Here is a 55,847-nt window from a genome sequence, read left to right on the forward strand (position 1 = left end):
TCCGGTGCACGGCGTGCAGTTCCACCCGGAGAGCATTCTCTCGCATCACGGCGCGCGGATCGTGAGCAACTTCCTCGACATCGCCGCCGCCTGGCGGGCCGAGCGTGACAAGGCGCGCGGTGGCGTGCATTGAAGCCAAGTCACCGTCATTGCTTCACTTCGCTCGCAATGACGGTGAGAGACGCCGCCGTTCGGACCACCTGAACCCTCATCCACGATGGACTCCTTCAAGCCCTACCTCGCGACGATCGCCGCCGGCAGCGCGCTGACGCGCGAGCAGGCCCGCGCCGCCTTCGACGACCTGCTGTCGGGAGAGGTGACGCCGGTCCAGGCTGGCGCATTTCTCTCGGCGCTGCGGGTCAAGGGCGAGGCCGTGGACGAGATCGTCGGCGCGGTCGAGGCCATGCGCGCACGCATGATCGCCATCACGGCCCCTGCGGATGCCATCGACATAGTCGGCACCGGTGGCGACCATTCGGGCAGCTACAACGTCTCGACCCTGGCCGCGATCGTCACCGCCGCCTGCGGCCTGCCGGTGGCCAAGCACGGCAACCGGGCTGCGACCTCACGCTCGGGTGCCGCGGACGTGCTCGCGGCGCTGGGCGTGAAGCTCGAACTGCCGCCGGCTGGCCTCACGCGCTGCCTCGACGAGGCGGGCCTATGCTTCCTGTTCGCGCAGACCCACCACGCCGCCATGCGCCACGTCGCGGCGGTGCGGAAGGAGCTGCCGTTCCGAACGATCTTCAACATGCTCGGGCCGCTTTCGAACCCGGCCGGCGTCACGGCGCAGGTGTTCGGCGTATCGATGCCGTCCTGGGCCGAGCCGTTGACGCAGGTGCTCGCCGAACTCGGCTCCCGGCGGGTCTGGACCGTGCACGGCTCGGACGGGCTCGACGAGATCACCGTCACCGGCCCGACCCATGTGGTCTCGCTGGAAAACGGCCGCATCTCGTCTTTCAGCATCGACCCGCGCGAATGCGGCCTCGTGCTCTCGACGCTCGAGGACCTGCGCGGCGGTGACCCCGATCACAACGCCCGGGCCCTGGTCCAGGTGCTGGAAGGCGCGCGCAACGCCTATCGCGACATCGCGGTGATCAACGCGGCCGCCGGATTGCTGGTCGCCGACCGCGCCGACACCCTGGCCGACGGCGTCGCGCGGGCCCAGAACGCCATCGACACGGGCGCGGCCCTGGCGACCCTGCAGCGCCTCGTCGCGGTGTCGAACGCGTGATAGACGGCTGGCCGCGCAAAGGCGGCTGGTGTTGAGGACAAGCCGATGGACGACATCGTGGCCGAGGTGACGACGGGGGCGTCCGGCGAGCGGGCCTCCGTGCTCGCCCGCATCGAGGCCTACAAGCGCCGCGAGATCGCCGAGGCGAAGCTCCGGATGCCGCTGGCCAAGCTCGAGAAGCAGGTCGCCAAGGCCGATCCGCCGCGCGGCTTCGCGGATGCGATCGCGGCTCACATCGCGGAAGGCCGTCCCGCCCTCATTGCCGAAATCAAGAAGGCCTCGCCCTCGAAGGGCCTGATCCGCGCTGATTTCGACCCGGCGACGCTGGCCAAGGCCTATGAGAAGGGCGGAGCGACTTGCCTCTCGGTGCTCACCGACACACCGTCCTTCCAGGGCGCGCCGGAATACCTGATGGAAGCCCGCGCGGCCTGCCGGCTGCCGGTGATCCGCAAGGATTTTCTGTTCGAGCCCTACCAGGTCTTCGAGGCGCGTGCCTGGGGTGCCGATTGCATCCTGGTCATCATGGCCTCGCTCGACGACGAGGCGGCGCGCGCGCTGACCGACACAGCGCATGATCTCGGCATGGACGTGCTCGTCGAGGTGCACGATGCCGAGGAACTGGAGCGCGCGCTTCCCCTCGGTAGCCGCCTCGTCGGCGTCAACAACCGCAACCTCAAGACCTTCGAGGTCTCCTTCGAAACGGCGATCCGCCTGAAACCCGGCATTCCCGAGGACCGCATCGCCGTCGCCGAGAGCGGCATCGGCAGTCATGCCGAGGTCGAGCGGCTGCGCGCGGCCGGCCTTCACGCGATCCTCGTCGGCGAGAGCCTGATGCGGCAGGCCGACGTCACCGCCGCGACGCGGGCACTCCTGTTCGGCGAGCACGCATGAGCGCGCTGACCCATCTCGACGCGGCCGGCGCCGCGAACATGGTCGACGTCTCCGACAAGGCCGTTACCTCGCGCACGGCCCGTGCCGAGGGTGTCGTGGTGATGCTGCCGGAGACCCTGCGGCTGATCCGAGAGGGAGACGCGAAGAAGGGTGACGTCATCGGCACGGCGCGGCTCGCCGGCATCATGGCGGCCAAGCGCACGCACGAACTGATCCCGCTCTGCCACCCGCTGCTGCTCACCAAGGTCAAGGTCGATTGCGAACCGGATGACGCTCTGCCCGGCCTGCGCGTCACGGCCGAGGTGCGCGTCACCGGCCAGACCGGCGTCGAGATGGAGGCGCTGACCGCCGTCTCCCTCGCCTGCCTGACGATCTACGACATGGTGAAGGCGGCCGATCGCGGCATGCGGATCGAGGGCATACGGTTGCTCGAGAAGGACGGCGGCAAGTCCGGCGCGTGGCGGAGCGAGACCCGATGAGCGGCATGATCGCGGTCGCCGAGGCGCTGGCGCGGATCCTGGCGAGCGTGCCAGGGCCGGTTGAGGCGGAGAGCGTGGCGCTCGCCGAGGCCCATGGCCGGACGCTCGCCGAGCCTGTCGTCGCCCGTCGCACGCAGCCTCCGTTTCCGGCTTCCGCCATGGACGGCTACGCCGTGCGCTCGGCGGACCTCGCCGGCATCCCGGCAACGCTCCGCCTGGTCGGTACCAGCGCTGCCGGACACGGCTTTGCCGGCGCGATCGAAGCCAGCGAAACGGTCCGCATCTTCACCGGAGCCCCCGTGCCACAGGGCGCGGACGCGATCCTGATCCAGGAAGACGCCGACGCCGACGGACAAACGATCACGGCGCGCGAGGGCGTCTCGCCGCAAAAGTTCATCCGTCCAGCCGGCCTCGATTTCCGCGAGGGCGACGTCCTGATGCAGCCGGGCGAAACGCTCGATGCGCGCCGCCTCGCGCTTGCGGCGTCGGCCGGTCACGCCAGGCTCGGCGTCCGCCGCCGTCCCCGGGTCGCGATCCTCGCCACGGGCGACGAGCTGGTGCAGCCGGGCGAAGCCGCCGCCTGGGACCAGATCGTCGCCTCGAACAGCCTTGCTGTCGCGGCCATCGCCCGCGAGGCTGGAGCCGACCCGATCGATCTCGGAATCGCCCCGGACGACCTCGGTGCGCTCACGCGGGCCATCAGCCGCGCACGAGACGCCAATGCCGACCTGCTCATCACCTTGGGCGGAGCCTCGGTCGGTGACCACGATCTCGTCCAGCAGGCGCTCTCGGAGGAGGGCATGGATCTCGGCTTCTGGCGGGTCGCCCTGCGTCCCGGCAAGCCGCTGATGCACGGCCGGCTCGGCTCGATGCTGGCGATCGGCCTGCCGGGCAACCCGGTCTCGTCGATCGTCTGCGGCCAGCTCTTCGTCGTGCCGGCGATCCGGGCGCTGCTCGGCGATCCCCATGCCGGCGCCGACCGCAGCGAGCCGGCCATCCTCGGCCGCGACATGCCTGAGAACGACAAGCGCCAGGACTACATGCGCGCCCGGCTCGACACCGCCCCCGATCGCCTCCCCACCGCGACGGCGGAGACGCGCCAAGATTCCTCGATGCTCGCCGTGCTGGGTCGTTCGGAAGCCCTGCTGATCCGTGAGACCCATGCTCCAGCGGCACGCGCCGGCGAGCCGTGCCGCATCATCCGGCTCGATCGCCGGATCGTCTGAGGAAGCGCCTCATCCGCGATCCGCGCCGCATGACAGGCCCGAAGGTCTTGCATCTGCCGGATTTTCTTCCGAAGAGGACGCTCTCCTGAAACGACAGGCGAGATGGGCGACGTGAGGGCGCCCGCGGGCGCATGAGGTAGGGTGACGTGTCGATGACCGAGGGGACGCCAAAGGAACTCGGCTCAGCCGACATCCAGAAGGTGATGGAGTATCTGCCGCACCGCTACCCATTCCTGATGATCGACCGCATCATCGAGATCGACGGCGACGACAGCTGTATCGGCATCAAGAACGTTACGGCCAATGAGCCGCAATTCACCGGCCACTTCCCCAAGCAGCCGATCTTCCCCGGCGTGCTGCTGATCGAGGCCATGGCCCAGACGGCTGGCGCGATCTGCTGCCGGCACATCGCGACGCCGGACGCCTCGTCGAGGCAGGTCTTCTTCATGACCATCGACAAGTGCAAATTCCGCAAGCCCGTGGTGCCCGGCGACCAGGTGCGCTTTCACATGAAGAAGACGAACCGCAAGCGGACGATGTGGTGGTTCCGCGGCGAGGCCCGCGTCGATGGCGTGCTCGTCGCCGAGGCCGAGATCGGCGCCATGCTGGTGGTGGAATGAGCGCGATCATCCATCCCAGTGCCGTCGTCGAGGACGGGGCGCAGATCGGCGACGGGGTCAAGATCGGCCCGTTCTGCCATGTCGGGCCGCAGGTGATCCTCGGCGAGGGCTGCGAGCTCGTGAGCCACGTCGTGGTCGCCGGCATGACCAACATCGGCCCGCGCACGCGGATCTATCCCTTCGCCTCGCTCGGCCATCCGCCGCAGGATCTCAAGTATCGCGGCGAGGCCTCGACGCTCTCCATCGGCTCGGATTGCATGATCCGCGAGGGTGTCACCATGAATCCGGGGACCGCGGGCGGCGGCCTCAAGACCACGGTCGGCAATGGCTGCGCCTTCCTCGCCAACAGCCATGTCGGGCACGATTGCGAGGTCGGCGACCACGTCGTGTTCTCCAACAACGTCATGCTCGCCGGCCATTGCACCGTGGGCAACTATGCGATCCTCGGCGGCGGCGCTGCTGTGATCCAGTTCGCCCGCGTCGGCGCCCACGGCTTCGTCGGCGGCCTCTCGGGGCTCGAGAACGATTGCATTCCCTACGGCATGGTGCTCGGCAACCGTGCCTATCTCTCGGGGCTGAACATCATCGGCCTGCAGCGCCGCGGTTTTTCGCGCGAGGACATCCATGCGCTGCGGCGCGCCTACCGGCTGCTCTTCGCCCCCGAAGGCACGCTGATGGAGCGGGTCGAGGACGTGGCGGCGGAATTCGATGCGCATAAGGGCGTCCAGGAGATCCTCGCCTTCATCCGCGAGGGTGGCAAACGCTCGGTCTGCACGCCGCGCGGCACCCCGGCGGCAGGCTGAGGCGTCGCCGATGAACGCGAGCGTCGAAGCGGGGACGCTCGCCTTGGTGGCCGGAGCCGGCCGCCTCCCGGAACTCGTCGCGGGATCGCTGGAGCGGGCCGGGCGCCCGTTTCGGGTGCTCGCGGTGCGCGGCTTCACCGAGCGGTCGATGCGCGCGCGGGCCTCGGCCACGGTCGACCTGCTCGACATCCCCGGGACGCTGCGCATCCTCAAGGAATGGGCGCCCTGCGGCGTGGTGCCGGCCGGCGGCGTCGCGCGTCCGAGCCCGGCCGCGCTGCTCAACGCGGCGCATGCCATGCGCAACCGCGACATCCTCCGGCACATGGCGGGCGGCGACGACCGGCTGCTCCGCGCCGTCATCGGCCTGCTGGAGGACGAGGGCCACCGCGTCGTCGGCGTGCACGAGGTCGCGCCCGATCTCCTCGGACGACCCGGCCAGATCGGCCGTCATGCGCCGAGCGCAGCGGCTCAGGTCTCGATCGGCACCGGGCAGCGCATGCTGAACGCGCTGGCGCCCTACGATGTCGGCCAAGCGGCCGTGGTCGCGGCGCAGCGCGTACTCGCGGTGGAAGGGCCGGAGGGCACCGATCGCATGCTCGCCCGCGCTCGTGCGATCGGCCGGAAGCCGTTCGGCTACGGGGCCGCTCCGGAGGGCACCGTTCTCGTGAAGCTGCCGAAGCGCGGCCAGGATCTGCGCATCGATCTGCCGGCCATCGGCCCGCGCACCATCCGCAACGCCGCGGCGGCGGGATGCGTCGGCGTCGCGCTCGGGGCCGGTCATACCCTGATCATCGACGAGGCGAAGACCGCCGCTGAGGCCGATCGCCTCGGGCTGTTTCTCATCGGCTTGGACGTGGCATCCTGATGCACCGGAAGCTCTGGCTCGTGGCGGGCGAGGATTCTGGCGACCAGCTCGGGGCCAAGCTGATGCGCGCGCTGCGCGATCTTTCGCCCGAGCCTCTCGACCTGCATGGGGTCGGCGGCGAGGCGATGATCGCCGAGGGGCTGACCTCGCTCTTCCCGATCGATGACGTCGCGGTGATGGGCTACCTGCCGGTGCTCTACCGGCTGCGCACGCTGATCCGGCGCATCCATCAGACTGTCGATGCCATCGTGGCGAGCCGGCCCGACGCGCTCGTCATCATCGACAGCCCCGGCTTCACCCATGCCGTCGCCTCGCGGGTGCGCAAGCGGCTGCCCGACCTGCCGATCGTGAACTACGTCTCGCCGAGCGTCTGGGCCTGGCGCCCGTGGCGCGCGAAAGGGATGCGGCCCTATATCGATCACATCCTGGCACTGCTGCCGTTCGAGCCCGACGCGCATCGGCGTCTCGGTGGGCCGCCTTGCAGCTATGTCGGTCACCCGTTGATCGAGCGGCTCGACGCCCTTCGCCCCGATGAATCCGAGCGCGCGGCCCGTGAATCGCAGCCCCCGCTGATCGTGGTGCTGCCGGGCTCGCGCCGCTCCGAGATCGAGCGGCTGATGCCGGTCTTCGGGCGAGCTCTCGCGCTGCTCGTGGAGAGAGTTGGGGCGATCGAGGTCGAGCTGCCCGCTGTGAGCCGGCACCGAGCCCTGATCGAGCGGTTGACTTTGGCGTGGGACGTCCCGGTCCGTCTCGTCCATGGCGAGGCAGCCAAGCACGGCACCTTCCGGAGGGCGCGGGCGGCGCTCGCGGCGTCGGGCACCGTGACGCTGGAGCTGGCCCTTTCGGGCATCCCGATGGTCGTAGGCTACAAGGTTTCGCGGATCGAGGAGGTGATAGCCCGGCGGTTGATCCAGGTGCCGACCATCGTGCTGCCGAACCTCATCCTGGCCGAGAACGCCATGCCCGAATACGTCCAGGCCGATTGCACGCCGAAGCAACTCGCCGACACGTTGGCGCCTCTCGTGACCGGCGGTCCGGAACGCATCAGGCAGCTCGACGCCCTGGCCCGGATCGATCAGCGCATGAGCCTGCCGGGCGGCGACGAGCCGAGCCGGGCGGCTGCGCGGATCGTGCTCGGAGCAAGCCGGGCCGTTTGATCCAGAGTCCAATTTTGTCCTCTTCCCGATCTGCTCGCGTCGACGGCCCTCGACGGAGCGGTCCAGGGTGCGCGCTTGCTTCCGGCTTCCGACGAGGCCTCTGCTTGCAGTCTCAGCTCTCCGTCTTCGATCGTCGCGCGTCGTCGCGGCACCGGTCCGAGCAGTAGCGAACCTCCTCCCAGACCCGTTCCCACTTCTTGCGCCAAGCAAACGGCCGCCCGCATTGCGCGCAAATCTTCTGCGGCAGATCGGCCTTCCGGCGCATCCGCGGCATGGCTCAGCGACCGATCTGTCCCGCTTCGGCCAGCGGAACCGGGCTCCATCGCGTAAGCTGCACATAGCCGCCACGCGCGGCGATGATCACTTGGCGCCGGTAGCGATGGACGACGGCACCGGGCACGTGGTCATGGGCTTCATGCCACCCGTCTGCCGCGACGACGAAGACACGGCCCTCGCCGAGCCGGGCGATGGTCTCGACCGCTCCAAAAGCCCGCACCTTCCGCAGAATGACGTCGACGTCTTGCCGAAAGTCGAGAGTTCGGTCCGCATCCGTCACGCGCGGCCAGTACGATCCGTCGCCCTGCGGCTCGGCACTGCGCCAGCGATGGGCGATCTCGCGACCGACCGGCCCGCTCGCGAGTCGGTGCGAGGCCATCCGGCACTTGCTGAGCAGGGTCTCATGGGTTTCCAGAGGATCGACCGTGAAGATGTCCTGCGCGAGGATGTCGCCGGTATCGAAACCGTCCTCGGCGAGCACGTGCGCTGTGACGCCCCATGTCTCGTAGGAATCGAGGATCGCCTTGAACAGCGGGTATGGCCCGCGCCCGGTCGGTAGCGGGGAGGGGTGAAAGTTGATCGCGTGGCGTACCCGGCCCTGCCAGCCCGTCACGCGCCACGGATAGCCCGCCACGACGAGCGACCAGTCGCGGCCATGGGCTTGATGGAGGGCGACGATGTCGTCGGGTCGGATGCGCGAGAGTTGGATCGGGAGGCGGGCTTGGCGGGCACGCGCGACCACGACATCGTTGAAGTCGTAGACGCCGTCGCAGGGCCGCGTGAACAGCTTGATCGGCTGCCAGCCCGCTTCGATCAGCCCGTCGAAAACGCTGCCGAGGAAGTCGATTCCGGCGAAGGCGAACTTCATCCTCGTCCCTGTCGTGCGGGCTGCGACCTTGCGCGCTTGGATCGTGCCGGGTGGCCGGTTCCAGCGCGCGTACCGTCGCCTTAGCTAGTGGGAGCGGGTGCGTCTTGGAATATCCCGCGGACTTCTCGAGATCGAACGCTCGCTGACAGACCCAAACTAAGGGGCGCCATGAAAACGCTGCGCTTCGTGCTGGGCGATCAACTCTACCGCCGCGTTGCTTCGCTGTCCGACCTCGATCCCGAGCACGACGTCGTGCTGATGGTCGAGGTCCGCGAGGAGGCGACCTATGTCCGCCACCACAAGCAGAAGATCGCGTTCCTGTTCTCGGCGATGCGCCACTTCGCGGCCGAGCTCCTGCAGGAGGGCATCGCGGTCGATTACGTGCGTCTCGACGATCGCGGCAATTCCGGCTCGTTCACCGGCGAACTAAAGCGGGCGATCGCCAGGCATGGGCCGCACCGGATCGTCATGACCGAGCCGGGCGAGTGGCGCGTCTGGCAGATGATGCAGGATTGGCGCGAGGACATCTCGCCCTCCGTCGAGATCCGCGAAGACAACCGCTTCCTGTGCTCGCGCGCCGAGTTCGAGGCCTGGGCGGGCGACCGCTCATCGCTGCTGATGGAGGCCTTCTACCGTCAGATGCGCCGCCGAACCGGCTGGTTGATGGATGGCGATGAGCCGACAGGCGGCCAGTGGAACTACGATCCGGAAAACCGGAAGCGCCTTCCCAAGACCATCTCACCGCCCGATCGTGTCGTCTTTCCTCCCGATGCCGTGACGCGCGAATGCATCGCGCTGGTTGCGAAGGAATTCGGCGACCATTTCGGATCCCTCGACGGCTTCGCGTGGCCGGTCACTCGACGAGACGCGCTGAAGGCCCTGGGCCGATTTCTCAAGGACGGCCTGCCGACGTTCGGCGACTATCAGGACGCCATGCACCAGGGTGCGCCCTTCCTCTATCACTCGCTGATCTCACCCATGCTCAATGCCGGCCTGCTGACGCCAGAGGAGGTCTGCGAGGCGGCCGAGCGGGCTTTTCGCGATGGGAAGGCCCCGTTGAACTGCGTCGAGGGCTTTGTCCGGCAGATCCTCGGCTGGCGGGAATATGTCCGCGGCCTCTACTGGGCACGGATGCCGGACTATGCCGAGACGAATGCACTCGATGCGCACCGCGACCTGCCCTGGTTCTACTGGTCGGCCGAGACGGAGATGAACTGCCTGCACCAGTGCATCTCGGAGACGCGCGACCACGCCTATGCCCACCACATCCAGCGTCTGATGGTACTCGGTAACTTCGCGCTGCTCGCCGGGATCGAGCCGCGACAGGTCGAGGAGTGGTACCTGATCGTCTACGCCGACGCTTTCGACTGGGTGGAGCTGCCCAACGTTCACGGCATGGTGCTGTGGGCCGATGGCGGTGTGTTGGGCTCGAAGCCCTACGCAGCTTCGGGCGCCTATATCGACCGAATGTCGGACTACTGCGGGAACTGCGCCTTCGACGTGAAGCGTAAGGCTGGTGAGGAGGCCTGTCCGTTCAACTACCTTTATTGGGACTTCCTGATCCGCAACGCGGAAAGGCTCAAGGGCAATCCGCGCCTGACCATGCCCTACCGTACGCTCGGCCGCATGGGCAACGAGCGGCGGGCCGAGATTCGCGCCGATGCAGAGCGCTTCCTCGGTTCACTGGACCCGAGACGGCTGGAGGACACCCAAGCCGCGACACCGGTCAGAGTGACACCCAGCTCGCGACCGACATGTAAGGGCCGAAACGCTTCGTCGCGCTCTCATACGAGCAGCCGCCGGAGAGCCGAAAATTGAAATCGCCGAAGCTGAAATCCGTCGCATGGAGGCCGGCGCTCCATTTGCCGTAGCCGGTGCGGTCTGCATAGGCGGCGGCCTCCGGCCCTAGATACGCACCGAACAGGCGATACCCGGCTGAGATCCGCGCATAGGCGTCCCACCTCGCCGATCCGAGAACGACGGTCGCCGTTGCCAGCGTCTCCTCACTCGGCCGCGCCCAAATCTCCGCCTGCATCCGCGCTCCGATCCGGGTCTCGACCGGCCCGAACCCGGCAACGCCCATCACGCTTTCGAATGACCCTTCCGGCCCTACGAAGAGCCCGATCACACCCCAATCGAAGAAGAACTGATAGCCGCCGAGAAGGGCCGTGAGGCTCGTCGTGCGCACGAAGGTCGGGATGAAGCTTCGTGTCGGAGTTGTCCCGCGTTCGAGCCGAGCTCCCGCGCCGATAACACCAAGTACTGCGAAGCCCTCTCGGTCTACGCGATCTGGCGCGGCCTTGAAACCAGAGCTGATAAACGTCGAAGGTCCGGCATCCATGCTTCCAAAAAGGATAACATTGACCGGTGAATTTTGCGCAAGAGCCGAAATCGGAAACAAATAACACAGAAATGCAGGAGCGCTGGCGCAGAACTGGCGCTTTCGACGTCTGCGTTGCTGTCGATCTTGGCACAAAACAGAGAACCTCCGCGATAATGATAGATTCGCGCGGCTTCAAAGACAGATATTGACTGTCATCCAGGTGTGAACATCGACGGCGAGGTGCCGACTGCTGCAAATTTGACACGAGCCTCCAATTTAATCTCAGGTTTATGATGTGCCTTACGTGCCAACCTAAGCGCTGCTCGTGTTCGCTCGTTCCATCAACGCAGCAGGTGTGAAGGCTCACTTGGCTGAATCGAGCCGGTAGGCTAGAGCCGCGCGGAAACGCAAAGCTCAGGGCCGAGCCCTCTTGTCCTCCGGTGCACGAACCTCCGACGTCCTCACGGTGCTCGCGCGCCAGGAGGGAGAGCGGCTTTCCGTCGGTGACATCGTCGCCGTTCTGAAAGACCGTGCCTTCGCGCTGCTTGTCGTGCTGCTCGGCCTGCCGAACTGCCTGCCGATGCCGCCGCCGATCCCGCTGGTCTGTGGACTCCTGTTGCTGCTCGTCGCGGTGCAGATCACGGCCGGCATGTCTTCGCCCTGGCTGCCCCGCAAGATCCTGGGCGCGTCCATCGCGAAAGAGACCGTCCAGAAGGCGGTGACGCGCGCCGTTCCGCTGCTGCAGCGGCTCGAGCGCTGGTCGAAACCGCGCATGAGCCTGTTCGAGACCGCGATCGGCATGCGCGGCATGGGCGTGCTGCTCCTCGCCCTCTCGTTGGCGTTGATCGTGGCGCCGCCGTTCTTCGGGCAGATCCCGCTCGGGCTCGCGATCTCGCTGGTTGGATTGGGCCTCGTGGAACGGGACGGGATCGTGGTGCTCGCGGGCCTCGTCTTCGGCGGCCTCGGCGTCGGTATCTCGATCGGCTTCGTTTACACGCTCTTCGCGAGCATCATGAGTGCGCTGGCCTGGGCGTCGAGCTACATTCCCGGTCTCGCTCACCTGATGAGCTGACCCGAGGCCTTTCGCGGTGCATCTTAACCACCTACCGAGCGAACCAGCGGCGGCGACGATCGATTTCGGCGCCTTCCTCGCGGTCGATATCCGCATCGGCACGGTGGTCGAGGCGCAGGCTTTTCCGGAGGCGCGCAAGCCCGCGCTGAAGCTCACCATTGATTTCGGCCCGTCAATCGGGCGCAAGCGCTCCAGCGCGCAGATCACCGAGCATTATTCGCTGGACGACCTCGTGGGACGCCAAGTGGCGGCAGTCGTGAACTTTCCGCCACGGCAGATCGGCAAGTTCCTGTCAGAGGCGCTGACCGTCGGCTTCGCAGATGACAGCGGCGCCGTCGTATTATTTCGACCCGACCAGCCGGTGCCTGACGGCAGCCGCCTGTTCTGAGGTCAGGCCTCCAGATGGTGCCTGCGGATCAGGCGCCGAAGAAGGCCGCCGCGTGGGCCGATCAACATCGAGACGATGTACAGCGCCCCCGCCGAGAGCACGATGGCAGGGCCGGTGGGTAGCCGGATTTCGGCGTTGTAGGAAACGGTTAGCCCGATCGCGCTGGCGAGCACCGAGACCAGCATCGAGACCGGGATCAGGCCGGACAGGTCGCTGGCCCAGAACCGCGCCGTGATCGCGGGAAGCAGCATGAGGCCGACGGCGAGGAGCGTCCCGAGCGCCTGGAATCCGCCGACGAGGTTCATCACCACGAGGGCCAGGAAGGCATAGTGCACCGGCCCTCCCGATCGGCTGACGGTGCGGAGGTAGAGTGGGTCGACGCACTCCATGACCAGAGGGCGGTAGAGCAGCGCGAGGGCGAGGAGGGTCACCGTGGAGACGCCGCCGATCAGCCAGAGCGCCGGGTCGTCGAGGGCGAGCACGCTGCCGAACAGAATGTGCAGGAGGTCGACCTGCGAGCCCCTGAGAGACACGAGGAAAACGCCGCCGGCGAGCGCGATCAGATAGAAGGCGGCGAGGCTCGCATCCTCCTTCAGCGCGGTCTGACGGGTCACGAAACCGGCCATCAGCGCCACCGCGAGGCCGGCGACGAGACCACCTAACGTCATGGCCGGCAACGACAATCCGGCGACGAGGAAGCCGGCTGCGGCGCCGGGCAGGATGGCGTGGCTCATGGCCTCGCTCATCAGGCTCATCCGGCGCAGCATCAGGAACACGCCGAGCGGCGGCGCCGAGAGCGACAGGGCGAGGCAGCCCACCAGGGCGCGCCGCATGAAGCCGAATTCGTAGGGGCCGACGATCCCGGCCAGCAGGGCGTCGATCACTCGGCGGCCTCGCGGGGCGATCCGTGGCCGTGATGGTGGTCGTGGGCGCCATGCGCAGCGTGATCATGTTCCCGATGATGGTCCGGGCCATGATCGTGGGCCTCGTGGTCGTGCCGGCAGATCGCGGCGGTCTCGTCCCAGGCTTCCGAGAGTTGGCGGGCGCGTTCGAGGTTGTCGGGCGTCAGAACGGCCGAGGTCGGACCCCAGGCGATCGGCTCACGGGCGAGCAAGAGCGTCGTCGGGAAATGCGCCCGGACCTGCGCGAAATCGTGCAGCGCCGCGACCACCGTCCGGCCCTGTTCGTGCCAGCCGCTGATCAGCGCGATGAGGTCGCCGACGGTCCGGGCGTCAATCCCGGTAAACGGCTCGTCGAGCAGGATCACCCGCGCATCTTGGACGATCAGCCGGGCGAAGAGCGCACGCTGGAACTGGCCGCCCGAGAGGGTGCCGATCGGCCGTGCCTCGAAGCCGGACAGCCCGACGGCAGCGATGGCCGCTTCGCAGGCGGCGCGCCCGCGCCGGAGGCTGCGCCAGGCGCCGAGCCGCCGCCACAGGCCCATGGCGACGAGATCGAGCACCGAGAGCGGGAAGCTCCGGTCGATCTCGGTTGCCTGCGGAAGATAGGCGACGGCGCCTGCCGACGTGCCACGCTCGATACGCCCGTCGAGCACCGGGATCTCGCCGACGAGCCCCTTCAGCAGGGTCGACTTGCCGGCGCCATTCGGCCCGACCAGCGCGAGCATGTCGCCGGCCGCGATGCTGCCGTCGAGATGGTGGACGGCCGGATGCCGGTCGTATCCGAGCGTCAGGCAGTGGATGTGGATGGCGTCGCTCACGCGCTGGCCCACAGGATGGCCGCCCAGAGCAGGGCGCAGAGCCCGAGCGCTCCGGCGAGCCGCAGCCCGATCCCGGCCCGGAACAGGGAGCCGCCGGCGAGGGTGGTGTCGGGACGACGGGTCATGGGCATCCCGGTCAAGGGCCGTCCGAGCGAAGGGATGGGATGGCCGGCACGGCGGCCCGGATCGTCGTTGCTGGAAGACGGCCGAGCGCCTACTCTCCAACGCGGCTGATACGATATAACAGGGCTGGATTTCAATCGGCCGCCGGGCGGATGCCCGCGTTTCACGGCGGCGAAGGATCGCTGAGGATGCACGATCACGCTGCCGGTCATGCGCATGACCATGCCAGTCATGAGGACGTGCTGGGGCGCGCCGAGCGGCTCTGCCGCGAGCGCGACCTCCAGTTCACGCGTCTGCGCCGCGACGTGCTGGAGACGATCGCCGCGGAATCGAAGCCGATGGGCGCTTACGACATCGCGGAGCGTCTAAGTGGCGGGGGCAAGCGCGTTGCGGCAGTCTCCGTCTACCGGGCGCTCGATTTCCTCACCGAGCACGGCCTCGTCCACCGCATCGCCAGCCGCAACGCCTTCGTCTCCTGCGGCCACGATCACGGCGAGCGCGACGGCCTGCTCTTCCTGATCTGTCGCAGCTGCGGCGGCATCGACGAACTGACCTCGCCGGCCATCGAATCTCAGCTCGACCGCGCTGTCACGGAGGCCGGCTTCACGCCGACGAGCCGGATCATCGAAGTCGAGGGCGAATGCGGCGCCTGCCGCAAGCGCGACGGACACACGGCTCGGTGAGCGTCACTCGCCCTGCGGCGAGATAGTCGGCGGCTCCCGGTGCCGCCGCTCGCCGGATGTACCGCGACCGGAACGATACTCATCGGTGCCCGGGCTGAACTGCACTGCGCTTTCTCGTAGACGGATGAGTTGGGCGCTCCGTCGGGCCGGGCGATCTGCTCTGGCCGCGTCGAAGCGCCTCACTGCGTCGATGATCTCAGACAGTGTCTTGGCGCGAACGCGATCGCCCTCAACTACGTAGGGCACTCGTAGGAAGGTTATTTTCTGATCACCTCCCGCCTGCATATGCTTTTTAACATTTGAATTTCTGCGTAGAAATTTGGCTTAATAATCGTAGCCATTGCTAGATCGAGGGCCGGTTGATCGGCTAAGACTCGCGGGAGGCTCGCTGAGATTTGCGAATGCTGCCCATTGGAGAGGCGGTCGCCGGATGCCTCGCGGGAACAGTATCGAATGAGTAACGACGTCGAGTCGCGTCTTCTTGATCTCGAATTGCGTTTTGGACATTTCCTGACCAACACTTCCGAGACATTTGCCGAATTTCATGGTCAGGCTGCCGAGACGGCCGCACAGACCTCTGCCGTCATCGCCGTCATCCTTGAAGAACTGATCGACGATGGTGCGCTCGATCGCGGTCGTCTCATCCACGCCATGGAGATCCATGCCGGTTCCATCAGCGATGGCGGCCGCTTCGGCACCCGTCGGCTCGCGGTGGAGAGTCTGCTGTCGCATCTCAGGCCATCACGCAAAGGTGGCGGTTCACGATCGAGCCAATAGTTCGGGGGTCTTATGCGAAGCGCGATGGTTTCGAGTTGCGCTACCGCAAAGATGAAGCGCCACGATCTTCCTCAACGACAAGAGCGGCGGCCGCGAGCGTGCCGACGTAGCTCAAGATCGTCTAGAACCTGCTGTCCTTCGCGGGCTGCCAGATCTTCCAGGTGCTGCAGCATTTCCCGACCCTGCTGACCTCGACGGGAATGCCCAGCGTTTCGAAGTAATACGGCGTGGCCGTCCAGGCCTGAGCAGGCCCGACCCCTCCCTACGACTTCTCGGAGTTGGGCTTCGCCGCGACGTCCGGTTCCGTAACGTCGGGATCGGAGGACACCTGCGCCGCCCGCTCGGCCCGAAGCTCGCGCTCGGCCAACAGCCAGAACGTGATCTCGCTGCCCTCCGGCCGGTGGTTCCGGTCCCAGAGTTCATAGGCGCGAGCCCTGATCTCGGCGAAGGGAAGAGGCGGCTGCGAGGGCATTAACGACCCTGTGGATCACGTTGCGCGGCGATTGGTTCGAGGATGAGGGCGACCTGTACGCGGCAGACCGTTGCCACGTTTTCGAGGTACGCTCCAGACGGTCACGGCCTGTCAGGAGGCCGCAACGACGCCTGCGCCATTCACCACCGACATGGTGACGCGGTCGGCACCGATCTCGTCCATGTCGAGGCCGAGCAGGCCCGCGATCTGCTCACGCGCCCGCCAGACCCGGCTCTTCACCGTGCCGATCTTGCAGTTCATCACCACGGCGGCTTCCTCGTAGGACAGGTTCTCGATGGCGACGAGCACCAGGGCTTGGCGCATCGCATCGGGCAGCTTGGTGAGCGCGATCGCCATGTCCTGGAGGTCGAGCCGGCCGGGCTGTTCGGGGATCGAGACAAGACGGCCGCCCTCGTCGCCCGGGCTCATGGTCACCTCGCGGGAGGACTTGCGGTAGTTCGAGTAGAAGACGTTGCGCATGATCGTGAACAGCCAGGCGCCGAGATTGGTGCCGGCGGTGTAGCGAGCGCGGGAGCGCCAGGCCTTCAGCAAAGTGTCCTGCACGAGGTCGTCGGCGCGCACCCTGTCCTTGGTCAGCGAGAGCGCGAAGCGCCGCATGTTCGGCATGAAAGCCAGGAAATCGTCGTGGAAAGCGCGTGCATCGCGCGCTTCCTGGGCGGTCAGGGCCCGCCCGAGCCGCGCCAGCAGATCGGTGAACCGGCGCTCGCCGTCATCGCTTTCCGAGGCATCGAGCGGCCAGAAGGTCTGGTCAAGGACGGATTCGAGATGCCGTCGGATGAGCTCCGGAACACCCGACGATTCGACTGGTTGCTCCGGTCGCGCCGATTCGTCGCCGGCGAGAGGTGCTTCGAGCGTGAGGGTCATGGCGGGATCCCCGTATTGCGATGAGGAGGCGCTGCCGACGACGGCGACCGAACGAAGGGCTGGGATCGGCTGCGGCTCGCAGACCGACGGCCGAACAGCCGTCCTCGATGTCCCAACGCTCGTTCAGTCAGCCTCCTCCGATGATTTAGCGTGACAATTCTTTGCTGAATCGTAGAGCTTGAAAGCTGAACGGGTAGGCTCCGCTGATCTTATGTCTTGAAGCGTACAGTCGATGCCCAGCCGGTTTTGGCTGACTCTTTCACGATGAGCACCCGGCTCGTCATAGTGTACGAAATCGCACAGTATGTGAGCTGTTGATTTACGCTTCTATCTGCAAGGAATTACTTGTCTCAGCAGCAGCAAACCAGCCTCCGTAACAGGCTTCTGCGTGTACTCGGACCGAATGATTTCGGGCTTCTTGCGCCTGCGTTCGAGCAGGTTTCACTGACGCTCGGCCATCACCTCACCGAAGCGAACCAACCGCTCGGCCACGCCTATTTCATCGAGAGCGGGCTGATCTCGCTGCTGGCGGACACGGTGCGTCCGGGTGCAAACCGCGTGGAGATCGGCATCGTCGGGTTCGAGGGCATGGTCGGCTTGCCCATCGTACTCGGGACGCGTCGATCGCCGCACGTCGCCCTGGTCCAGGCCGAGGGCCGGGCGCTCGCGATACCAGCCCCTGTGCTGGACGAGGCCCTGAACAGCAGCCGGACTCTTCGCGGTGTTCTCGGCCGCTACGCCCAGAGCCTGATCGTTCAAGTCGGTCAGACAGTCTGCGCCAACGCGGATTTCAACATTGAGGCGCGGCTCGCGCGCTGGATCGTGATGACGCAGGATCGCCTCGGCCGGGACGATCTGCCGCTCACGCACGAGTTCCTCTCTTTGATGCTCGGCGTGCGCCGGCCCGGCGTGACGACGGCGACCCACATGCTCGAGGGGGCCGGCATGATCCGTGCTCAGCGCGGGCGGATCACGGTTCTCGACCGGGGTAAGCTCCTCGAACTTGCCGAGGGCTCCTACGGGGGTGCCGAGGCCGAGTACGAAAGGCTGCTGGAGGAGGGGTGAACTGCCGCGATACTTCCTCAACACGAGGCGGGGGCAGGTGCTCATCCGCGACGAGGAGGGAGACGAGTTGCCCGACATGGCCGCGGCCGAGGCGCTCGTTGCAGAGATCCTGCGCGACATGCTGCGCCTGCCGCATGTCTACGGGCCGCCGCGCCGATGGCGGCGCGACGTCTTCGTGGTGACGGACGAGACCGGCGCGGTGGTCGCCGAGATCCCCTACGCGAACGTGCTGTCGTAGGGAGCCGGCGGACACCGTCGAAGCGGGCCGACCAACCGTTCATATTCCGCCTCGGCCGTGCCGTAGCTCTCGCCTGCCGCCTCTTCGAGACGGCGCCGCTCGAGCACCGTCACGCGTCCGCGCCGTGCCCGGATCAGGCCTGCGCCCTCCAGGACGTGGATCGCCACCGTCACGGTCGGCCGGCGCACGCCGAGCATCATTGAGAGGAAGTCGTGCGTCACCGAGAGGTCGTCGCCGTCCTGCCGGTCGTGATACATCAGCAGCCACCGGGCCAGACGCTCCTCGGCCGGCGCCGCCGCGTTGGCGAGCGCGGTCTGTGCGGTCTGGATCAGGAAGGTCTGAGTGTAGCGCAGCAGCAGGTCGCGAAAGTCCCTGCTGCGCTCCGCGGCGCGCTGGAAGACTGCCGCGGAGACACGGTGCCCGCGCCCGGCGACCTGCATGAAGATCTCGTGCGGGATGCGGTCCGCCCCGAGCAGCAGCGCGGTTCCGGAGACGCCATCACGCCCGAACAGGCCGATCTCGACGCGGCCTCCGCCGATTTGGCGGGACACCACCGAGCACAAGCCTTCCTCGATGAAATAGGCGTGCGTGATCGACTGATCCGGCTCGGTGATCACGGTGCCCAGCGGCAACTCGACTGGCTCGAGGTACTCGCGGAGCCATGCGGCGTCGGCTTCGGCAAGGATGGAGAGCAGATTGTTCTTGTAAGTCACGTTGGCCGCGGACACCGACGAGCATTGAACGCCTGCAATCGGCGACGTCCCCGCGCACCGAGGTTTCGTCGCTGCCGCAGCGATACCTGTGCCGCATAGCGAAATGGCCGGCGAAGGCGACTGGTTTGTGAGCCGGCGGAAGGAAGCGTCTGAAATCGAACGATCTTTCGGGCGCATATCGTTCAGGTTGTCCCGGGACGCACTCGGTTGCCGCCGGACGTCGCGGTTGCCACTTCATCGGCGCCCGAAAGCCGGGCCGGGAAGGCCCACCCGAGGCGTGTTCTCGGATCGGTCCAAGGCGCGAGAACCCGCTTCGGATGAAAAACCGTCGCCTATTTTCGGCAGGCTGCTCTAGGCGCGCGCCTTTCGCGACCAAGCCGCCTCGGAGAACGCCCGCGCCAGCGCATCGATGACGGCGGTGACGCGGGCCGGGCGCGGCTCGCCGGGCGGCGTGACGAGGTGGAGGGCGATGGGCGGCAGCGACCACTCTGCCAGCACGCGCTCCAGCCGTCTGGCAGCCAGGTCGTCCCAGGTCATGAAATCGGGCTGCACCGCAACGCCGAGCCCGGCCAGCAGTGCCGGGGCGAGGGCGTCGGCATTGTTGGCGCGCAACCGCCCTTCCGGCACGACGACGGTCTCGACCCCGTCCGGTCCGGTGAAGTGCCAGCGGTCGGGCGTCGGCAGGTATGCGTATCCGAGGCAGGCATGCCCGGCGAGCTCGCGAGGATGCACCGGGCGCCCGTTTCGATCGAGATAGGCGGGGCTCGCCACCAGGGAGCGGCCGACCGTGCAGAGGCGCCGCGCGCGCAGCGAGGAGTCGGCGAGCGCCGCGATCCGCAGGCCGATGTCGAAACCGCCGCCGACGAGGTCGACTAGCGCATCGCTGAGATGAAGATCGACCGAGACCTCGGGCAGTTGCGCGAGCATGTCCGGCAGCAGCGGCGCGACGTGAAGCAGCCCGAACGACATCGGCGCGGCGAGCCGCACCAGTCCGCGCGGCAGACTCGCGGCGGCGCTGGCCTCGGCTTCGAGGGCCTCGCCCTCCGCCAGGATGCGCACGGCACCGTGCCGGGCCGCATGCCCGGCCTCGGTCAGGGCGAGCCGGCGCGAGGTCCGATGAAAGAGACGAGCGCCGATCCGCGTCTCCAAACGGCCCAGCGCCTTGGACACGGTGCCTTTGGCGAGCCCAAGCTCTTCTGCGGCCCGGCTGATCGAGCCAGTCTCGGCAACCCTCGCAAAGATCGCCCAGGCCTCGAAATCCGGAAGTGCCATGAGCCTGCAATCAGAAACGATGCATTTCCATTGTTTCCATTTTCAACCCAGCTCGCAAGGCCCAGATTGTCCTCATCGACGAACGGCGCCCTTCGGCACCGACGACAGGAGATCCGGCCATGTCCGAGCACGGCATCCATCACGTCACGGCCTATGCTGGTTCGGCCCAGCGCAACCTCGACTTCTACACGCAGGTTCTCGGCCTGCGGCTTGTGAAGAAGACGGTCAATTTCGACGATCCCGGCACCTACCACCTGTATTACGGCGACGAGACTGGTCGGCCTGGCACGATCCTGACCTTCTTTCCCTTCGACCATGCGGCCCCCGGCCGGGTCGGGATTGGGGAGACTCAGGAGACCGCCTTCCGGGTGCCGCGCGCCTCGATCGGCTGGTGGACGCATCGCCTCGTCGAGAAGGGTGTAGCTCACGAGGCGCCGACGCATGTCTTCGGCGAGCCGGTGCTGCGCTTCCGCGATCCCGACGGCATGATGCTGGCGCTGGTCGGCGCCGAGGATGAGGGGGAGGGTGCCTATGCCGGCGGCGATGTCCCGGCCGAGCACGCCATTCGTGGCTTCCACGGCGTGACGCTGCTCCTCGGCGCGGCCGAGAAGACGGCGGCGATCCTCACCGGCGTCCTCGGCTTCCACGAGACCGCGCGGGAAGGCTCCAGCATCCGCTTCGCGAGCGGCGTTTCGCAGGGCGGATTCGTGACGCTCAGGGCGGTCGGCGGCTTCCTCAGCGGCCGGCCCGGGGCGGGATCCGTCCACCACATCGCCTTCCGGGCCGCGGACGATGCGGCGCAGGAAGCGATGGCGAAGGCTCTGACCGAGACGCACGGGCTCGCGGTCACCGAGCAGCGCGATCGCCAGTACTTCCGCTCGATCTACTTCCGCGAGCCGGGCGGCGTGCTGTTCGAGATCGCTACCGATGGTCCCGGCTTCGCGGTGGACGAGCCTGTGGAGGCGCTGGGCCGCGCCCTCAAGCTGCCGCCCTTCCTCGAAGCGCATCGCGCACAGATCGAGGACGTGCTGCCGAAGGTCGCCTGATCCGAGACCCCGTCCCCGGTGGGACGGGGTCTCTCCTTCTCTTTCGGAAGATGGCCATGTCGAACGAAACAAACCTCTCCTTCATCCACCGCTTCGAGCCGGGCACGGATGCCGGGCAGCCGCCTTTGCTGCTCTTGCACGGCACCGGCGGCGACGAGACCGATCTGCTGCCGCTCGGCCGATCGCTGGCACCGGGCGCGGCCCTGGTGTCGCCTCGGGGCCGGGTTCTGGAGAACGGTATGCCGCGCTTTTTCCGGCGGCTGGCCGAGGGCGTGTTCGACGAGGCCGATCTGCGCCAGCGTACCGGCGAACTCGCTGATTTCGTGGAGGGGGCGCGGGCCGCCTACGACCTTCCAGCGCCCATCGCCATCGGCTTCTCGAACGGCGCCAACATCGCGGCCGCCATGCTGATGCTGCGGCCAGAAGTGCTGGCCGGTGCGGTGCTGCTGCGTGCGATGGTGCCGCTCGCCACGCCGCCCGCGGTCGATCTCGCTGGAAAGCCGGTACTGCTGCTCTCCGGCATGGCTGACCCGATCGTACCGGAGGAGAATGCTCGTCGTCTCGCCGACCAGTTGCACCAAGCGGGCGCCGAGGTCGAGCACGCGGTCCTGCCGGCGGGACACGGACTCGGTCAGGCCGATCTCACCCGGATCGCGGCTTGGCTGCGTAGCCAGCGTTTGCCGGCGGCGGCCTGATCGTCGCCGCGCCGATCGGAGCCTCGAAGCTGCCGGTGCGGCTCGGCCTTTTCCCGGATCACCTTGCGGTTCGTTGCAGGTGTCCGGGAAGAGGGCGCAGAGTGGCGCGCTCAGAACGCGTTCCGGTAGGCCCGAGGCGAAATCACGGTCTGGACCATGATCTTGATGTCGAGCCAGATCGACCAGTTGTCGATGTAGTGGAGGTCGGCCTGGACGCGCTTCTCCATGTCGGCATCCGTCAGGGTCTCCCCGCGAAAACCGTTGACCTGGGCCCAGCCGGTGATGCCGGGCTTCACGTTGTGCCGCCGCGCGTAGAGGGCGATGCGGCGCTCGAAGCTGCGGTCGTGTGCCAGAGCATGGGGGCGGGGGCCGACGAGCGACATCTCGCCCCGGATCACGTTGAGGAGCTGCGGCAGCTCGTCGATGTTGGTCTTGCGCAGCATGGCGCCGACGCGGGTGATACGGTTGTCGACCCGGCTCGCCTGCTTGAAGACGGCGTTCTTCTCCACCTTCATGCTCCGGAACTTGAAGACACCGAAGGCCTGCTGGTTGAAGCCGTAGCGGCGCTGCCGGAAGAAGACCGGCCCGGGGCTGTCGAGCTTGATCAACAGGGCCACCGCGATCAGCAGCGGCGCGATCATGATCAGCGCGATCACCGCGAGGGTCAGGTCGAGGCAGCGCTTCAGCAGCACCTCGCCGAGCGTCAGCGGCCGCCGGCCGATGTTTAGGCCGTTCAGGCGTCCCACGCGGGCGACCTGCAGGTCGGGGAAGCGGTCGAGCATGGCGCCGGGCCGCAGGTGCAGGGCCGCCGGCACGCGCAGGAAGGCGTCGATGCAGCGCTCGACATCCGCCGTTTCGGCCCATGGCACCAGCACGAAGACGTCGTCGGGCCTGAGGAAGCGCACCACCGAGACGGCGAGCTCGAGATCTTCCGACAGCAGAGCCTGACAGCTCTCGGCATGCGCCTGCGGTTCGGGCCGGCGCAGGTAGCTCGTGCCGATCACACGCAATCCGAGATCGCTGGCGCTGTTGTTTTCGTAGAACCGCGCGATGTCCTCCTCGTAGCCGACGAGATGGATGCGGCTGACCGAGGCCGAGGCCGGGGTCACGGCGCGGCGCACCACTTCCACCATGGTGGCGCGCACGATCAGCACCGCCGGCAGGCCGGCCACGAAGAACACTACCGAGATGACGCGGGAGAAGTCGTTCGTGGTCTTGGTCGCGAAGCCGATCACCAGGGCGGTCGCCCAGGCCATCAGCCACAACGTCGCCGTCCGCCGCAGATGGGCCGAGCGCGAGAGGTAGTTCTCGATGCTGTATTCCTCGCGCACGAGGTTCGTGACGAGCACGATGGTGCTGACCAAGGCGCCGAGCTGCAGGCTCAGGCTCTGTCTCAGCGGCAGCAGCTCGCTCGTGTAGGTGTAGTAATACGCGACCTCGATCGCGAGGCCGAGGGCCATGATCGCCAGCAGGTCGGCGAGGGCGAGAGCAGCCGAGATCGAGAGGCGGAAGGCGGCGCGCCCGCGGCGCGGCATGATCGCCGTCCAAACGGCACGGCTGCTCGCGCTCTCCTTGGGGAGGCTGCGAAACGGTCCAGTGAGGCGGTCCTGGTACATGGTGCTCGCGTTGTTTCGCGGTGAACCGGGCAAGTGTCCCGAAACGAAACGTTGCCGCCTCGAATTCCGGATCTGCCTCGCTCAGAGCAATCTCCGAGCCCCCGCGAAGAGGCTCGTCGTTGCCGAGTGACGAGCCGCGAAAAAACGGACCGTCCCTCACGCTTCACTGCAACCGGGCCCACCCAACCCGCTTGCCGCTTCTCTCTCCGCGCCACGTGAACGAAAACCGGCGCGCCATGCGGGCGCGCACATCGCCAGACGCCTCGCAGCTCATGCTGCAGGCCTCGGGCGTCGATTTGCGTTGTCGGGACTCGGACAGTGTCGGGGGATGTCTATATTAAAAATACATCAACTTTGTCCGCGGCAAACACAGCATCCGCGCAGCCGTGCCCGCGTGAAGAATACTTAGACACAGGGTATCGGCGGCCGCGACGATCGCGTGCCGCCATCCAGCCCGACCGGAGCAAGCCGTCGGTACCCTAGGAACTCGTTCAGGCCGCCGTGGCGCTCCGCGTGGCTGAGCCTTCGACAGCCTCGAACCCCTCGAATTGCGGGTGGCCGAGATAGAGGGGCTTGGTGCCGGGCACGCGGCCATGCGCCTTGCGGAACTGCTCGGACCGAGTCCACGCCTCGAAATCCGATTTCGAGCGCCAGATCGTATGCGACGCGTAGAGGACGTGGTCCTCCGCCTCCGGCCCGCGCAGCAGGTGGAATTCGACGAAGCCGTCCATCTCCTTGAGGTGGCTGTCCCGCCCGAGCCAGACCTGCTCGAAGTCCTGGGTCGCGTCCTTCACGACCTTGAAGCGGTTCATGGCGATGAACATGAGGTGTCCTTTTGACCGGTTGGTCGTCCACGACCCGGCGTGAACCGGAGAAGCGCGCGGCGTGGTCTGCGGTCCTTCTAAGTAATCCGGTCCAGCGCCGCCAGCCATGCGCCGAATGAGCAGCAAGCGCGGCGATCATGTCGATTGAGTTCATTATTCAAGGGTTGCATCTCGTATACATTTCATGGTGAAGCTCCACCCGCGGCGATCGACCGCGACAGGCTGGATATTGCTACCGCCGGTGGTGAACCCTCCCGATCCGTCTCGGGTCAGGCTGATCCGCAGACGGCAAGTTCCGGTTGAGTCCGAATAGAGGGGAGAATGGCCGGCTTGTGACGGCCGTCGGGTGAGGCAGCCCGCTCGTTCTTGTGCGTCCTCGGTGGTCCTCGAGATGCGCACGACCCTTTCGGCAGGACCGGTCTGAACACAGATGCCCAAACAGACGACGGACGTCGACCGCCTGGTCGGCTTGCGGATCACGGCGTTGCGCAAGGCGCGCGGGCTGAGCCAGACGGCGCTCGGCACGGCCGTGGGTGTGACCTTCCAGCAGGTCCAGAAATACGAGAAGGGCCAGAACCGCGTCGGCGCCGGCCGTCTGCGCGAGATCGCCCGCCTGCTCGAAGTCCCGGTCGCCGCCTTCTTCGAGGATGACGACGCACCCAACGAACTCCAGGGCCGCTCCCCGGACGTGTTTGGCTTTCTCTCGGCGCAGGGTGCGATCGAGGTGCTGCGCGCCTACGCCTCGATCGAGGACGACGACCTGCGCCGCGATCTCCTCGCCATCGTGCGCACCGCCGCGCGCATGGACAAGAAGGCGAAGCCCGCCGAGATCCAGCTCGACGCCTGACGCCTAATCCGAGGCGGATGCTCGGCGCGTCTGCCCCGCGATCAGGTGGAAGAAGCTGCCGCTGACCCGGCCGCGCCGGTGGCCGGCACATCCCAGCACAACGCCTTCCGCATCGGTGACACTCGCCAGTGCCTCCTCTGGGCCGGGCGGTTGCGTCAGTTCGGCCGCGTAGTGGAATTCGTGCCCGACGAGCCGGGCGCCGGCGCTTCCGAGCATTCCATCTGCGAGCAGGGTCGCGACGCGGTAGCCGAGATGGAGCTTGCGTGCCTTGTGGGAGGTGGCGACGGGTAGCAGCCCGGCCATCGCGTGAGCCGTGCCGTCGGCATCCTCGAGGCTTTGCCCGAGCACCATGTAGCCGCCGCACTCGCCGTGGACCGGCCTCGTTTCGGCGAAGACGCGCAGACCGTCGAGGAACCGCGTCGCCGCGGCGATGCGGCCGGCATGCAGCTCTGGATAGCCGCCGGGCAGCCAGCAGGTGTCGCAATCGGCCGGGGGGGGCTCGTCGGCGAGCGGCGAGAACGGCACGAGTTCGGCGCCGGCCGCGCGCCAGCCCGCGACGAGGTGCGGGTAGAGGAACGAGAATGCAGCGTCCTGCGCAACGGCGATCCGCTGCCCGGGCGGCCAGGGCAGGGTGCCCGTTCCTTCCGGAACGCCGCCACCCGCCAAGGCGACGATGGCGTCGAGGTCGAGGGAGGATTCGCCGAGATCGGCCAGCCGTTCGAGGCGCTCCAGCAGATCCGCCGTCTCGCCGGCCTGGACCAGACCGAGATGGCGCTCCGGCAGGATCAGACCGGCATCGCGCATCATCACGCCGAGCACGGGAATGCCGATGCGGGTGAGCCCCGCCTCGACGAGCCTGCGGTGGCGCGGGCTCGCGACCTTGTTGAGCACCACGCCTGCGACCTGGATGCGGGGATCGTAGCGCGCGCAGCCGAGCGCGACGGCCGCCGCCGATTGCGCCGCGCCGGACACGTCGAGCACCAGCAGCACCGGCCAGCCGTAGCGAGCGGCGATGTCGGCATTGGCGCCGGTCCGGCCCTCGCGGGCGACGATTCCGTCATGCAGACCCATCGACCCTTCGGCGACGACGAGGTCGGCATCCTGGCCAGCCAGCGCGGCGGCAGTGTCGAGCAACGCATCCGGCATCGCGAAGCTGTCGAGGTTGATGCTGGGATGGCCGGTGGCGGCCTCGTGGAAGGCCGGATCGATGTAGTCTGGCCCGCATTTCGCGCCGCGAACCGCGACGCCGCGTCGGCGCAGGGCCGTCAGAAGCGCCAGCGTCACGGTCGTCTTGCCGGAGCTCGATCGCGGCGCGGCGACGACCAGCCCGCGGGCGCTCACGCGTCGTCTCCGCGCGCGGCGGCTCCGAAGCCGGGGCGGAAGCGGCGATCGTAGCCGGCGGAGTAGAGCGCAGACTCCCGAAAGTTCTCGGGTTCGAGGGCACGACCAACCAAGATCAGCGCCGTCCGCTCCAGCCGGGCTTCGGCCACCGCCTCGGCGATCGTCGCGAGCGTGCCTGTGAGCACCTGCTCGTCGGGCCAGGTTCCGCGAAACACCACGGCCGCGGGGCAGTCGGCGCCGTAGAACGGGATCAGCTCCGGCACGAGCCTGTCGATGACGTGGATCGAGAGGTGCAGCGCCAGGGTCGCGCCGGTGGCGGCGAACGCAGCCAGCGTTTCGCGCTCGGGCATCGCGCTGGCGCGGCCGGAGGTCCGCGTGAGCACGACGGACTGGGTCAGGCCCGGCACTGTCAACTCGCGCCGCAGCAGCGCCGCTGCCGCCGAGAACGAGGGTACGCCCGGCGTCACCGTATAGGGGATGCCGAGGGCATCGAGCCGGCGGGTCTGCTCGGCCAGCGCGCTCCAGACCGAGAGGTCGCCGGAATGCAGCCGCACGACGTCGAGCCCGGCTGCGTGGGCGGCGACCATCTCCGCAACGATGGCGTCGAGATCGAGCGGAGCGGTGTCGACGATCCGCGCGCCCTCCGGACACCAGGACAGGATCTCCGGCGCGACCAGCGAGCCGGCATGCAGACAGACCGGGCAGGCGACGATGAGGTCGCGCCCCCGCACCGTGACGAGATCGGCTGCACCAGGTCCGGCTCCGACGAAATGGACGGTCATGAGGGATCGATCGTATGGCTCGGACGACGGTGAGCGCGCCGCACGCCGCGGGGCGGCTCGATCTCGCTCTAGGCGGAAACGCCGGCGAGCGCGAGGGTCGCACCGGCGCTGGCGATGCGGGGCAGGATCAGGACGGCCCCCGCTCCGGCTCCGGCCAGGGCCGCTGCTTCGGCGAGCGAGCCGATGCCGCGCTCGGCCTCCATCCGTGCCGAGCGGGTCGGTACGCACGCATCCACCGCGCGCAGGGCTTCCGGCGAAACGCCGATCACTGGACAACCGAGCGCGTCGGCCGCTTCGCGAAGCGGGGATTCTCCGGCGCGGTCCTCGGCCGTGGCCAGGGCGAGCAGCCGGTCCGGCGCATGGCCAGCCGCCGCGAGCCCCTCGCGCACCAGCATGACGATCTCGTCTGCCTGCGTCGCGTGCCGGAAGCCGACCCCGGCGACGATCTCGCGCGGCGGCCGGCTCACGGCTTCGTCCAGGCCCATTGCGTCACCGGCATCGCCTGACGCCATCCGGTGAGGCCACCGACGGACGAGGCCTTTGCGACGGAGAGGCGTCGCAAGTCGCCGCCTGTCTCGCCGAAGGCCGCTAGCAACGCGGCCTCGCCTTCGAGCGTGACCGCGTTGGCGACGAGACGGCCGCCGGCATGCAGGGCGGCGCGGCATGCGGCGAGGAGGCCTGGATGTGAGACGCCGCCGCCGACGAAGATCGCGTCGGGCACAGGAAGACCGGCGAGGGCTGTCGGCGCCGCGCCTTCGATGAGGCTCACGCGCTCCGGCACGCCGAGGTTGGCGGCGTTGCGGGTGATGCGCTCGGCTCGCTCGGACCGTGCTTCGATGGCGAGCGCCCGGTTGGCCGGATGGCGCAGACACCATTCGATGGAGATCGAGCCGGCCCCGGCCCCGACATCCCAGAGCAGCGCACCCGCGAACGGCTTCAAGGCCGAGAGCGTCACGGCCCGGATCTCGGCCTTGGTGAGCTGCCCGTCATTCTCGAAAAAGGTGTCGTCGAGGCCGGTTGCGAGGGGCAGCACCCGCGCACCGGGCTCGGCCACCACTTCGATGGCCAGCGTGTTGAGCGGGTCGATGTCCTGCTGCGGAAAGCCGGCGGCCTCGCCGGAGATGATCCGCTCGCGCGGGCCGCCCATCGCCTCGAGCACGGTGAGGCGGGACCGGGAAAAGCCGCGCTCCACGAGCAGCGAGGCGACCGCGGCCGGCGTGGTGCCGTCCCAGGACAGCACGAGCAGTCGCGCCCCGGGCTGAAGGGCGGGGACGATGCGGGTGAGGGCGCGCCCGTGCAGCGTCAGGCAGTCCGTCTCGGCGAGCGGCCAGCCGAGGCGGGCGGCTGCGAGGCTGAAGGCGGAGGGTTGCGGATAGGCGCGGATCTCCGCCGGCGGCACCAGCCGGGCGATCTCGGCGCCGATGCCGTAATGGAAGGGGTCGCCGGTAGCGAGCAGGCAAGTGGGCTGCCCGCGCCGGGCCAGGATCGCGGGATAGGCGTCGCCGATCGGGCTCGGCCAGACATGCGTCTCGGCTGTCAGTGGCTCTGCCAGCGCCAGGTGCCTGCGGCCGCCCCAGACGGCCTCTGCGGCGTCGAGCGCGGCGGAGGCCGCGGGCGAGAGCCCGGCGCGGCCATCCTCACCGATGCCGATGACGGTCAGCCAGGGCCGCGCCTCCCGCGGAGAGAGCGGCTCGCTCATAGGAGGATCGGATCCTGGGTGGCGGGCATGAAAAAACCGGGGTCGCGGAACGACCCCGGTTACTCGTGCCATTCAGGATTGGCGAGTCGGGACTGGCTGCCGTCAGACGGCAGCCGGCTTCGCCGCGAGCGGCGCTGCCAGGCTCGAACCGGCCGTCATCGGCCTTCCGAGATAGGCCCGCCGCGCCGGCTTGAGCACGAACCAGGCGAGGGTTGCGGTGACCAGGTCGAGGCCGATGGCGATGCAGAACACCGGCACCCAGCTTCCCGCCGAGTCGTGGATCATCGCAGCGAACGGCCCACCGAGCAGCGAGCCGACACCCTGCGCCATGTAGAGGAAGCCGTAGTTCGTCGTGGCGTGCTTGGTCCCGAATGTGTCGGTCAGGGTCGAGGGGAACAGCGAGAAGATCTCGCCCCACGCAAAGAACACCACGCCCGAGAGCAGGGCGAAGGCATAGGCGTTCTCGCGGTAGACCAGCAGCAGGGCGATGGCGCAGGCCTCCAGGGCGAAGGCGATCGCCATGGTGTTCTCGCGGCCGATATTGTCGGAGACCCAGCCGAAGAACGGTCGCGTCAGGCCGTTGGTGATGCGGTCGAAGGTGAGCGCGAAGGGTAGGGCCGCGAAGCCGAAGACCAGGGCGTCGGCGACACCGAACTCCTTTGCGAAGGCGGCGAACTGCGCCACGACCATGAGGCCGCCCGTCGACATCATCGCCATCATCGCGAACATCAGCCAGAACAGCGGCGTCTTCAGCATGACGGCAGGCGCGACGTCCTTTGCGGCGCTGGCGACCTTGTCGGCCGAGATTTCAGGGATCTCGCCGGGCTTGGGCTGGCGCAGGCCGAGGGCCGCGACGAAGCCGATCACGCCGAGGATCGCACCGAACACGAGCAGCGTGTGCCGGTAGCCCGAGGCGGCGATCATGTCGGTAATCGGGAAGGTGGTGGCGATCGCACCCATGCCGTAGCCAGCCGCGACGATGCCGGCGGCGAAGCCGCGACGGTCGGGGAACCAGCGCACCATCAGGCCGATGATGCCGACATAGACGATGCCGGTGCCGAGGCCGCAGAGCACGCCGTAAGTGGCATAAAGGCCGTAGAGCGAGTCGATCTGCGAAGCTGCGGCCCAGCCTGCGCCGCTGAGCGCCGCGCCGAACGCGATCATACCCTTGGCGCTGAACCGGTCGATCAGCCAGCCCTGGGCCGGCGAGAAGAAGGTCTGCAGGACGATCAGGAGCGTGAACGTCACCTGGACGGCCGGAAGACCGGCGCCGGTGGTCGCCTGGAAGGGTTTGACGAAGAGGGTCCAGACGTATTGCGGACTCGAGATCGTCATCATGACGAGAAGCCCGAGCGCGAGCTGGATCCACCGTGTCTTGCTACTTGTATTCATCATTCACTCCTGGCGAGGAATGATCAGCAAGGGGTATGCCAGCTCGGCTGCCCGATCCGGTAGGCTCGCCGATTAATGCAGGATTAAGCCGGTGATGCGTCTGGCATGCAAGATGCAGGGCTAATTTTATGCACAATAGTGCCTATCGACGTGTGGCCGAAATCAGCCAGCAGGCTGCTCCGAGCCGCACGGCGCCGTCCCGGACATGGTGTTCGAGCGTTTCGGCGACGGTGGCTCGTGCGCTTTCGCGAAGGTCCGCATCGCGGTCGCGCAGCAAACGAGCGACCGGCCCGAGATCGACCACGATGTCGGTCGCGGCGTCGACCGCCTCTTTCGCCGATCCATCGACGGAATGGCCGATCGTCAGGGTTCGATCGATGGGGTCGCAGCTGATGTCGCGATACCCGGCAGCATCGAGGATCGGCAGCACCGCGCGGGGATCGGCAAAGCGGAACGGGCCCGGCGCATCGGGCGCCATCGGTTCGCAGCCCGGCACGAGCGGCAACACGACCTCCCGAGGCACCCGCACCCAGGCATTCTCCTCGAGCGCCCGCCAGCACAGGAACGTCAGCCGACCACCCGACCCGAGCGCGCGACCGATATTGTCGAACGCCGCTTCGGTATCGTCGAAGAACATTACGCCGAAGCGTGACAGTGCATGATGGAAGGCACCCTGCCCAAAATCATGGCTCTGCGCATCGGCCTCGATCCATTCGATGGGCGCGGTGCTCGCCGGTTCGCGTGCGGCGCGTTGACGGGCGACCGCGAGCAGCGGCGCCGAGAGGTCGGCGGCAAGGACGCGGCCGCTTTCGGTCACGGTCCGTGCCGCTCGCAGAGCCGTTTTTCCGGCGCCGCAGCCGATGTCGAGCACGCGCTCTCCGGGGTTCAAAGCGGCTCGCTTGAACAGGGCATCCGTCAGCGGCTTGAAGACTGCGTCCAGGGCTGCGTGCCGGGCCGCCCAGCGTTGGCCGACCTCGCCGTTCCAGTATTCGATCTGATCGCGATTCTGCTCGGTCACTTGGGTGCTCCCCTCGGCAGGCCTGCCAGCGCTTCGAAGGCGATCGCCACCGCGACGGCGCCCGGATCCTCGTGACCGGCGAGGTCGGAGGCGGCGAGGTAGCTGGAGCGCCCGGTTCCGGCCCGCTGCATGCTCGCCGTCGCCGCGGCTCCGTCGCGCGCAGCCCGCGCCGCCGCTTCGAGGCCGCCGGTCTCCAACGCTTCGACGGCGGGGATCAGCGCGTCGAGCATCGTGCGGTCGCCGGGGCCGGCACCGCCGTAGTCGCGCACGCGCTCTACGCCGCGGGCGAGAGCCGTCGGCCAAGATACCCCGTCCGACAGGGCGGAGCCGGCTGCTGCGAAGAAAATCGACATCAGCACACCGCTCGACCCGCCGGCCGCACGGCCCAGACGCTCGCCGAGTGCCCGGCACAGGGCGGCGGCATCGGCCTGGGGCAACCGGTCGAGATCGCCGAGCACGGCACGCGCTCCTCCGGCGAAGGTCGAGCCGGTATCGCCGTCTCCGACCTTTGCATCGAGAGCATTGAGGCTGGCCTCGGCTCCGATCAGGGCTTCGCAGACCGCGGTTACGGCACCGGCCGCGGCCGCATCGTGCGAGGGCGTCGGCTCGGGGGCTCCGCGCAGACCATCGGGCAGCGCTCGCACCAGCGGCGCGGCGACCGGCCGCGCACGGGGCCACGCCGGAACATCCGTCTGCGCGAGCAACGCCGCTTCGAGTTCGTCGTCGAGGGCGAGGAAGGAAAGCGAAACGCCGTGCATGTCGAGCGCCGTCATTGCTGGCGCAGGTCCGAGCACGAGCGCCACCCGGGCGCCGAGTGGCGTGTCGAGCACCGCTTTCGTCAGGATCTGCATCTCCAGTGCCGTCGCCGAGCCGAGATTGTTGACGAGGAGCGCGAGCCGCTGCGAGGCCGCGACGGTTCCGGAGAAACGCTCCGTCATCTGCCGGGCCAGGGCCGCCGCCTTGGGCAGCGTGATCCGCTCGATGCCCGGTTCGCCATGGATGCCGAGGCCGAGTTCGGCCTCGCCCTCCGCGAGGCGCTGCTCCGGACTGGAGCCGGGGATCGTCGCGGTCGAGACGGCAATGCCGAGGGATTGCACGGCACCGGCCGTGCGGCGGGCGATGGCCGCCACCGCGTCGAGCGATGCGTCCGTGACGGCCGCATGCCCGGCGATCTTGTGTACGAAGAGCGTCCCGGCAATGCCGCGCGGCTGCGCGGCGTCGGGCAGGGCGATGTCGTCGGCGACGAGCACGGTCTCGACCTTGATCCCGGCGGCGCGGGCCCGCTCGGCGGCGAGGCCGAAATTCAGCCGGTCGCCGGCATAGTTCTTCACGACGAGCAGGCAGCCCGCAGGCCCGGTCGCTGCGAGGATGCCCGCGAGCACGGCATCGACCGAGGGCGAGGCGAAGACGTCGCCGCAGATGGCGGCGCTCAGCATCCCGGGTCCGACGAAGCCTGCATGGGCCGGCTCGTGGCCGGAACCGCCGCCCGAGATCACGGCGACCTTTCCCGGGTCCAGCTCGGCGCGCAGCACGACGCGGATCTCGGGATATCCGTCGAGCCGCGCGAGGGTGCCCCCGCTCGCGGCCAGCAGCCCATCGATGGCGTCGGTGACGAGGCCGGAGCGCTCGTTGATGAAATGCGCCACGGCAGGGGCTCCGGTCGGTTCGGCTCAGGGGTGCCGACTTATCTCGGTCGATCTGCCCTGGGCTTCAACGGCGCGACGAAGCGATCAGAGCCCAGCCGCACCGCCATCTGAACGCGGGTCGTGCGTCGCCTCGATCCGGCCGTTACTCGGATGGCGGATCAGCATTCCGGCATGGCCGAGGGAGTCCATATACGCACCGCCGACTTCCTCGATGTCGTGCCCCATGTTGCGCAAAGCCGCGATGCAGCCCGGATCGAAGCGATCCTCGACCTTCACGCTGAGCGACTCTGCCCCCCAGGTCCGGCCGAAGAGCAGGCGAGGGGCGTCGACCGCGTCGGCCGGCGCCATGCCGTAATCGGCGTATCGCGAAAAGATCTGGGCCTGGAATTGCGGCTGCCCGTCGCCGCCCATGCTGCCATAGGACATGACGCGGCCGTCGGCGAAGGCGGCGATGGCCGGGATCAGCGTGTGGAACGGGCGACGGCCCGGCTCCAGCGGATTCACGGCCTTCGGATCGAGCGAGAACGACATGCCGCGATTCTGCCAGCAGATGCCGGTCGCCGGCAGCACGGTGCCCGACCCGTATTCCCAATAGACCGACTGGATGAAGGACACGGCCATGCCGCTGGCATCGATCGCACCCATCCAGACGGTGTCGCCGTCGCCGGTCTTCTTCGAGGGGAAGGGACCGGCACGGTCCATTGCGATCGCCCCCGTCTCGCGGGCGAGGTATTCGGGCGTCAGGAAGCTCGCCGGGTCGGCCTTCAGGCGGTCGAAATCGGTGACGACGCGGTCGCGGACGGTGAAGGCGCGCTTCGTCGCCTCGATCAGCGCATGATAATAGGCCGTGCTCTCCGGTGCCTTCACGTCGAGCCGGTCGAGGATGCCGAGGATCATCAGCGCCGCCAGCCCCTGCGTCGGCGGTGGGAAATTGTAGAGCGTGGCCCCGCGCCGCCTCAGCGAAACGGGGACGCGCTCCTTGGCCGAATAGCCGGCGAGGTCGGCACGCGTGACTGGGGCGCCGAGCCGTTCCAGATCTGCGGCGATCTCGCGGCCGACATCGCCGCGGTAGAAGTCGTCGAGCCCGGCATGCGCGAGCTGTTCCAGCGTCGCCGCGAGCTTCGATTGCCGCCGGATGCTGCCGGCCTCGTAAGGTTTGCCGCCGTCGAGATAGGTGGCGGCGAAATTCGGGGCATCGTGGAGCGTGTCGAGTTCCTTCGGCACGTAGCGCTCTTCCGAGGGCGAGACCGGACAGCCCTCCCTCGCGTGCCGCACGGCGTCGGCGAGAAGCGTCTCCAGCGGCAGACGACCGCCCAGTGCCCGGGAGAGATCCAGGGCAAGCCGCCAGCCGCCGATCGTGCCTGCGACCGTGATCGCGGCATCGGGGCCGCGCGACGGCAGGACGTCGTAGTCTTTGGCTCGGTAGCGCTCGATCGTCGCGAGGCTGCCCGCGGGTCCGCAAGCCTCGATGCCGCGCACGCGGCCGCCCGGCTCGCGCACCAGCCAGAACCCGTCGCCCCCGATCCCGTTCATATGCGGATAGACCACTGCGATGGTCGCGGCCATGGCCACCATCGCCTCGATCGCGTTGCCGCCCTGCGCGAGGACGATCTGCCCGGTTTCCGCGGCGAGGCGGTGAGGCGCGGCGACGGCGGCGGACGAGAAGACGGGTGTTTCGGGCATGAGACGTTTCGGTTTCGAGGGATCGTTCGCGGCGCAGGCATCGGCGAAGGCGGCATCAGGACCATGCGGACAAGCATGGAGCAAGCCGGACGGTGACGCCGGCGCGCGCGCTTCCTAGATTCCGCGGAGAGGGTGCGGGATGCGGGAGTGGCCGGATGGCCGATGGGACGACGTTCTTCGCCCGAGGCTTCGAATACGTCCTGGGTCGGCTCGTCGCGACGACGGACAGTGCCGCGAACAGTCAGACCGAGGCTCTTCTCCGTGCCGAGACGCTGGCTCGACGTTTGCCCGGCGCGGCGGCCTTCGCCGTTCGACCGCAGAGGGATGGAACCGAGGTCCGAACCATTCTCGGTGCCTTCGGGGACGTGCCGGACGACGTGATCGATGGCCTCGCCGGAGGCTAGCCGGCTCATTGTTCGATTGGTTCCGATAAATCGTGCGGGTTCGTCGCGCTAGTTCAGCGATGTGGCGAAAAGGAAACTGCGCTGGTCGCGGCTCGATGAGATGATGTATTCGCGAATCGGCGAGACCTTCCACAATGAAGCACAATGAGCGGGCGCTTCTTCAGGAGCGCGTGAGAACACTTGTCTTGACGCATGCCCTCGAAGCAACGCTCAGTCGTCTTTCGACGATGAGCGGCGCTGGTGCCGAGGAAGAACTGACCAATCTCGAATACCATATTGCTGCAGCCGGCCGCACCCTCGGCACGATGCCCGGCGAGCTGGCGCTGAGCACCATGGTCGCGGTCGAGGACGCCATCACCACGATCCGCGGTGCCTTCGACCGCGCGCATGACCGTCTGGAAGTTGCCCCACCCCTGGCCTCGATCGCGGCCTGAGTATTCTGCACATTCTGGCGGCATGCCCGGCATACAGAGCGGGCATGCTGCCCCGGCGCGGGTATTTTGTATAAACTTTTTCTTTGCCGGTTGCCAAAATCGGTTTGTGTCTGTCCTGTGGCTCTGGCCGAATAAGCGTGCGACAACCAGCACGCGAGCGGTTGATGACGCAAATGGCCCGCAAGCGGCCAGCGCCTTGGAGAGACTGACCAATGACGACCCGCACTGCGGAGGCAAGCGGCGTTCCCGCTGCTGCCCCGAGCTGGCTTTCCCGCGAATACACCGTTGCAAAACCCGGCTTCAATCGATGGATGGTCCCGCCTGCGGCGCTGGCCATCCATCTCTGTATCGGCATGGCCTACGGTCTGTCGGTGTTCTGGTTGCCCCTGTCGCGCGCGCTGAGCGTCGGCCAGCCCGCCGCTAAGTCCTGCCCCGACATGAGCGTGTTCACCGCGCTCTTCACCACGACCTGCGACTGGCGCGTCAGCGACCTCGTCATCGTCTTCTCCATCGGCATCGTCGTGCTGGGCATCTCGGCCGCGATCTTCGGCGGCTGGCTCGAGCGGGCCGGACCGCGCAAGGCCGGCATCGTCGCGGCGATCTGCTGGGGCGGCGGCTTCCTGATCGGCGCGGCCGGCGTGTTCGTCCATCAGCTCTGGCTGATCTGGCTCGGCATGGGCCTCATCGGCGGCATCGGCCTCGGTCTCGGCTACATCTCGCCGGTCTCGACGCTGATCAAGTGGTTTCCCGATCGGCGCGGCATGGCCACCGGCATGGCGATCATGGGCTTCGGCGGCGGCGCGATGATCGGTTCGCCCCTGGCCGACCTGCTCATCAATACCTTCAAGTCGTCGACCAGCGTCGGCGTCTGGGAGACGCTCGCCGTCATGGGCGTCGGCTACCTCGTGTTCATGCTGGGCGGCGCCTTCGGCTACCGTGTGCCGCCGGCCGGCTGGTATCCCGAGGGCTGGACGCCCCCGGCTGCCAAGAGCGGCATCGCCACGGGCCACGTGCACCTGAACAACGCGCACAAGACCCCGCAATTCTGGCTGCTCTGGCTGGTCCTCTGCCTCAACGTCTCGGCCGGTATCGGCGTGCTCGCACTCGCCTCACCGATGCTGCAGGAGATCTTCGGCGGCCAGCTGATCAACCAGCCGGGCGTCGGTTTCTCGGCGCTCGACGCGGCGGGCAAGACGCAGGTCGCGGCAATCGCGGCCGGCTTCGTCGGCATCCTGTCGCTCGCCAACATCCTGGGCCGGTTCTTCTGGGCCTCGATGTCGGACAAACTCGGCCGCAAGCTGACCTACGCGATCTTCTTCGGCCTCGGCATCGCCCTCTATGCTGGCGCCCCCTGGGCGGCCGGTCTCGGCTCGACGGTCCTGTTCGTCGTGTTCTTCTGCGTGATCCTGTCGATGTATGGCGGCGGCTTTGCCACCATCCCGGCCTATCTCGCGGACGTGTTCGGCACGCAGTTCGTCGGCGCAATCCATGGTCGCCTGCTCACCGCCTGGTCGACGGCGGGCGTCGTCGGCCCGGTGGTGGTCACGGCCATCCGCCAGCATCAGGTCGAGGCCGGCCTGCAGGGCCTCGAGCTCTACAGCCGCACCATGTACGTGCTCGCCGGCTTCCTCGCCGTCGGCTTCATTTGCAACCTGCTCGTCCGTCCGTTGGCGCAGAGCTGGTTCATGAGCGATGCCGAGGTGAAGGCGCTAGAGAAGGGCACGACCGTGCAGTCCGGCGGTTCCGCCGGCATCGGCGGCGGCGGCCTGTCGGTCACCGCGATCGCGGCCTGGGCCGTGGTCGGCATCCCGATTGCCTGGGGCATCTACAAGACGCTCTCCAAGGCGGCGATCCTTCTCCACTAACGACGAAAAGCGGGGCGGCCTCAGACGAGGCCGCCCTTTCCTTATGGCCGATTGAAATACGCCGGCGCAGACGGCATATCCCGCGCGGAATTCCGACGTGGGAGACAGACCTTTGAGCGAGACGGACACCGTCAACGCGAACGTGGAGCGGCACGAGTTCGGTGCGGAGGTCGGGCGGCTGCTCGATCTCGTCGTTCATGCCCTCTACTCCGATCGCGAGATTTTTTTACGCGAGCTCGTCGCCAACGCAGCCGACGCCACCGATCGCCGTCGCTTCGAGGCGCTGACGAACGAGGCTCTGGCGCTGCCGGCCGACGCCAAGATCCGCATCGCCCCCGACAAGGACGCCAAGACGCTGACGATTTCGGATTCCGGGATCGGCATGTCGAAAGAGGATCTTGCGAAGAACCTCGGCACCATTGCCCGCTCCGGCACCCGCGCCTTCTCGCAGGCGATTGGCGATGCCAAGCCCGCAGAAGGCGCCGAGGACAAGCGCCCGAGCCTGATCGGCCAGTTCGGCGTCGGCTTCTACTCGGCTTTCATGGTGGCCGATCGCGTCACCGTCACCTCGCGCCAGGCCGGCACGGACGACGCGTGGCGCTGGGCCTCCGATGGCCAGGGCAGCTACACGATCGAGAAGGCCGATCGGGACCAGCCTGGCACGGACATCGTCCTCAACCTCAAGGACGATGCCGGCGAGTACCTGGAGAGCTACCGGCTCGACCATGTCGTGAAGAAGTGGGCCGACAACATCGCCGTGCCGATCGCCATCGTCGGCGAGGAGGGCAAGGAAGAGGCCGCCAACCAGGGCACCGCCCTGTGGCGCAAAGCCAAGTCCGAGATCACGGAAGAGCAGTACAAGGAGTTCTACCGCACGGTCAGCCACAACTTCGACGAGCCCTGGGCGACGCTGCACTGGCGGGCCGAGGGTGCGCTGGAATTCTCCGGCCTGCTCTTCGTGCCGGGTATGAAGCCGTTCATGCCGGTGGAGGACGACCGCCGCTCCAAGGTCCGGCTGCACGTGCGCCGCATGTTCATCACCGACGAGGCCGAGCTGCTGCCGAACTGGCTGCGCTTCGTCGCGGGCGTGGTCGATACCGACGACCTGCCGCTCAACGTCTCGCGCGAGATGCTGCAATCGACCCCGGCGCTTCAGAAGATCCGCCGCGCCGTGACGACCCGCGTGGTCAACGAGCTGACCAACCGCTCGAAGAACGCCGAGAAGCAGGACGAGTACCTGAAGTTCTTCGAGAATTTCGGGCCGGTCCTCAAGGAAGGCATCTACGAGGATTTCGAGCGCCGCGCCGAGATCGCCCCGCTGCTGCGCTTCCGCTCGACCACGCAAGAGGGCTGGACCACGCTCGGCGAGTACGTCTCGCGCATGAAGCCGGAACAGGAGGCGATCTACTACCTCGTCGCCGACGACGCCGACGCGGCGAAGAAGTCTCCACAGCTCGAGGGCTTCGCCGCCCGTGGGGTCGAGGTGCTGCTGCTCTCCGACCATGTCGACGCCTTCTGGCCGGAGCAGTTGGCCAAGTTCGAGGAGAAGTCGCTTCGCTCGGTGACCCAGGCCTCGGCCGACCTCGCCAAGCTGAAGCCCGAGGGTGAGACCTCCGAGACGCCGGAGGCCGACAAGCTCGTCGCCGCCCTCAAGCTCGCCCTGGAGAAGGACGTCTCCGAGGTGCGCACCACCGACCGTCTCGTCGACAGCGCCGTGGTGCTGGCCTCCTCCGGCATGGGCCCCGACCTGCAGATGCAGCGCCTGATGCGCCGTGCCGGCCGCAGCTTCGGCGGCGGCAATCCGATCCTGGAGATCAACCCGCGCCACCCGCTGATCCAGGCGCTCAGCGCGCGGGTCGAGGCCGGGGAGGACATCACCGAGCCAGCGGGCACGCTGCTCGACCTCGCCCGGATCCAGGACGGCGACACCCCGCGCGACCCGATCGGATTCGCCCGCGCAGTCGCGGCGGCACTGGCCGGCACCACGACGTCGGCCGGCTGAAGCTGAGCGGCGGCCCGTTGACAGCCGGGCCGCCGACAGCCGAGGTGAGGGCGATGGCCACCGACTCTTCGCCCCTCTCCCACGCCTCGCGACGCGATGGCCCCATCGCCCTGGCCATCGCCGCCGTCGTGGTCGCAACGGTGGTGATCGGAGCCCTGGCGCCTGGCGTCCCGCACAAGCCGGCGCCGGCTGCGGCGGTGTTCCCCGACAGCGATCCGACCTGTGCCGAATGGAGCGACGGCTGCCGCGCCTGCATGCGGACGCCCGACGGTCCGGTCTGTTCGACCCCCGGCATCGCCTGCACGGCCGGCCAACAGGAATGCCTGCGCCGCGCGACGCCGTGAGCACGCCGCTCCTCCGTTTCGCCCCGAGCCCGAATGGCCGCCTGCATCTCGGCCATGCCTATTCCGCCCTGCTCAACGACGCGACCGCGCGGCGGCTCGGGGGGCGCTGCCTGTTGCGGATCGAGGACATCGATCCGGTTCGCTCACGGTTGGAGCTGATCGCGGCGATCGAGGATGACCTCGGCTGGCTCGGGCTCGCCTATGAGCGACCCGTCCGGCGGCAATCGGAGCATATGAGCGTCTATCGCGCGGCGCTCGATCCGCTGATCGCGCGAGGCCTGGCCTATCCCTGCTTCTGCTCGCGGGGGACGATCCAGGCGCGGGTCGCGCAGACGCGCGCGGAAGGGGCGGCGATCGCCTGCGACCCTGATGGCGCGCCGCTCTATCCGGGCAGCTGCCGTATCTTGTCCGGAGAAGAGGCGGCGGCGCTTCGCGCCCAGGGCGCGCCGCATACCTGGCGACTCGACATGGCTTGCGCGCTCGATGAGGCGCCGGGTCCATACGCTTTCCGGTGCTTCGAGCCGGACGGCTCCGAAACTGACGTTCCGGCCGACCCATCGCGCTGGGGCGATGTGGTGATCGCGCGGCGGGACGTGCCGACGAGCTACCATCTCTCCGTCGTTCTCGACGATGATGCCCAGGGCATCAGCCACGTCGTTCGCGGTGCCGATCTGCTCGCCGCGACCGACCTGCACGTGCTGCTGCAACGCCTGCTCGGGCTCCGCTCACCGGCCTATCACCACCACCGGCTGATCATGGCCGAGGACGGCGAGAAACTCGCCAAGTCGCGCGGCTCGGAGACATTGGGCGACCTGCGCGCGGGGGGGATCAACGCGGCCGAGATCCGAGCCAAGCTCGGGTTCTGAGCTTCCACTCGCCGACACCCACCTCATCATGAGGACTGGGGAGGGGGCCACCAGCCGAGGCACCCCACGAGGGTCACCGCATCGCGTCGCGCTGCGCCATGGTCGTTGCGGTTTTCGACTTCTGCATCGTCGCCTCGATCTGGTCGCGCTGGCGCTTGAACTCGGCGAGCAGGCGGCCGTCGAGTTCGCGGCCGCGGGGGACGCGGATCTTCAGCGGGTCGACGAAGTGGCCGTTGATGATCACCTCGTAGTGCAGGTGGGGGCCGGTCGAAAGGCCGGTCGTGCCCACGTAGCCGATCACCTGGCCCTGGGTGACGCGGGCGCCTTCTCGCACGCCGCGGGCGAAGCGCGACATGTGGTTGTATGTCGTGATGTAGCCGTTGATGTGCTGGATCTCGACGCGCTGGCCGTAGCCCGACGACCACTCCGCCTTGATCACCGTGCCGTTGCCGGCGGCGAGGATCGGCGTGCCGATCGCGTTCGCCCAGTCGACGCCGGTATGGAGCTTGGCATAGCCAAGCACCGGGTGGCGGCGGTAACCGTAGCCCGAGCGCAGGATGCCGTCGGCGATCGGCTTGCGCATCAGGAACTTCTTGAGCGAGCGGCCCTGCTCGTCGAGGTAGTCGACCGAGCCGTCGTCGGGCGACTGGAAGCGATAGATCTTGCGGGTCTCGCCGGACAGGTTGAGCGAGGTGTAGAGCAGTTCCGGTCGCTCGTTGGCGCTCGCCCCCGAATCCTCGTCGTAGCTGTAAAACACGTCGAGGCTGTCGCCGGTGGAGATCCGGCGCTGGAAGTCGACGTCGTAGCTGAACACCCGGACGATGTCCTCGAGAGCCGTCTTCGGGATCTCGTGACGCGCGGCCGTTTCGTAGAGGCTTTGGTAGAGGCGCGGACCGGAGCCGGTCTCCTCCTCGTCGTCGTCATCGTCGGCCGCGTTGGCCTGGGGCTGCGGCTTGCCGTCCTGGATCTCGTCGCTCGGCGGCGCCACCGAGACGAAGCTGCCGCGATCGTTCATCGCGGCAATCGCCTCGACGCCCTTCTCGCCGTAGAGCACGACGCGGGTGACGCGGCGGCCGTCTCCGGGCTTCGGCCCGGGCGCGATCTGCACGCGGAACTGCTGGCCCTCCGTGAGAGCCGCCGTCTTGGTCTTGCCGCCGAGCGCCGTGACGATGCCGCGGATCGCGTCCTCGCTCACCAGACCGGTCGCCTTCAACACCGTCTCGATCGTGTCACCGCGCTTGAGCGCCAAGTCGCGCTCCTCGACGAGGGCGGCTTCGCCCGTCTTCAACTCGACCTTGCCAAGGCTGGTGACGTTCTCGGGCACCACGAGCACGTCGATCGACTTGAACGGGCTGCCGTCCTTGCCGGCGATCCCGGCAGTGTCGAACCCGGCGGAGGCGGAGCCCGGCTGCAGCGTGCGCGAGAGCATGATCTGCGGCGCGATCGGCAGCGCCGTGCGCCGTCCGACCTCGGCGGTGAGGCGGCGCTCCTCCTCGACCTGAGCCGTGACGTCGTCGTCCGTGAGTGCCGGCGCGCTCGCATCCATCGGCAGATCGCCGAGATCGCGCTTGATCACGCTGACTTCGGCGCCGGGCCCCTCGGCCGCCGCGCCCGGATCCGATGCGCGGTCCTGCGGCTCCTCCGACGTGATCTTCATCGGATCGAACTTCGGCACGTCGGTCGCGAACACGCCCGTCTGCATCGACAGGGCCGTCGAGACGCGCACGAACGGTTTGACCTTGATGATCTCGCGGTCGCCGAGCCTCACCGTGACCGGCGTGCGGAAGGTCTGTTTGGCGGAGGCGATCATCAGGTTGCGCACGAGGCGGTCGCCCTTGCGCGCCACGCTTGCGCCGTCCTCGCCCACCTCGCGCCGGGAAGAGAGCGTCACCTTCTCGGGCATCGCCGCGAAGGAGGCGCCGCTGGTCAGTGAGACCTGGATAGCGGCGCCGAGCAGGGCCGCGCCGGTGATGCCGGTGAGAGCGCTGGCGCAGAGCCAGCGCAGGTTGACGTCGCGACGGTCGACCTGCGTCGCCTCGCCGCCGGCCATGTCGAGCGGCGGCTCAATGCCGCGCTCGAACAGGCGCGAGGGGCGCCCGCTGGAGGGGCTGCCGGCCTCGCCGATCTTGAGCCGCGCACGGGTCAACGGCGTACCATGGTCAAGGGTCTCGGGCTCCGGGACGTCAGGTCGCTCGATGAGGGGAAGCCGGTCCGGCGTGGGCACGAAAGTGCCGCGCGGATCAGCTCTCGGATCGAGCGAGGGGCGTCTCCCATCGTGTCGAGGCCCAGCGTGTCGAGATTGAGGCGCAGGCCGCCTCCGGAGGCGGTCCGCACCGGTTCGTCGGGAGACGAAACGGCGTCTGCCGGATCGCCCTTCGTCACGCCCCCATCTAGCATGGATTGCGTGCAATCCGTCCAGCGCGGGCTGTCACTGCATGGAGACACCCGACCTCTTCCGCCGTGCTCAGCCGCTAGACTGTATTGACGGCTGGATGGGCCAGGCCCTAGCTCAAGCTCGACGGTTCCCGAAAGGGATCAAAAGGGAACGCGGTGAGGGGCTTGCCCCGATGCCGCGGCTGCCCCCGCAACTGTAAGCGGAGAGCCTTCCGCCACCTGTGTCACTGGGTACCTCACCCGGGAAGACGGATGGAAGGCAGTGACCCGTGAGCCAGGAGACCTACCGTCAGTCGTGGTCACACGCGAAACGCGTCGGGCGGGGTGCCCTGGCGGGTGTCGAAGCCTACGGCCGTGTCCGTTCGGTGAGACCTCGTTCGCGGTGACGTGCCACTGCCGTCGCCCGAGGTCCGTTCCCGTGTCCCATCTCACTTCCCCCGCGCTCAGGCGCGCCCTTTCGTCATGCGTGGCGTTCACGCTCCTGGGTGGTCTGCCAGCCCTCGCGCAGCAGACGGTCGCGCCCCTCGCGAACAGCCGCCCGGGAACGGCCGAGACGCTCGAGGAGATCTCCGTCAGCGCCACCGGCGTGCCGACCCCGGTCTCGCAGACCGGTTCGAGCGTCACGGTGCTGACCGCCGAGACGCTCGAGCAGCAGCAGCGCCGCACGGTGCCCGATGCGCTGCAGCAGGTGCCCGGCCTCAACGTCGTCCAGACCGGCGGTCCGGGCGGACAGAGCTCGGTCTTCATCCGCGGCGCGAATTCCAATCACACGAAGGTTCTCATCGACGGGATCGATGCGAGCGACCCGTCGAACCCGAACGGCTCGTTCGACTTCGCGCATCTGCTCACCGACGACCTCTCGCGGATCGAGGTGCTGCGCGGGCCGCAGAGTGGTCTCTACGGCGCCGACGCCATCGGCGGCGTGGTCTCCTTCACCACCAAGCGCGGCGAAGGGCCGATGAGGATCACGACCCGCGTCGAGGGCGGGTCCTACGGCACCTTCAACCAGAGTGGCCGCATCAGCGGCTCTCAGGACGGCTTCGACTACTCGGTCTCGGTGGCCCACTTCCGGGCCGCGGCGACGCCGGTCACGCCGCTCGATCTCGTGCCGCCCCGCGGCCCACGTCGCCCGAATTACTACGACAACGAGACCATCTCGGCGAAGCTCGGCTACCAGGTGACGGATGAGTTCCGCATCAACTCGATCACGCGCTTCAGCAACGCGACGCTGCGCTTCAATACCGACGATTACAGCCAGTTCCCGGCCGTCCTGTTCGGCACTGTCCGCAACGAGCAGGGCAATCAGCAGATCTATACGCGCAACGAGGCCGAGTGGACGCCGATCGCCGGCTTTCACAACGTCTTCGCGATCAACTATTCGAATCTGTTCAATCGCAATGCGAGCGACATCTACAACCCGCTGGCGCTGATCCCGAATACGAATACCGGCGAGCGCCTACGCTACGAGTATCGCGGCGACTATCTGCTGTCGCCCGGCAACCTGATCCTGTTCGGCGCGCAGCGCGACGAGGAGCGCCTGTTCAACTCCGACCCGAATCCATTCGGGACCGGCGATCTGAAGGCGCGTAACGGCAATACCGCCGGCTATGTCGAGGCGCAGCTCACGCCCTTCGATCGCGCCGCCCTCGTGGCCAACCTGCGCCATGACGAGAACGATGCTTTCGGTCCTGCCACCACCTTCCGCGTGGCGCCGAGCTACGTGCTCCCCTTCTCGGAGACCCGCATCAAGGGCAGCATCGGCACCGGCTTCAAGACGCCGACCCTGTACCAACTCTACGTCAACATCCCGTCTTTCGGACAGATCGCCAATCCCAACCTGAAGCCTGAGGAAAGCTTCGGCTACGACGCCGGTTTCGAGCAGCCGCTCGGCGACCGCGTGCTGGTCGGCGCAACCTATTTCCACAACGATTACAAGAACCTGATCCAGACTCTGTTCTTGCCCGGCTTCCAGTACAGCTACGAGAATATTGGCAAGGCCGAATCCTACGGTGCGGAAGCCTTTGCCTCGGTGAAGTTCACGGACACGCTGTCGGGCCGGATCGACTACACGAACACGGTCACGAAGGACGAGGTTAGCAACCTCGAACTCCTGCGCCGGCCCCGCCACAAGGGCAGCGCGACCGCTCTCTGGTCGCCGCTGCCGGGCCTGACCCTCAGCGGTACGCTCGTCGTGATCGGCCCCTTCGTGGACGGCAATCGCGACTTCTCGATCCCCCGCTTGAAGAATCCCGGCTTCACCACAGTCAACTTCGCCGTGAATTACGACATCAACGAATCCGTCAGCGTGTTCGGCCGCGTCGATAACCTGTTCGACCGCCGCTACGAGAACCCCACCGGGTTCCTCGGACAGGGCCTCGCCGTGTATGGCGGTGTCCGCGTGAGCACCTTCTGAGGACGATGCGAAACCTGGCTCTCCTCTCTGCGGCGACGCTGGCGGCCTGCTTGGCCGCCGGCATCGTCGCGGCGGCGGAGGCGCCCCTGCCGGCGCACCCAGTCCGCGTCGTCTCGATGAACCTCTGCGCGGACGAACTCGTGCTGCGGCTCGCCGACCGCGATCAGATCGCGGCGGTGACTTGGCTCGCGCGCGATCCCCGCGGCTCTTCCGTCTTCGCGGAGGCGGCCGGCGTGCCGCTGACGCGGGGGCTGTCCGAAGAGGTGATCGCCCTGAAACCCGATCTCGTGATCGCCGGGGCCTTCACCACGCGCAGCGCCGTCGGCATGCTGAAACGGATCGGGATGCCGATGCTCGAACTCGGCCTGCCGGGGGATTTCGAGGGCGTCCGTGCGCAGATCCGAACGGTCGCGAAGGCGCTCGGCCACCCCGATCGCGGCGAGGCCCTGGTCGCCGATCTCGACAGGGGGCTCGAGACGGTCGCGGCAGCACCCCGGCCTCTGCGTGCGCTGGTGATGCGGCCAAACGGCTTCACCGTCGCTCCGGGCTCCCTCGGAGACGCGGTCATCCGCGCGGCCGGTCTCGTCAACGTCGCGGCAGAGATCGGGCGCGATCGCTCCGGGCAGGTTCCGCTCGAAGCCGCCGCCTTCGCCGAGGCCGACCTCATCGTCCTCGACGATTCCGGCAGCGGCACGCCGTCGCTCGCCGACGCTCTGCTGCATCACCCGGTGCTGGAGCAGCTTCGACGGGAGGGGCGCACCGTTTCCATCCCGAACCGGCTCTGGAACTGTCCAGGGTCGCAGGTGGCGGAGGTGGTCAAGCGGTTGGCGAAGGCTGCACGAGAGCGGACGGTCCTCCAATGAGTGCACCCTTGCGGCCTGCTATCGTCGAACGATCCCGCCCTGGCCGCTTGCTCGTGCCGGCGCTCGCCATTCTCGTCGGGATGCTCGTCCTCGCCTCCATCGCCTGCGGTTACGCCGCCTTCGACGTGTCGGCTGCCTTCGCGGATTGGCTCGCCGGCCGCAACACGCTGCCGGCCCTGGTGCTGTCGGAGCTGCGCATCCCGCGGGCGCTGCTCGGGGCGCTCGTCGGCTTCAGCCTGGGGCTGACCGGAGCAGTGATGCAGGGCTACCTGCGCAATCCGCTCGCGGATCCCGGAATCCTCGGCATCTCCTCGGCTGCGGCCCTCGGCGCGGTGATCGTTTTTTACAGCGGCATGGCCGGGGCGCTCAGCCTCGCCCTGCCGCTCGGCGGGATCGCGGGCGCGGCCGGGGCGGCGCTTGCGATCAACCTGCTGGCCATGCGCGGCACCGGCACGCTGGGGCTGATCCTCGCGGGCGTCGGCCTGTCGAGCCTCGCCGGCGCGCTGACGGCGCTGGCCCTCAACTTCGCGCCGAACCCCTATGCCGCCCTCGAGATCGTCTTCTGGCTGATGGGTTCGCTGACCGACCGCAGCATGGACCATGTGTGGCTCTGCTTGCCGCTGATGCTCGTCGGCTGGCTGCTGATGCTCTCCACTGGCCGTGCACTCGACGCGCTGTCCCTCGGCGAGGACACCGCGGCGAGCCTCGGGTTCGATCTCGTGTCGGTGCGGCTGCGCATCGTGACTGGCGCTGCGCTTGCAGTGGGAAGCGGCGTCGCGGTGAGCGGCGCAATCGGCTTCGTCGGGCTGGTGGTGCCGCATCTGGTGCGCCCGCTCGTCGGCGCCCGGCCTTCGGCGAGCCTCCTGCCGAGCGGGTTCGCGGGGGCCGCCCTGGTGCTGGTTGCCGACATCGCCGTGCGGCTGCTGCCGACGCGGCCGGAGCTCAAGCTCGGTGTGGTCACGGCCCTCGTCGGCGCGCCGTTCCTGATCGGCCTGCTGTTCCACCATCGGGGAAGGGGCTGATGCGCCTTGCGGTGGAGAATGCCGTCATCCGCCTCGGCGGCCGCACGATCCTCAACGGCGTCACGCTCGGCGTGGGGCCGGGCGAGTTCGTCGGCCTCGTCGGCCCGAACGGCGCCGGCAAGACCACGCTGCTGCGCCTGCTCGCCGGGCTGATCGCCCCCGCCACTGGCCGGGTCACGATCGATGACCGCCCTCTCAATGACGTCTCGCGGGACGAGCGTGCCCGCCGGCTCTCCGCCTTCTTTCAGAACGCGGGTATCGGCTGGCCGATGCGGGTGCGCGAGATCGTCGGGCTCGGCCGACTGCCGCATCGCCGGACCTTCGCCGCGGAGAGCGCCGCCGACCAAGAAGCCATCGCCCGCGCCATGGCGATGACCGAAGTCGCCGGACTCGCCGACCGCATCGAGCCGACACTCTCATCCGGCGAGCGCATGCGGGTGCTGCTCGCCCGCGCGCTCTGCGTCGAGGCTGAGATGCTGCTCGCCGACGAGCCGATCACCGCCCTCGATCCCGCCCACCAGCTCGACGTGATGGCACTGCTGCGCCGGGTCAGCCACGATGGCGCCGGAGTGATCGCCGTGTTGCACGACCTGACGCTCGCCGCGCGCTATTGCGACCGTCTCGTCGTGATGGCCGAGGGCCGTATCGTCGCCGATGGCGCTCCCGCGACCGCGCTTCAGGATGGCCTGCTGCGTTCCGTCTTTGGCGTCACTGCCCAGCGCGGCAGCCATGTGGATGGCGGCGCCTATATCCTGCCCTGGGCCCGCGCGGGCAGAGAACCGGGAGAGACACGCCCATGACGATCGCCACCGCGGCAGAGATTGACGACGTACGCGCCGTCGAGGCGTTGCTGCGCGCCAGCCTCGCCGATCCCGAGACGGGCTGGAGCGTCGGCAGCTTCGGCGCAATCGCCGAGTTCATCCGCGACGCCGACGAGACCGTCACCGAGCTTACCGACGGCCGCCTCGGGGCCTATACCTCGCGTGGCGCCATCGCCTTCACGCCGATCCCCGGCCTGCGCCCGGTCGCCTACGAGACCGCGATCAATTCCGGCTGGAACCACGCGATCGCCCTCTGCCTGCCGGAGGAGGCCTGCGCCATGACGCGCCGGACGGTCGTCACCGAACTCGGCCCGGACAAGGACGCGGCCCGCGACGAGGACCGCGACGCCATCCTGTTCGATCTCGGCCTCGATCTCCTCGCCATCGATGCCTGCGTGCGCTCGGCCGATCCGGAGACCATCGCCTGCCTGCGCTCCGGCGTGGGCAAGCCGGTCTTCGATCACGCCAACCCGATCGGCCCGCGCCTCGTCGCGATGAGCCCGAACCGCGTCTTCGTTGGTCGGGCTGGCCGCGCCGAAGTGTTTCAGCCCATCCCTCCGGCGGACGGGAAGAGTCCCGAGGGACCGCATACCCACGTCATGCCGAAGCTGTTGAAATCCGGGCGGACCCACGCAGCCACCACGCCGATCCCCGAGGGTTTCGTGCCCTTCGCCGCAATCCACCCGGCCCATCCCTACAAGGACGCCCTCGGCCAGCGCATCCCATTCCTGCAGGAGCGCGTGGATGCCTTTCAGGCCCTGCTCGACCGCTGGGGCAACGCCGATCTCGTCGCCGCGAAGCGCCACGTCACGGAGGGCGGCAATCCCGACGAGGTCGGCGCCGGCCGCCACATCCAGGCGGCCCGGCGCGTCGCCGAGAATCAGGCGCGCTACCGCCGCGGCGAGATCATGGAGATCGCACCGGATGAGGCAGAGCCGGAGGTGGAGTGAGCGCAGCGGCGAATGCTTCTGCACTCCGCACACGTCCCCATGCTTCCAGGCGCACGGGCCCGGACGGCTCTGCGCGATTACCGTCGTGCACGCGGTTCGACGTCGAGACATGAACCTTGGGCTTGAGCGTTGTGACCACCGCAGACACGATCACCATACGCCCCGCATCCGTCGCCGATCGTAGCGCGATCCTGGCCATCCTCGAACCTATCGTGCGCGCCGGCGATACCTACGCCCTGCCGAGCGATTGGAGTGGCGACGCGATCCTCGATTACTGGATGGCCCCAGCCCATCGCGTGCTCGTGGCGGAGATCGGCGGTCGGGTGCTCGGCACCTGCTACCTTCGCCCGAACCAGTTCGGCGGAGGTGCTCATGTCGCCAATGCCGGCTACGCGACCCATGCCGACGCCGCAGGCCGAGGGATCGCACGCGCCATGGCCCTGCACTCTTTCGACGTGGCGCGCGAGGCCGGCTTTACCGCGATGCAGTTCAACTTCGTGGTGGCGAGCAACGAGCGCGCCGTCTCCCTGTGGCGATCCTTCGGCTTTGCCGAGGTCGGCCAGCTCCCCGGAGCCTTCCGGCATCCGCGCCTCGGCTTCGTCGACGCATTGGTGATGCATCGGATGTTGTGAGGGACGCCGTGGCGGGTGTCACAGCGGCTGCGCCGGGCGCGGCTATTCAGAGTTCAAATCTTCGAGGTCGTGCCGCGATGCCTTGACTCTCGGCATATCCACCTTCGACAGCATTATCCTGCCCTGCCGAGGAGTGCTGATGAGCTTCGTGGTCTGCCTTGCGGCACTCTTCTTCCTGATGGCGGTCGCCTATCGCGGCTTTTCGGTTATCCTGTTCGCGCCGATCGCGGCCATGGCCGCTGTGTTGGTGACCGACCCGGCTGCCGTCCCGACGATCTTCTCCGGCCTGTTCATGGAGAAGATGGTCGGCTTCCTGAAGCTGTACTTTCCGTTGTTTCTGTTCGGCGCAGTCTTCGGAAAGCTCATCGAGATCTCGGGCTTCGCCCGCTCCATCGTCGGCGCAGTGACGGGGCTGCTCGGGCAGGGCAGGGCGGTGGCGGCGATCGTCCTCGTCGGCGCGATCCTGACCTATGGCGGCGTCTCGCTCTTCGTGGCGGTCTTCGCGGTCTATCCTTTCGCGGCCGAGCTGTTTCGGCGCAGCGACATCCCCAAGCGCCTGATCCCCGGCACCATCGCGCTGGGCGCCTTCACCTTCACGATGGACACGCTGCCGGGCACGCCGCAGATCCAGAACATCATCCCGACCAGCTTCTTCAAGACCGACGCCTATGCCGCGCCCTGGCTCGGCATCATCGGTTCGATTTTCGTGTTCGTGCTCGGCGTGAGCTGGCTGGAATTCCGCCGCCGCCGGGCGGCTGCTGCCGGCGAGGGCTATGGCGCCGACCATGCCGAGGAGCCGGCGGTCAGCGAGGATAAGGTCGCGATCCATCCAGCCGTCGCGATCTTGCCGCTGCTGATCGTCGGGATCGGCAACAAGCTGCTGCTGTCCTGGATCACCGCCTCCTACGGCGCGGAGGCTTCGGCCGCGCTCAACCCGGAGATGGCCGCGCATCCGGTGACGCTTCAGGTGAAGGCCGTCGCCGCGATCTGGGCGGTTGAAGGCGCACTCATCCTCGGCATCCTCGCCACTGTGCTGCTCGGCTTCCGGAACCTCGCGAGCCGCTTCTCTGAGGGCTCCAAAGCAGCGGTCGCCGGCTCGCTCCTCGCCGGCATGAACACCGCCACCGAATACGGGTTCGGCGCGGTCATCGCCGCGTTGCCGGGCTTCAAGGTGATCTCGGATGCGCTCTCCGCGATCCCGAACCCGCTGGTGAACGAGGCCGTGACGGTCAACGTGCTGGCCGGCGTCACCGGCTCGGCTTCGGGGGGCCTCTCGATCGCCCTGGCCGCGCTCGGCGAGCGCTTCGTGCAGGCGGCGCAGGCCTCTGGGATTCCGCTGGAGGTGATGCACCGTGTCGCCTCCATGGCGAGCGGCGGCATGGACACGCTGCCGCATAACGGCGCGGTCATCACCCTGCTCGCCGTCACCGGTCTGACGCACCGGCAATCCTACGGCGACATTTTCGCGATTACCTGCATCAAGACGCTGGCGGTGTTTTTCGTGATCGGGGTGTATTACGCGACGGGATTGGTGTGACGCGGTTCGTCATCGCGAGGCGAAGCCGAAGCAATCCAGGGCCGACACACTGACGTTGCGCGTGTGGTCCTGGATTGCTTCGCTGCGGTCGCAATGGCGACGCGAGGCGGTTGAACTGGTGCCTCGCCTTGACCGGCGAGCCTCGCCCTTCCTACACACGCTGAAGACTGCGGATTGATCCTCCGCGCCGAGATCCCGAGACGTCATGAACGCCCCCGTATCCCCGAACAAGCTCATCAAGGGCGGTCTGCACGACTGGGAGGTCGTGATCGGCATGGAGATCCATGCCCAGGTCACCAGCCGCTCCAAGCTGTTTTCGGGCGCCGCCACCGAGTTCGGCGCGGAGCCGAACGACCATGTCTCGCTGGTCGATGCGGCGATGCCGGGCATGCTGCCGGTGATCAACGAGGAATGTGTCGCGCAAGCCGTGCGCACCGGCCTCGGGCTCAAGGCCAAGATCAACCTGCGCTCGGTCTTCGATCGCAAGAACTATTTCTACCCGGATCTGCCGCAGGGCTATCAGATCTCGCAGTTCAAGGATCCGATCGTCGGCGAGGGCGAGGTGCTGGTCGATCTCGCGGACGGCGAGTCGATCACGGTGGGCATCGAGCGGCTTCACCTGGAGCAGGATGCCGGCAAGTCGCTGCACGACCAGGACCCCACGAAAAGCTTCGTCGACCTGAACCGCTCCGGCGTCGCGCTAATGGAGATTGTCTCGCGGCCGGACCTTCGCTCTTCCGAGGAAGCGCGCGCCTACGTGACCAAGCTGCGCACCATCCTGCGTTATCTCGGCACCTGCGACGGCGACATGGAGAAGGGCAACCTGCGCGCCGACGTGAATGTCTCCGTTCGGAAGCCCGGCGATCCGCTCGGCACGCGCTGCGAGATCAAGAACGTCAACTCGATCCGCTTCATCGGCCAGGCCATCGAGGTCGAGGCCCGTCGCCAGATCGGGATCATCGAGGATGGCGGCACGATCGACCAGGAGACGCGGCTCTACGATCCAGGCAAGGGCGAGACGCGCTCCATGCGCTCCAAGGAAGAAGCGCACGACTACCGCTACTTCCCCGACCCGGACCTCCTGCCGCTCGAATTCGACCAAGCCTATGTCGACGGACTCAGCGAGGGCCTGCCAGAACTGCCGGATGCCAAGAAGGCGCGCTTCATCGCCGATTTCGGGCTTAGCCCCTACGATGCCGGCGTGCTCGTCGCCGAGCGCGCCTCGGCCGACTATTTCGAGGCGGTGGCGAAGGGCCGTGACGGCAAGGCCGCCGCGAACTGGGTGATCAACGAGCTGTTCGGCCGCCTGAACAAGGAAGGCAAAGGCATCGAGAACACGCCGGTTTCGGCCGAGCAGCTCGGCGGAATCGTCGATCTGATCGGCGAGGGCGTGATCTCCGGCAAGATCGCCAAGGACGTCTTCGAGATCGTCTGGAGCGAGGGCGGCAACCCGCGCGAGATCGTCGAGACGCGCGGCATGAAGCAGGTGACCGACACCGGCGCCATCGAGGCCGCTATCGACAAGATTATCGCCGAGAACCCGGACAAGGTTGCCCAGGCCAAGGAGAAGCCGACGTTGCTCGGCTGGTTCGTAGGGCAGACCATGAAGGCCACCGGAGGCAAGGCCAACCCGGCCTCTGTCAACGCGCTGCTGAAGGCGAAGCTCGGCATCGATTGACCCGCGCCGTCCTTGCGAGCGCAGCGAAGCAGTCGGAGACCACACCGGCGACGTAGGCGCGTTGGCCCCGGATGGCTTCGGCTTCGCCTCGCGATGTCGTCTGATCGGGCGTTGTCGTCACGACGATAGGCGCCAGCCGGCCTAATTGCCGGGGCGCTGGGCAGCTACCATCGATGACTGTCTTCGCCGCGGAAGGACCGCGGCGGAAGCGGCTCTAGGTGGGGCTGATGCGTGTTCGAAGTCGTACCTATTACAGGTCGCTTCTGCGCCCCTGGGGCCGCTTCCGTCCGGTGGCTCGTCACGTACGCCGCTCGATCTCAGGCCAAACCGCTCCTGCGATCTTCTACGCGGCTTTCTGCTGGGGTGGAGTCATTCCTGTCTCCTTCAGCCAAATCTCTTCCCAACAACGATAAAATGATCGCCGTTTCTCCGAGACGTCTGTGCTTCCCTCGCGAAGCACTCAGATAGACTGCGACTGTCTTCGCAGCGGGTCAAGCGGAATTAGCGCTCAAGCTTCACCCATGTGTGGTGAAAGAATGCTTTCCATCGGGGTCACCTCGATCCGTCAGAGACTTACCGCAATGCGGTGTCGGCGGAAAAAGATCATGAAGGCCCGAACCGTCGTCATCGTTCGAGGAGTTGGTTCTTGACCAGATATTTGATCCCACGGTCGAAGGACTCGTCGGTGTTGCCGCGCAGGTCGACGCTGAAGGCCTTCTCCGGCGCCCCCTCCTTCAATGAGCGGTGGTAGACGTTGATGTTGAGGATCAGGTTCGAAACCTTCTGGACCTCGCCGACGAAGACGCTGTCCGCTCCGAGCGCCTTGCCGAAGGTGTCGGCGCAGCCACCGCAGGCGCGCAGGTCGCTCGTCTTGGCGACGTCGTCCTTCACGGGATCGGTTGGGACGAGGGTGTAACGTCCGGTGTCCTTGAGGAGCGTGCGGAATTCGTCGCTGGTCCTCTTCAGCCGGGCCTTGTCGTCCTCCGTGGGCGGCGTCGGCGCGCCATGGGCAAACTGGAAGTCGAACACTGCGACCTTCTCGGGCTCTGCCCGGACGGCCGCAGTGAGGCCCAGCACCGTCGCCGCGGCGAGGCCGCCGATCGCGAGTCTCGTCGGCGTCATTGGGATTCTCCATGATTGTGCGGGACCGGATGCCCCCGGCCTATCCGAAGGCCAACGCCACAGGCTCCGGATCGATCAATGGACGGCCGGGAGAGCACGACGCGGCTGCGTCGCCGCGTCCCCGGTGACGATGCCGTCCGGATCTGCCAGCAGGACACCATGACGCCCGATCGCATCGCCGTCCCGCCCGCCCATGCCCGCTTCCGCTCGACGGTGGTGGCGCGTCTCGCACCGTTGCCGGTCGCGCCGGACGTGATCGTCGTCGGCGCCGGCGCGGCCGGGATCGGCGCGGCCCGCCATCTGCTGGAGGCCGGGCTCTCCGTCGCCGTCCTGGAGGCGCGCGACCGCGTCGGTGGCCGGGCCGTTACGACGAGCCTGCGCGGCCACCCGATCGATCTCGGCGCCCATTGGCTCCATGCCGGCCCGGTCAACCCGCTCGTCGCCCTGGGGCAGGCGCGCGGTGAGCCCCTGCGGAAGGCGCCCCAGGACGGCCATCTCGTCATCGGCCGCCGCCGCGCCCGGCCGCCCGAGCGACGCGCCTTCTCGAACGCCTTCGATCTCGCCGATCGCGCCATGACGCTCGGCGCGTCCCGCACCAGCGAGGATTGCGCGGTAGGCTCGCTCGTCCCCGTCGGGCTCGGGCCATGGAGGGACCGGATCGAGCTGGTCCACGCGCTAGTCTCTGGCCGGCCGCTCGACCAGGTCTCGCTGCACGACTGGCCGAGCCTGGAATACGGCGACAACTACTTCATCGATGGTGGATACGGCGCCTACCTCGCGCGCCTGGCGCAGGATCTGCCGATCGCTCTGCAGACGCCCGTCGCCCGCATCGATCGCTTGGCGGGTGGCGTGAGGGTCGAAACCGCGGACGGCGCCTCTCTCTCGGCAAAGGCCGTGATCGTCACGGTGCCGATCATGGTGCTGCAATCGAGTATCCGCTTCACACCGGCCCTGCCGCCGGAAATCCGCTCTGCGATCGATGGACTTTCCTCGGGTACCTACGAGCACGCGGTGCTGCACTGGCCTTCGGCGCCCTTCATGGGCCGGGATCGGCTCGCCACTATCGTCGGCGGCCGCTATCGCCCACCCGGCCTGCTCACCCGGATTGGCGGGACGCCGTTCCACTATTTTGAGATGGATGCCGCCATGGCCGAAGGGCTCGACGCCAAGCCGGCTTCGTGGCAGGCCGCCCGCCATCTCGTGCGCACGGTGCTCGCCGAGCATTTCGGCCATCGCGCGCTGCATGATCTCGGCATCCCCGCCGTCACGGAATGGCGGCACGACCCCTGGTCGCGAGGGGCCTGGGCCGTCGTGCCGCCGGGTCATGCCCCTGCGCGGCTTGCGCTGAAGGCGGCTGTCGACGAGAGACTGTGGTTTGCGGGCGAAGCGCTGTCGCGCGAGCAATGGGGCACCGTCGGCGGCGCCTACGCGGAAGGCGAACGGGCGGCCGGCGAGATCGCGGAACGGTTCGGCCCGGGCGCCTGAGCCGCGCCGCATTGCCTGATCATGGTGGCGTCACCGGGAAGGCGCCGGATCGCGGGGGGATGCATGAACTGGGTCGAGGCGATCGGCTATGCCGGCACCGTGCTCACTGTCGCCTCGTCGGCGATGAGCACCATGATCCCACTGCGCATCGTCGCGCTCACGGCGAGCTGCGTCGTGATCATCTATGGTTTGATGATCGGCAGCTTCCCGGTTGTTCTCACCGAGATGATCCAGATCCCGTTCAATGCCTGGCGGCTGTACCAGATGGTCCGCCTAGTG

Annotated in this window: 57 protein-coding genes and 1 riboswitch (2 of these 58 cut by a window edge); of the genes, 35 read left to right on the forward strand and 22 right to left on the reverse strand. The window is 67.8% G+C overall.

Annotation, left to right across the window (positions count from 1 at the left end; genetic code table 11):
- The 9 genes from GGR33_RS08165 to lpxB form a co-directional block, all read left to right on the forward strand.
- On the forward strand, positions 1-133 hold the 3' end of the coding sequence (locus GGR33_RS08165) for an anthranilate synthase component II (RefSeq protein ID WP_183503853.1). The gene continues 482 nt to the left of window position 1, outside the view; only the last 133 of its 615 coding nucleotides appear in the window; its start codon lies off the left edge, out of view; its stop codon occupies positions 131-133.
- An 84-nt stretch (positions 134-217) separates the two neighbouring features.
- Complete coding sequence (gene trpD, locus GGR33_RS08170; protein WP_183503855.1) at positions 218-1,231, forward strand: anthranilate phosphoribosyltransferase; 1,014 nt, start codon at positions 218-220, stop codon at positions 1,229-1,231.
- Between the two features lie 45 nt (positions 1,232-1,276).
- Positions 1,277-2,122 (forward strand): indole-3-glycerol phosphate synthase TrpC, encoded by an 846-nt coding sequence (gene trpC, locus GGR33_RS08175; protein ID WP_183503857.1) that lies wholly within the window; start codon positions 1,277-1,279, stop codon positions 2,120-2,122.
- Complete coding sequence (moaC, locus tag GGR33_RS08180) at positions 2,119-2,601, forward strand: cyclic pyranopterin monophosphate synthase MoaC (protein ID WP_183503859.1); 483 nt, start codon at positions 2,119-2,121, stop codon at positions 2,599-2,601. Before trpC ends, moaC begins: the two co-directional genes overlap by 4 nt.
- On the forward strand, positions 2,598-3,827 hold the full coding sequence (locus tag GGR33_RS08185) for a molybdopterin molybdotransferase MoeA (RefSeq protein WP_183503861.1): 1,230 nt from the start codon (positions 2,598-2,600) through the stop codon (positions 3,825-3,827). Before moaC ends, GGR33_RS08185 begins: the two co-directional genes overlap by 4 nt.
- A 152-nt stretch (positions 3,828-3,979) precedes the next feature.
- Positions 3,980-4,447: a 3-hydroxyacyl-ACP dehydratase FabZ gene (fabZ, locus tag GGR33_RS08190; protein WP_183503863.1), complete on the forward strand. Its 468-nt coding sequence runs from the start codon at positions 3,980-3,982 to the stop codon at positions 4,445-4,447.
- Entirely contained in the window at positions 4,444-5,250 is an 807-nt protein-coding gene (gene lpxA, locus GGR33_RS08195) for an acyl-ACP--UDP-N-acetylglucosamine O-acyltransferase (protein ID WP_183503865.1), read from the forward strand. Before fabZ ends, lpxA begins: the two co-directional genes overlap by 4 nt.
- A 10-nt stretch (positions 5,251-5,260) precedes the next feature.
- Positions 5,261-6,115, forward strand: a complete 855-nt coding sequence (locus GGR33_RS08200) for an LpxI family protein (protein WP_183503867.1) — start codon at positions 5,261-5,263, stop codon at positions 6,113-6,115.
- Positions 6,112-7,272, forward strand: coding sequence for a lipid-A-disaccharide synthase (lpxB, locus tag GGR33_RS08205; protein ID WP_183504984.1), 1,161 nt, complete (start codon positions 6,112-6,114; stop codon positions 7,270-7,272). The genes GGR33_RS08200 and lpxB overlap by 4 nt, the downstream gene beginning before the upstream one ends.
- 112 nt (positions 7,273-7,384) lie before the next feature.
- Here lpxB and GGR33_RS08210 read toward each other — a convergent pair whose 3' ends face one another.
- The gene (locus tag GGR33_RS08210; RefSeq protein ID WP_183503869.1) at positions 7,385-7,546 is read right to left on the reverse strand and encodes a DUF2256 domain-containing protein; all 162 of its coding nucleotides are present in this window, start codon (positions 7,544-7,546) and stop codon (positions 7,385-7,387) included.
- A 3-nt stretch (positions 7,547-7,549) separates the two neighbouring features.
- Positions 7,550-8,416, reverse strand: coding sequence for a formyltransferase family protein (locus GGR33_RS08215; RefSeq protein ID WP_183503871.1), 867 nt, complete (start codon positions 8,414-8,416; stop codon positions 7,550-7,552).
- Positions 8,417-8,584: 168 nt separating this feature from the next.
- On the opposite strand from GGR33_RS08215, the gene GGR33_RS08220 reads away from it, so the two are divergent.
- Positions 8,585-10,234, forward strand: a complete 1,650-nt coding sequence (locus tag GGR33_RS08220) for a cryptochrome/photolyase family protein (RefSeq protein ID WP_183503873.1) — start codon at positions 8,585-8,587, stop codon at positions 10,232-10,234.
- Here GGR33_RS08220 and bcsS read toward each other — a convergent pair.
- Positions 10,143-10,817, reverse strand: a complete 675-nt coding sequence (gene bcsS / locus GGR33_RS08225) for a cellulose biosynthesis protein BcsS (RefSeq protein WP_246412920.1) — start codon at positions 10,815-10,817, stop codon at positions 10,143-10,145. The two genes, GGR33_RS08220 and bcsS, sit on opposite strands and share 92 nt — an antisense overlap.
- A 352-nt stretch (positions 10,818-11,169) precedes the next feature.
- Here bcsS and GGR33_RS08230 point away from each other — a divergent pair, with 352 nt between their 5' ends.
- Both GGR33_RS08230 and GGR33_RS08235 read left to right on the forward strand, forming a co-directional pair.
- Complete coding sequence (locus tag GGR33_RS08230; protein ID WP_210301918.1) at positions 11,170-11,811, forward strand: exopolysaccharide biosynthesis protein; 642 nt, start codon at positions 11,170-11,172, stop codon at positions 11,809-11,811.
- Between the two features lie 16 nt (positions 11,812-11,827).
- Positions 11,828-12,199, forward strand: a complete 372-nt coding sequence (locus GGR33_RS08235) for a tRNA-binding protein (protein ID WP_183503875.1) — start codon at positions 11,828-11,830, stop codon at positions 12,197-12,199.
- A gap of 2 nt (positions 12,200-12,201) precedes the next feature.
- Here GGR33_RS08235 and GGR33_RS08240 read toward each other — a convergent pair whose 3' ends face one another.
- Genes GGR33_RS08240 through GGR33_RS26230 form a run of 3 tightly spaced genes read right to left on the reverse strand, consistent with a single transcriptional unit; the run spans position 12,202 to position 14,044 of the window.
- Positions 12,202-13,032, reverse strand: coding sequence for a metal ABC transporter permease (locus GGR33_RS08240; protein WP_183504990.1), 831 nt, complete (start codon positions 13,030-13,032; stop codon positions 12,202-12,204).
- Between the two features lie 47 nt (positions 13,033-13,079).
- Entirely contained in the window at positions 13,080-13,919 is an 840-nt protein-coding gene (locus GGR33_RS08245) for a metal ABC transporter ATP-binding protein (RefSeq protein ID WP_284210674.1), read from the reverse strand.
- On the reverse strand, positions 13,916-14,044 hold the full coding sequence (locus GGR33_RS26230) for a hypothetical protein (RefSeq protein WP_281381139.1): 129 nt from the start codon (positions 14,042-14,044) through the stop codon (positions 13,916-13,918). Before GGR33_RS26230 ends, GGR33_RS08245 begins: the two co-directional genes overlap by 4 nt.
- Before the next feature lie 186 nt (positions 14,045-14,230).
- On the opposite strand from GGR33_RS26230, the gene GGR33_RS08250 reads away from it, so the two are divergent.
- Positions 14,231-14,725, forward strand: a complete 495-nt coding sequence (locus GGR33_RS08250) for a Fur family transcriptional regulator (RefSeq protein ID WP_183503877.1) — start codon at positions 14,231-14,233, stop codon at positions 14,723-14,725.
- A 453-nt stretch (positions 14,726-15,178) separates the two neighbouring features.
- On the forward strand, positions 15,179-15,502 hold the full coding sequence (locus GGR33_RS08255; RefSeq protein WP_183503879.1) for a hypothetical protein: 324 nt from the start codon (positions 15,179-15,181) through the stop codon (positions 15,500-15,502).
- Positions 15,503-15,764: 262 nt separating this feature from the next.
- On the opposite strand, the gene GGR33_RS08260 is transcribed toward GGR33_RS08255, so the two are convergent.
- Complete coding sequence (locus tag GGR33_RS08260) at positions 15,765-15,974, reverse strand: DUF2934 domain-containing protein (protein WP_183503881.1); 210 nt, start codon at positions 15,972-15,974, stop codon at positions 15,765-15,767.
- A 111-nt stretch (positions 15,975-16,085) separates the two neighbouring features.
- Positions 16,086-16,859, reverse strand: a complete 774-nt coding sequence (locus GGR33_RS08265) for a sigma-70 family RNA polymerase sigma factor (RefSeq protein ID WP_183503883.1) — start codon at positions 16,857-16,859, stop codon at positions 16,086-16,088.
- 345 nt (positions 16,860-17,204) lie between these two features.
- On the opposite strand from GGR33_RS08265, the gene GGR33_RS08270 reads away from it, so the two are divergent.
- Together GGR33_RS08270 and GGR33_RS08275 are read left to right on the forward strand one after the other, a co-directional pair.
- Complete coding sequence (locus GGR33_RS08270) at positions 17,205-17,924, forward strand: Crp/Fnr family transcriptional regulator (RefSeq protein ID WP_183503885.1); 720 nt, start codon at positions 17,205-17,207, stop codon at positions 17,922-17,924.
- 37 nt (positions 17,925-17,961) lie between these two features.
- Positions 17,962-18,162 (forward strand): DUF6894 family protein, encoded by a 201-nt coding sequence (locus GGR33_RS08275; protein ID WP_183503887.1) that lies wholly within the window; start codon positions 17,962-17,964, stop codon positions 18,160-18,162.
- Here the strand turns inward: GGR33_RS08275 and GGR33_RS08280 are convergent.
- Together GGR33_RS08280 and GGR33_RS08285 are read right to left on the reverse strand one after the other, a co-directional pair.
- Positions 18,141-18,890, reverse strand: coding sequence for a Crp/Fnr family transcriptional regulator (locus GGR33_RS08280; protein WP_284210678.1), 750 nt, complete (start codon positions 18,888-18,890; stop codon positions 18,141-18,143). The genes GGR33_RS08275 and GGR33_RS08280 overlap by 22 nt on opposite strands.
- A 336-nt stretch (positions 18,891-19,226) precedes the next feature.
- The gene (locus tag GGR33_RS08285; protein WP_183503889.1) at positions 19,227-20,147 is read right to left on the reverse strand and encodes a LysR family transcriptional regulator; all 921 of its coding nucleotides are present in this window, start codon (positions 20,145-20,147) and stop codon (positions 19,227-19,229) included.
- A 119-nt stretch (positions 20,148-20,266) separates the two neighbouring features.
- Between GGR33_RS08285 and GGR33_RS08290 the strand changes: the two genes are divergently transcribed.
- A complete protein-coding gene (locus GGR33_RS08290; protein WP_183503891.1) occupies positions 20,267-21,193 on the forward strand; it encodes a ring-cleaving dioxygenase in 927 nt (308 codons plus the stop codon).
- Between the two features lie 56 nt (positions 21,194-21,249).
- Positions 21,250-21,888, forward strand: coding sequence for an alpha/beta hydrolase (locus GGR33_RS08295; RefSeq protein WP_183503893.1), 639 nt, complete (start codon positions 21,250-21,252; stop codon positions 21,886-21,888).
- 110 nt (positions 21,889-21,998) lie between these two features.
- Here the strand turns inward: GGR33_RS08295 and GGR33_RS08300 are convergent, their stop codons facing one another.
- Positions 21,999-23,504 carry an undecaprenyl-phosphate glucose phosphotransferase gene (locus GGR33_RS08300; RefSeq protein WP_183503902.1) on the reverse strand — a complete coding sequence of 502 codons (1,506 nt, stop codon included), beginning with the start codon at positions 23,502-23,504 and terminating at the stop codon, positions 21,999-22,001.
- A 491-nt stretch (positions 23,505-23,995) separates the two neighbouring features.
- Positions 23,996-24,328: a heme-degrading protein HmuQ gene (gene hmuQ, locus GGR33_RS08305; protein ID WP_183503904.1), complete on the reverse strand. Its 333-nt coding sequence runs from the start codon at positions 24,326-24,328 to the stop codon at positions 23,996-23,998.
- 430 nt (positions 24,329-24,758) lie between these two features.
- On the opposite strand from hmuQ, the gene GGR33_RS08310 reads away from it, so the two are divergent.
- Positions 24,759-25,175, forward strand: coding sequence for a helix-turn-helix domain-containing protein (locus GGR33_RS08310; protein ID WP_183503905.1), 417 nt, complete (start codon positions 24,759-24,761; stop codon positions 25,173-25,175).
- A 3-nt stretch (positions 25,176-25,178) separates the two neighbouring features.
- Here the strand turns inward: GGR33_RS08310 and GGR33_RS08315 are convergent, their stop codons facing one another.
- The 8 genes from GGR33_RS08315 to GGR33_RS08350 all read right to left on the reverse strand — a co-directional run bounded on the left by GGR33_RS08315 (position 25,179) and on the right by GGR33_RS08350 (position 34,736).
- Complete coding sequence (locus GGR33_RS08315) at positions 25,179-26,516, reverse strand: cobyrinic acid a,c-diamide synthase CobB (protein ID WP_183503907.1); 1,338 nt, start codon at positions 26,514-26,516, stop codon at positions 25,179-25,181.
- Positions 26,513-27,298, reverse strand: coding sequence for a precorrin-4 C(11)-methyltransferase (gene cobM, locus GGR33_RS08320; protein ID WP_183503909.1), 786 nt, complete (start codon positions 27,296-27,298; stop codon positions 26,513-26,515). The genes GGR33_RS08315 and cobM overlap by 4 nt, the downstream gene beginning before the upstream one ends.
- A gap of 68 nt (positions 27,299-27,366) precedes the next feature.
- A complete protein-coding gene (locus tag GGR33_RS08325) occupies positions 27,367-27,765 on the reverse strand; it encodes a cobalamin biosynthesis protein (protein ID WP_425488756.1) in 399 nt (132 codons plus the stop codon).
- Complete coding sequence (gene cbiE / locus GGR33_RS08330) at positions 27,762-28,997, reverse strand: precorrin-6y C5,15-methyltransferase (decarboxylating) subunit CbiE (RefSeq protein ID WP_183503913.1); 1,236 nt, start codon at positions 28,995-28,997, stop codon at positions 27,762-27,764. The genes GGR33_RS08325 and cbiE overlap by 4 nt, the downstream gene beginning before the upstream one ends.
- Positions 28,998-29,099: 102 nt before the next feature.
- Positions 29,100-30,392 (reverse strand): oxalate/formate MFS antiporter, encoded by a 1,293-nt coding sequence (oxlT, locus tag GGR33_RS08335; protein ID WP_425488757.1) that lies wholly within the window; start codon positions 30,390-30,392, stop codon positions 29,100-29,102.
- A 139-nt stretch (positions 30,393-30,531) separates the two neighbouring features.
- On the reverse strand, positions 30,532-31,407 hold the full coding sequence (locus tag GGR33_RS08340) for a class I SAM-dependent methyltransferase (protein WP_183503915.1): 876 nt from the start codon (positions 31,405-31,407) through the stop codon (positions 30,532-30,534).
- Positions 31,404-33,053, reverse strand: a complete 1,650-nt coding sequence (locus tag GGR33_RS08345) for a dihydroxyacetone kinase subunit DhaK (protein ID WP_183503917.1) — start codon at positions 33,051-33,053, stop codon at positions 31,404-31,406. Before GGR33_RS08345 ends, GGR33_RS08340 begins: the two co-directional genes overlap by 4 nt.
- Positions 33,054-33,137: 84 nt before the next feature.
- Positions 33,138-34,736: a gamma-glutamyltransferase family protein gene (locus GGR33_RS08350; protein ID WP_183503919.1), complete on the reverse strand. Its 1,599-nt coding sequence runs from the start codon at positions 34,734-34,736 to the stop codon at positions 33,138-33,140.
- A gap of 155 nt (positions 34,737-34,891) precedes the next feature.
- Here GGR33_RS08350 and GGR33_RS08355 point away from each other — a divergent pair, with 155 nt between their 5' ends.
- The 6 genes from GGR33_RS08355 to gluQRS all read left to right on the forward strand — a co-directional run bounded on the left by GGR33_RS08355 (position 34,892) and on the right by gluQRS (position 40,651).
- Positions 34,892-35,140, forward strand: a complete 249-nt coding sequence (locus tag GGR33_RS08355) for a hypothetical protein (protein ID WP_183503921.1) — start codon at positions 34,892-34,894, stop codon at positions 35,138-35,140.
- Positions 35,141-35,274: 134 nt separating this feature from the next.
- A complete protein-coding gene (locus GGR33_RS08360) occupies positions 35,275-35,574 on the forward strand; it encodes a hypothetical protein (RefSeq protein ID WP_183503923.1) in 300 nt (99 codons plus the stop codon).
- Between the two features lie 212 nt (positions 35,575-35,786).
- The gene (locus GGR33_RS08365; RefSeq protein ID WP_183503926.1) at positions 35,787-37,439 is read left to right on the forward strand and encodes an OFA family MFS transporter; all 1,653 of its coding nucleotides are present in this window, start codon (positions 35,787-35,789) and stop codon (positions 37,437-37,439) included.
- 112 nt (positions 37,440-37,551) lie between these two features.
- Positions 37,552-39,441: a molecular chaperone HtpG gene (gene htpG / locus GGR33_RS08370; protein WP_183503927.1), complete on the forward strand. Its 1,890-nt coding sequence runs from the start codon at positions 37,552-37,554 to the stop codon at positions 39,439-39,441.
- A 53-nt stretch (positions 39,442-39,494) separates the two neighbouring features.
- Entirely contained in the window at positions 39,495-39,785 is a 291-nt protein-coding gene (locus tag GGR33_RS08375) for a hypothetical protein (protein ID WP_183503929.1), read from the forward strand.
- Positions 39,761-40,651, forward strand: coding sequence for a tRNA glutamyl-Q(34) synthetase GluQRS (gene gluQRS, locus GGR33_RS08380; RefSeq protein ID WP_183503931.1), 891 nt, complete (start codon positions 39,761-39,763; stop codon positions 40,649-40,651). Before GGR33_RS08375 ends, gluQRS begins: the two co-directional genes overlap by 25 nt.
- A 73-nt stretch (positions 40,652-40,724) precedes the next feature.
- Here gluQRS and GGR33_RS08385 read toward each other — a convergent pair whose 3' ends face one another.
- The gene (locus tag GGR33_RS08385) at positions 40,725-42,797 is read right to left on the reverse strand and encodes a M23 family metallopeptidase (RefSeq protein ID WP_183503933.1); all 2,073 of its coding nucleotides are present in this window, start codon (positions 42,795-42,797) and stop codon (positions 40,725-40,727) included.
- A 356-nt stretch (positions 42,798-43,153) separates the two neighbouring features.
- Positions 43,154-43,350: riboswitch (cobalamin riboswitch) on the forward strand.
- Positions 43,351-43,511: 161 nt separating this feature from the next.
- On the opposite strand from GGR33_RS08385, the gene GGR33_RS08390 reads away from it, so the two are divergent.
- From GGR33_RS08390 to gatB, 8 genes are all read left to right on the forward strand, one after another.
- On the forward strand, positions 43,512-45,458 hold the full coding sequence (locus tag GGR33_RS08390; RefSeq protein ID WP_343068443.1) for a TonB-dependent receptor plug domain-containing protein: 1,947 nt from the start codon (positions 43,512-43,514) through the stop codon (positions 45,456-45,458).
- 5 nt (positions 45,459-45,463) lie between these two features.
- The gene (locus GGR33_RS08395) at positions 45,464-46,321 is read left to right on the forward strand and encodes an ABC transporter substrate-binding protein (protein WP_183503937.1); all 858 of its coding nucleotides are present in this window, start codon (positions 45,464-45,466) and stop codon (positions 46,319-46,321) included.
- Entirely contained in the window at positions 46,318-47,343 is a 1,026-nt protein-coding gene (locus tag GGR33_RS08400) for a FecCD family ABC transporter permease (RefSeq protein WP_183503939.1), read from the forward strand. Before GGR33_RS08395 ends, GGR33_RS08400 begins: the two co-directional genes overlap by 4 nt.
- Positions 47,343-48,143 (forward strand): ABC transporter ATP-binding protein, encoded by an 801-nt coding sequence (locus GGR33_RS08405; protein ID WP_183503941.1) that lies wholly within the window; start codon positions 47,343-47,345, stop codon positions 48,141-48,143. Before GGR33_RS08400 ends, GGR33_RS08405 begins: the two co-directional genes overlap by 1 nt.
- Positions 48,140-49,114: a DUF6925 family protein gene (locus GGR33_RS08410; RefSeq protein ID WP_183503943.1), complete on the forward strand. Its 975-nt coding sequence runs from the start codon at positions 48,140-48,142 to the stop codon at positions 49,112-49,114. Before GGR33_RS08405 ends, GGR33_RS08410 begins: the two co-directional genes overlap by 4 nt.
- 122 nt (positions 49,115-49,236) lie before the next feature.
- Positions 49,237-49,746, forward strand: coding sequence for a GNAT family N-acetyltransferase (locus GGR33_RS08415; RefSeq protein WP_210301920.1), 510 nt, complete (start codon positions 49,237-49,239; stop codon positions 49,744-49,746).
- A 139-nt stretch (positions 49,747-49,885) separates the two neighbouring features.
- A complete protein-coding gene (locus GGR33_RS08420; protein WP_183503945.1) occupies positions 49,886-51,283 on the forward strand; it encodes a GntP family permease in 1,398 nt (465 codons plus the stop codon).
- A 205-nt stretch (positions 51,284-51,488) separates the two neighbouring features.
- A complete protein-coding gene (gene gatB, locus GGR33_RS08425) occupies positions 51,489-52,961 on the forward strand; it encodes an Asp-tRNA(Asn)/Glu-tRNA(Gln) amidotransferase subunit GatB (RefSeq protein ID WP_183503948.1) in 1,473 nt (490 codons plus the stop codon).
- 624 nt (positions 52,962-53,585) lie between these two features.
- On the opposite strand, the gene GGR33_RS08430 is transcribed toward gatB, so the two are convergent.
- Positions 53,586-54,083, reverse strand: a complete 498-nt coding sequence (locus GGR33_RS08430) for a DUF3280 domain-containing protein (RefSeq protein ID WP_183503950.1) — start codon at positions 54,081-54,083, stop codon at positions 53,586-53,588.
- Positions 54,084-54,242: 159 nt separating this feature from the next.
- Between GGR33_RS08430 and GGR33_RS08435 the strand changes: the two genes are divergently transcribed.
- Positions 54,243-55,568: a flavin monoamine oxidase family protein gene (locus tag GGR33_RS08435; RefSeq protein ID WP_210301951.1), complete on the forward strand. Its 1,326-nt coding sequence runs from the start codon at positions 54,243-54,245 to the stop codon at positions 55,566-55,568.
- Between the two features lie 63 nt (positions 55,569-55,631).
- A protein-coding gene (locus tag GGR33_RS08440; RefSeq protein WP_183503952.1) for a cyclic nucleotide-binding domain-containing protein crosses the window boundary here: on the forward strand, positions 55,632-55,847 show its 5' end (the start). It continues 375 nt past the right edge of the window; 216 of the gene's 591 nt are visible here — the first part of the coding sequence; the start codon lies at positions 55,632-55,634; the stop codon falls past the right edge of the window.

The organism is Methylobacterium brachythecii, assembly GCF_014196345.1.
Taxonomy (GTDB): domain Bacteria; phylum Pseudomonadota; class Alphaproteobacteria; order Rhizobiales; family Beijerinckiaceae; genus Methylobacterium; species Methylobacterium brachythecii.

Bases quoted from the DNA above. Each gene is read 5' to 3' on its own strand.
- trpD (WP_183503855.1), top strand. From the start codon at position 218: ATGGACTCCTTCAAGCCCTACCTCGCGACGATCGCCGCCGGCAGCGCG.
- trpC (WP_183503857.1), top strand. From the start codon at position 1,277: ATGGACGACATCGTGGCCGAGGTGACGACGGGGGCGTCCGGCGAGCGG.
- moaC (WP_183503859.1), top strand. From the start codon at position 2,119: ATGAGCGCGCTGACCCATCTCGACGCGGCCGGCGCCGCGAACATGGTC.
- GGR33_RS08185 (WP_183503861.1), top strand. From the start codon at position 2,598: ATGAGCGGCATGATCGCGGTCGCCGAGGCGCTGGCGCGGATCCTGGCG.
- fabZ (WP_183503863.1), top strand. From the start codon at position 3,980: ATGACCGAGGGGACGCCAAAGGAACTCGGCTCAGCCGACATCCAGAAG.
- lpxA (WP_183503865.1), top strand. From the start codon at position 4,444: ATGAGCGCGATCATCCATCCCAGTGCCGTCGTCGAGGACGGGGCGCAG.
- GGR33_RS08200 (WP_183503867.1), top strand. From the start codon at position 5,261: ATGAACGCGAGCGTCGAAGCGGGGACGCTCGCCTTGGTGGCCGGAGCC.
- GGR33_RS08210 (WP_183503869.1), bottom strand. From the start codon at position 7,546: ATGCCGCGGATGCGCCGGAAGGCCGATCTGCCGCAGAAGATTTGCGCG.
- GGR33_RS08215 (WP_183503871.1), bottom strand. From the start codon at position 8,416: ATGAAGTTCGCCTTCGCCGGAATCGACTTCCTCGGCAGCGTTTTCGAC.
- GGR33_RS08220 (WP_183503873.1), top strand. From the start codon at position 8,585: ATGAAAACGCTGCGCTTCGTGCTGGGCGATCAACTCTACCGCCGCGTT.
- GGR33_RS08240 (WP_183504990.1), bottom strand. From the start codon at position 13,032: ATGCGGCGCGCCCTGGTGGGCTGCCTCGCCCTGTCGCTCTCGGCGCCG.
- GGR33_RS26230 (WP_281381139.1), bottom strand. From the start codon at position 14,044: ATGACCCGTCGTCCCGACACCACCCTCGCCGGCGGCTCCCTGTTCCGG.
- GGR33_RS08250 (WP_183503877.1), top strand. From the start codon at position 14,231: ATGCACGATCACGCTGCCGGTCATGCGCATGACCATGCCAGTCATGAG.
- GGR33_RS08255 (WP_183503879.1), top strand. From the start codon at position 15,179: ATGAGTAACGACGTCGAGTCGCGTCTTCTTGATCTCGAATTGCGTTTT.
- GGR33_RS08260 (WP_183503881.1), bottom strand. From the start codon at position 15,974: ATGCCCTCGCAGCCGCCTCTTCCCTTCGCCGAGATCAGGGCTCGCGCC.
- GGR33_RS08265 (WP_183503883.1), bottom strand. From the start codon at position 16,859: ATGACCCTCACGCTCGAAGCACCTCTCGCCGGCGACGAATCGGCGCGA.
- GGR33_RS08285 (WP_183503889.1), bottom strand. From the start codon at position 20,147: ATGGCACTTCCGGATTTCGAGGCCTGGGCGATCTTTGCGAGGGTTGCC.
- GGR33_RS08290 (WP_183503891.1), top strand. From the start codon at position 20,267: ATGTCCGAGCACGGCATCCATCACGTCACGGCCTATGCTGGTTCGGCC.
- GGR33_RS08295 (WP_183503893.1), top strand. From the start codon at position 21,250: ATGTCGAACGAAACAAACCTCTCCTTCATCCACCGCTTCGAGCCGGGC.
- GGR33_RS08300 (WP_183503902.1), bottom strand. From the start codon at position 23,504: ATGTACCAGGACCGCCTCACTGGACCGTTTCGCAGCCTCCCCAAGGAG.
- hmuQ (WP_183503904.1), bottom strand. From the start codon at position 24,328: ATGTTCATCGCCATGAACCGCTTCAAGGTCGTGAAGGACGCGACCCAG.
- GGR33_RS08310 (WP_183503905.1), top strand. From the start codon at position 24,759: ATGCCCAAACAGACGACGGACGTCGACCGCCTGGTCGGCTTGCGGATC.
- cobM (WP_183503909.1), bottom strand. From the start codon at position 27,298: ATGACCGTCCATTTCGTCGGAGCCGGACCTGGTGCAGCCGATCTCGTC.
- cbiE (WP_183503913.1), bottom strand. From the start codon at position 28,997: ATGAGCGAGCCGCTCTCTCCGCGGGAGGCGCGGCCCTGGCTGACCGTC.
- oxlT (WP_425488757.1), bottom strand. From the start codon at position 30,392: ATGATGAATACAAGTAGCAAGACACGGTGGATCCAGCTCGCGCTCGGG.
- GGR33_RS08350 (WP_183503919.1), bottom strand. From the start codon at position 34,736: ATGCCCGAAACACCCGTCTTCTCGTCCGCCGCCGTCGCCGCGCCTCAC.
- GGR33_RS08355 (WP_183503921.1), top strand. From the start codon at position 34,892: ATGGCCGATGGGACGACGTTCTTCGCCCGAGGCTTCGAATACGTCCTG.
- GGR33_RS08360 (WP_183503923.1), top strand. From the start codon at position 35,275: ATGAAGCACAATGAGCGGGCGCTTCTTCAGGAGCGCGTGAGAACACTT.
- GGR33_RS08365 (WP_183503926.1), top strand. From the start codon at position 35,787: ATGACGACCCGCACTGCGGAGGCAAGCGGCGTTCCCGCTGCTGCCCCG.
- GGR33_RS08375 (WP_183503929.1), top strand. From the start codon at position 39,495: ATGGCCACCGACTCTTCGCCCCTCTCCCACGCCTCGCGACGCGATGGC.
- gluQRS (WP_183503931.1), top strand. From the start codon at position 39,761: ATGCCTGCGCCGCGCGACGCCGTGAGCACGCCGCTCCTCCGTTTCGCC.
- GGR33_RS08395 (WP_183503937.1), top strand. From the start codon at position 45,464: ATGCGAAACCTGGCTCTCCTCTCTGCGGCGACGCTGGCGGCCTGCTTG.
- GGR33_RS08400 (WP_183503939.1), top strand. From the start codon at position 46,318: ATGAGTGCACCCTTGCGGCCTGCTATCGTCGAACGATCCCGCCCTGGC.
- GGR33_RS08405 (WP_183503941.1), top strand. From the start codon at position 47,343: ATGCGCCTTGCGGTGGAGAATGCCGTCATCCGCCTCGGCGGCCGCACG.
- GGR33_RS08410 (WP_183503943.1), top strand. From the start codon at position 48,140: ATGACGATCGCCACCGCGGCAGAGATTGACGACGTACGCGCCGTCGAG.
- GGR33_RS08420 (WP_183503945.1), top strand. From the start codon at position 49,886: ATGAGCTTCGTGGTCTGCCTTGCGGCACTCTTCTTCCTGATGGCGGTC.
- gatB (WP_183503948.1), top strand. From the start codon at position 51,489: ATGAACGCCCCCGTATCCCCGAACAAGCTCATCAAGGGCGGTCTGCAC.
- GGR33_RS08430 (WP_183503950.1), bottom strand. From the start codon at position 54,083: ATGACGCCGACGAGACTCGCGATCGGCGGCCTCGCCGCGGCGACGGTG.
- GGR33_RS08435 (WP_210301951.1), top strand. From the start codon at position 54,243: ATGACGCCCGATCGCATCGCCGTCCCGCCCGCCCATGCCCGCTTCCGC.